Raw genomic sequence first — 56122 nt, forward strand, 5'->3', positions numbered from 1 at the left:
TCCGGCCCGCACCAGCGGGCGACGACGGCCGTGAGTTTGGAGACGCTGTATCCGGCGCCGACCACCGTGCCCGCCCCCATGGTCAGCAGCCCGACGCGGAGCCGGCCGTGGACCTCGCGCGCCCAGCGCAGCGACCACAGCGCGGTGGTCACCACGGCGGTCAGATGGGCGAGCAGATACAGCACGATCATCTCGGCGATGAACGGGGTCACCGCGTAGTACGTGTCGAAATCGGTGCGGCGCTCGGTGGGCGTGTCGCCGAGCGCGAACAACGCGGCGATGACGACGAGCACGACGGAGTAGCCGCTCATCAGGCGGCGGGCGATCCGGCGGACGTCCGGTCCGCCCTTCCAGAAGACGATCAGGACCAGCGACATGGCGCTGTAGGCGGTGATGGCGGCGTACGTGAGCGGTGCGGCCAGATTCGGGACTCCGCTGATGTGGTTGATCGCCCCCACCGTGGGCGGCGCGCCGAGGAGGAAGCACAGGCCGGCGAGAGCCATGACCGCACAGATGACGCGCAGGATGGGATCGCGCCAGTGGCGTACGAGCTCGGGCGCCCGCACGGTCAGGCCGAGCCACAGCGCGCCGCAGCTCACGTAGTTGATCAGGCCGCTCATCTTCGTGTCCCGCGATAGTTGAGGGCAGCCCCGATACGGCTGGCGAGATCGTCGGCGCTGTCGGCCCCGGACGCGAAGACGGAGTGGTCCGATGCCTCCAGCAGAGCCCTGAGACGTCGTCCGACCAGCATGCCGAACCGATCGGCCTCCTGCTCGGCCCGCAGACTGAAATCGGTGCGGGCGGCGACCGGTTGGGCGCTGTGGGAAGCGTCCAGGTGGTGAGGCGGCGCCGCGTCTCCCTGACTCATGTGCCATACCTCGTGGCCGAAGATCACGATCTGGTGCCATACGGCGGCGCGCTCTTCGATGATGACGTCGTCATGGGTGTCGCGGTCGAGCCAGAGCCCGGTCGCGGTGTGCGGGGGGAAGGCCGCCTTGTGGACCACGACGTCGCGTCCCCGCCACTGATTCACCGATGTCACCAGCGCGGCGAACACTTCCTCGGGGTCCGCGGGAAGCCTCACCCGGATGGGGTCGATGAGCGCGTCCGCAAGCTTGCGCATCTCCCTTTTCCTACGCACCGTTCTCTCCGTGGTCCCTTCCGATTCCGCGCGGTACGAGGTTGTGGCCGCAGTGCCCGAGGACGGTGCCGGGCCGATCGTGTTCGCCGTGGCCCGAGCTGTACGTCACCTCGGCCGGCCCCGTGGGCCCCACCCGCCGGATGCTGTGGGACGGGCGGCCTCCGGCTCATCCGCGGTCAGGAACTCGGCGGACCGAGCGAAGAAACGGCGAAGCCGGTCCACTGGCTTCATGTCCGCCGGGACTGTCGTGCGGTGCGCAAGACCCTTGACGTCGAGAGCCTCGGAGAGACGCCGTCGACGGCCCGCCGCGTGGCTGATGCGCTCCAACGTTCCGGCCAGTTGGCCACAAGCATCCGCTGCCACCGGGCGTTCTCCAAGGCGCGTGTAGAGATGAGGAGTTGACGTTCACGTGAGCCTATCCGGCCGCGCCCGGGTTGTTAAGTTTTCCTTGCATCTCTCGGTCGGGGACTGCCGCGCGTCAGGACTCTCGGCGGGACGAGCCCGGCCTCGACGGCGGCGTGCGGTGCCGGGCGTCGTAGTCGGGGGAGGTGGGCAGGCCCCGTCCGGCCGGGCCGCGCAGCGGCGGCCGCTCCGAATCGTGTCAAGGTGGAAGGGGACCAGGAGCGACGTCGAGGAGGACCCGCCCGCGGATGTCCGGCCACCCGGACGGCTCGCGGGCCGCCACGCGAAACCGCCCCCACCTCGCCCCTCGCCCCTCGCCGAAGTCGCCGCGTGAGCAATCCGAAGGAGAGCCGGTCATGACCGCATTCCCCACCGCGCGAGCCGTCCGGACAACCCCGGAGGGCCTTCTCTGGGAGCCCAGCGAACGCTGGGTGCGCGGCCGAAAAGGCGAGGTCACCGTCGTGGACAGCAGGCACCCCGTCCTCGTGTGGGAGCCCGCGGTACCGGTGCCGCTGTACGCCTTCCCGCGAGGGGAGGTGCGCGAGGACCTGCTCCGCCCCGCGAAGAACCCGCCGACGGGCACGCACACCGGATCGCGGATCTTCTACGACCTCGAGCTCGACGGCGAGCTGCTGGAGAACGCGGCCTGGACGTTCCCCGCCTCCGACCTGGCCGGCCACATCGCCTTCGAGTGGTTCCGGCGCGTCGGCCGAGGACTGGAGCACTGGTACGAGGAGGAGGAAGAGATCTTCATCCACCCGCGGGACCCGCACAAACGGGTGGACGCCATGCCGAGCAGCCGCCACGTCAGGGTCGAGATCGACGGCACCGTCGTCGCCGACACGCACCGCCCGGTCCTGCTCTTCGAAACGGGCCTGCCGACCCGGTTCTACATCCCACGCGAGGACGTCCGCCTGGAGCTGTTCGGCCCCACCGACCACCACACCGGTTGCCCCTACAAGGGCACGGCCGAGTACTGGTCGTGGCGAGGCGGAGCCGGCGTGCCACCGAACATCGTGTGGAGCTACCGGGAGCCGCTGCCCGCCGTGGGCCCGATCAAGGATCTCCTGGCCTTCTACAACGAGGGAGTCGACATCACCGTGGACGGCGAGGGCCTGGAGCGCCCCGTCACCCCGTTCACCAAAGCGCTCTCGGAGCAGACGCCGAAGTGAACAGGCGCAGGCTGAAAGGCCTGGGACGAAAGCCTGTTGTGCGAGGCACGGGGGAGTGACTCAGGGCGTGACCGGGCCGGACGGCGGGTCATGACCATGGTCCTACGCGACGGCGGGGCCGTGACTGAGATGGCTCACCGGGTTATCCGGTGGCTTCTGCCTCGGCCGGCCCTGTAGGTTCCGGCCGTGAGTGATGTCGACGTGACGGAGATCAGACTCGCGGACGCCGAGGACGCGGCGGTGATCGCACGTATCCACATGACCTCCCGGGCGGCGACCATGCCGTACCTGCCCCCGCAGAAGCGCAGTCACGACCAGGTCGCCCGGTGGGTCGAGGACGCCGTGCTCACAACCTGCCGGACGTGGGTGGCGGCGCGGGGTGGAGAGATCCTCGGCTATGCCGCCCTTGAGGGTGACATGCTCGAGCACCTCTACCTGCGGCCGGACGCCCGCCGCCAAGGAATCGGCGCGCTGCTGCTCGACCAGGTCAAACGGCACAGCCCTGAGGGGGTGTCCCTGCACGTCTTCCAGCAGAACACCGATGCCCGCACGTTCTACAGGCGCCACGGTTTCATGGTCGTCGACACCAGCGATGGCGACCGGAACATGGAGAGCCTGCCCGACATGACCCTGCGCTGGCGGCCGGACGGTACACAGTGAACGGCGTCCCGACGCCCCGGCGACTTCGCTGATCCGCTGACGCCGCATCGGCGCCGGCGCGTGCTCCCGACGGATACCCGCACTCCACACCGACCACCGCCGGTCGTGCACGTTTCCCATCAGGTTGTTGTCGTGGGTCCGAGGAGGGCCGTATGCCGAGCAGACCGCAGGTGAACGAGGCACTTGGCCTTCTGCGTAGGGAACTTGAAGCCGCGTCATCGTCGCCGACCGAATTGACCGCGCGGGATGCCTGGTTGGGCTTCGTGCGGTTCGCGCGTCAGCGTTTCGATACGACAGTCCTGCCCGACTCGGACGGGTTGCTCCTTCAATACGGCACGTATGTCTTCGACGGACCGTCTGCGTTCGTGCTGGATTTCACGCGTCAGTTCGCCATCAACGATGACGACGGTGAGCACGACCAGTTCGTCCAGGTCCACTGCGAACTCAGCTTCCCGCCGGATCCAGCCTTCGACCTCCTGGGCAGCTTCAACTCCTGGTTCTTCCACGATACCGACGGGGATCTCGATCCGTGGGCCGAGGCTCTGGCCGACCGGCTGGAGCCGTTCCACGGTCGTAAGCCACTCGATCTACGACTCTACGAAGAACCGGTGTAGGCCGAGGTGAAGAAGTCGCCATCTCGGCCACGCCGTCGGTGCGGGAGAGCATCGGCCAGTGCCCCGTGTCGAGTTCGAGGAGACTCACCCGAGGTTCGGCGAGGACCTTCAAGCGGGGATCCCCCAAACCCTCGACCATCGCGATGCTCGAACCGTTCCCGGTGCACAGGACGCCGGTCGCCGGCAACGAGGACACCGCACCCGAAGGCGGAGCGGCTGGGTCAGCGTGCGCACCGGCTGCGGGACGGCGGTCTCCGCTCCGTGCTCGCCGGTACGGTAGGAACTCCCCTGAGGGAGGTTCAAGCCCGTGTCCCCCGACAGCATGTGGAGCATCGGAGAGCTCGCCGAACGCGCGGGCGTCACCGTCAAGACCGTCCGCTTCTATTCGGACCGGGGTCTGTTGCCCGAAGGCGTCCGCAGCGGCGGCGGCCACCGCCGGTACGGCCCCGAGGCACTCGACCGGCTCCACCTCATCCGCTCCCTGCGCACCCTCGACCTGCCGGTTCCCGAAGTAGGACGAGTCCTCGACCAGGAGGACACACTGGAGGACGTCGTCGCGGGCCAGCTGCGGCAGATCGGCTCGCGGCTCACCGCTCTGCGCTGGCAGGAGGCGGCCCTGCAACTGCTCCAGGACTGCGCCCCCGAGGAACGTGCCGCGCGGCTGAGGCTGATCGGCGCCGTGTCCGTGCCGCCCAGCACGGCACCGCTGGCGCGCTTCTGGCGGCGTTGGCTCCCGCCGCGGCTCCCGGCGCGACTCGTCTCCGCCATTGTCGAACACTCCGTTCCACAGCTGCCCGAAGGCCCGACACCGGCCCAGGTACTGGCCTTCACCCGACTGCACGCCTTCGTATCCGCCCCCTGTCCCGGCACGGATAACGGCCGGCCCGCGGCACACCGGCCCGACGGGGGCCGCCCGGCCGTGCTCTACGACGGTCTCGTCGAGGCGTACGCGCTGGCATCGCCGCAGCTGGTGGCCGAGCGGCCACCGCACCAGGGCGAGGCCCTCGACTGCTTCGTCTCCGCCTACGCCCGCTCACGTGACACGCGGGACACGCCCGCCTTCCGCCGCCAACTCAGCGGGCTGCTGGCCTCGGACCCCCGTATCGACCTCTACTGGAAACTCGCCGCCGAGCTCTCCGCCTCGCGGGAACCGACCCCCGGCGCCACCCACGACTGGCTCTGCACCGCGCTGGACAATCAGATCGCCCGCTCGGCGGACTGAACCGGGCGGGTTTCGGGCGGCCACAGGACGGACGGCGCCACGTCGCACAGCTGAAGGGCAGCCCCACGGGCCTGGCGTCCTCCAGACGTCCCAGCCTCAGGGAGCCTCGCTGTTCAGAACGCCCACCGCGTATGGGTGTAGGCCCCGTCGTCGCGGCCGAAGCCGTACGCCGTTGTCGGGGCCACCGCGAACACCGTCGCGTCCCCTTTTCGGAACGCGTCTCCGATCCCGTGGAAGGTGCCCTCCGGTGAGGTGATGTGCGGCCCGTATTTCTCCTCGTACGCCGTGATCACCTTCTCCAGCGTCGCCGGATCGGCAACGGGCTCCGCCGTGCCCTCGATCACGAGGTCGAGCCCTTCGGTGAGCGAGTTCCCGCCGGTGGTCAGCGCGCAGTGGCCGTCGTGAGCGAGGTTCTTCGCCTTCTGCTCTCCGGGGCCGGTGGAGAAGTACAGCACCCCGTCGTGCCAGGCCGCGATCAGGGGAGTGACGTGCAGCCGACCGTCGGGACGCACCGTCGACAGCCAGAAGATCTCGGCGGCCTCCAGCTGCCGCTGGGCCTCGGCCCACTCGGTGGCGGTGACCTCCGCGGCACCCGGACGCGGATTGAGAGCGGAGCTGTAGCGGGCATCGAGCTCGGTGGTGGGTTGCTTTGCGGGTTCCTGCGTCGGCATGGCGGATCTCCCTTCCTCTCCCTGATAACGACCGGTCGCCCGCCCCGAAGTCATCGCCGCGCCTGATGTTTTTCTGTCTGCTGACGCGCCTCGCCCTGCGCTGATGGTCCGGGCCCGCTCCGGAATGTGCGTCCGGGATCCGGGATGCGTCCACGGCGAGGGGGTTCGTGCCTTCGGCCCCGCATAGCGGCTTCGGGGAGAGGGCCAGGGCCGGATCAGGAAGCGACCATGGCGTTCAGCCCGTAGTCCAGCTCTGAGCCGTCGACCAGCACCGCCTCGACCGTGCGCGTACGAGGGTCGATGTCGGCCACGATTCCCTCCCCCGCGTAGCGCGGATAGCCCGTTTCGCCTGTCTCGCCGGTCGCTTCTACGACGGCAGATCGCACAGCCGAGTCCTGCGCGGAGGCCGCGCCCTTGTTCTCGAGGAATTCGGGGACCAGCAGGACAGTGAAACGCTGAGACTCGGTAGTCATGCTCCGGTATTTAAGTGCCTCTCCCGACGCCCGTCGCGCAGGCGCACGGTAGGTCTTTGCGTGCCGGGTCGAAGCAGCGCGGGCCAGTGGGCATCGGAGGAGCGCCGGCGCGGGGAGCCCCGCACCGGGGCGGTGTCAGCGGCCCGCAGGATCGAACGGGGGCGCCCGTCCCGCCCGTACTGCCGACACGCGGGTCGGCCGAGCGGGCGACGGCAGGGGGATGCGGCGTGTCAGGGGGGAAGGCATCGATCATGCCGCCGAGCTGGGCGCCGCCCGAACCCGCGACGGCGTCTCCGCCTTCGGACGGGCGCTCGTCGTACCAGCGGTGCTGCTCCACGCCCGAGCGGCGGCGACCGTTTCCGCAGACGGTTCGGCACGCGCCGACCGTCGAGAACAGATGGGCGAACCGTGAAGCGCAGGACAACGGAATCACGAGCGTGCGAAACGTCGACCGGTGATGGCCGCAGAGGAGGCTGGGCCCGGCGGATCGCGGCTACCGCAGGGGTCTTCGTGCTCTGTGCCCTGCCCACCGGACCGGCCGGTGCGACACAGGTGGACGGTCCCTCACCGGCCAGACCGCCGCTGTTCGTGTCCGACTACGGCAACGACCGCGTGGTGAGACTGCCGGCGAACGGGGACGGCCAGACGACGGTTCCGCTCAGCGGCGTAGTACGTCCGACCGGCCTGGCGTGGGACGCCGCCCGCGAGCTCTACGTCTCCGACACGGGCAACAACAGGGTGGTGAAGCTTGAGGCGAGGGGCGGGGAGCAGGTCACCGTCCCCACTGTCGGCCTGTCCCGCCCGTTGGGCCTCGCCGTCGACGCCCACGGCAGTCTCTACATCGCCGACAGCTTCAACGACCGCATCGTGAAGGTCCCCTCCGACGGCAGCGGCCAGACGACCGTCCCCACCACGGGACTCCTCCATCCCTGGGGCCTGGCACTCAGCGCCGGCGGGGACCTGTACATTTCCGACTTCGTCAACAACCGGGTGGTGAGGGTTCCCGCGGACGGCAGCGGTCAGACCACGGTCCCCACCGTCGGTCTGTCCCAGCCGACCGGGCTGGCGCTGAACGCCGCCGGGGACCTCTACATCTCGGACAGCGGCAACAACCGCGTGGTGAAGGTGTCCGCGGGCGGCGGTACGCAGAGCACGGTGCCCACCACCGGTCTGAGCGATCCGCTGGGCCTCGCGCTGGACGGTCGCGGCTGCCTCTATGTGGCCGATGGACTCAACAACCGGGTGGTACGAGTCCGAGAGGCCGACGGCGGCCAGGACACGCTCCCCGCTTCGGGCCTCAACACCCCGACTGGTCTCGCCTTCCCACCGATCGACGAACGGCCCCAGGGACACTGACCACCACCACGGCGAAGAGCGGACTGCTGACGCTGACGCTGTCGGGTTACGTCGGACTGCGTCGGGTCGGCGGGCCCTCAAGGTGCCGGATCCTCGGCGGAGCCGTGCGGCTCGGAGGGCAGCAGAGGGTGCAGGACCATGACCGGGACCGGGGCTTCGGAGCGGCCGAGGATCATGCTCCGCTCGGTACGGAGGCGTCCACGGGCTGGAGAGGCGTGGCGTCGGCGTTGGGCTCGGGGACGGAACCGCCGCGCAGTTCCGGCGTCTTCGCGCCGACCAGGGCGACCGCGAACAGGCAGAGGATCCCGCCGCTGACGAGCGCGGTCGCCCCCGAGGTCCAGCCGGCGACCACGCCGCCGCGCAGGTTGCCGAGGTTGGGGCCGGCGTGGCCGACGATCTGCTCGGCCGCCGTCACCCGGCCCAGCAGGGCGTCCGGCGTGTGGGTCTGCACGATCGTGCTGCGCGAGATCACCGAGACGGCGTCGGCGGCCCCGGCGAGGACGAGGAGTCCGAGTCCGGCCCACGGATCGCGGATCAGGCCGAAGGCCGCGAGCGCCGCTCCCCAGATCCCCGCACCGCAGAGCATCACCGGCCCGGGACGCCCGAGCCGCGTGACCATGCCGGACAGCCCGGACGAGACGATGCCGCCGACGGCCATGGCGGACAGGAACAGTCCGAGGGTGCGCGGACTGCCGCCGAATCGTTCGGCGTTGACCAGCGGAAAGAGACTGGTCGGCATCGAGAGCACGGTGGCGGCCAGGTCGGTGATCAGGGCGCCGCGTACCGCCCGGTGCCCGGCCAGGAAGCGGAGGCCGTCCAGTACCCCGTGCAGCCCGGCCCGGGACGGTTCACCTGAGGGCGGCAGAGCGGGCAGTCCGAACGCGCCGTAGAAAGACAGCCCGAAGGACAGGGCGTCGGCGAGGTAACAGGGGCCGATGCCGACCCAGCCGAGCAGGACGCCGCCGAGCGCCGGACCGGCGAGCATCATCGCCTGACCGCTGACCTGCTGGAGCGCCAGCCCGGCCGCCACCTGGTCCTTCGGCAGCAGCCTCGGCACGAACACGCCCGCCGCGGGACCGCCGACCGCCGAGCAGCAGGACTGAGCGGCGACCAGGCCGAGCACGCCCACCACCGGAACGTGCCCGGTGAAGCCCTGCACCGCGAGCAGCAGGGAGACCGCCGCCTGGCCGACGGTGGCGAAGAGGTAGATGCGCCGACGGTCGCCCCGGTCGGCCCATGAGCCGGCGAACAGCCCGAACACGACCATGGGCAGTGCCGAGGCCAGCCCCACCGCGCCGGTCCAGACCGTGCTGTGTGTCATGTCCCAGACCTGGTACATGACGGTGACCATGGTCATGAAGCTGCCCAGCAAGGACACGGTCCGGCCGATCAGCAGACGCCTGAAGACCGGGGACGTACGCACCGGCCGGACGTCGACCAGGGTTCGCGCAAGACTCATGAGGTACGGCGGGACGCGCGGGGGTGGTTCACATCGCGCAGGGTAACCGGCGCGCTCTGGCCAGGGCGAATCGTTTTGACCTCAGCCGTGACTGTCCGTCCCAAGCCTGCCGGCGCAGCCCTGAGAGCGTAATGATCTTGCCTCGGTCGACCAGGGGCGAACACGACGAGCCTGCCGCTCCGCGGTGCGCTGCGGCGGGGATCGGCGCACCGGGGTGTCTTTCCAGGCACCGCCGTTGTCAGTGCCCTCCTGCACAGCGCCGGCCATGATCAACGAACTTGACGTCATCGACTGGTCGTCGATGGACCATGCGTACGGTCCGGCGGACGACGTTCCGGTACGGCTGAGGGCGATGGGCTCGCCGGACGGCGAGGCCCGCGAGGACACGCTCAGCCACTTCAGGGCGTTGAGCACGACCTGGAACTGCACCGCATCAGCCGCGCGATCCTCACCCGCCTCGGCTGAACCCCGTAGAAGCCCGTTCCGGCAGACGGACGTACGGCGTCACTTCATCTCCCGGCGGGCCTGCCTCACCTCGCGGTCGACGGCCCAGGCGTCGGCGACCGGCCCCAGGTGGCCGAGCTTGTCCGGGTTGATCACCGAACGGATGGCCTGGATCCGCCCGTCGAGCACGTCGAGGGCCAGAGTGTGCAGGATCTTGCCGTCCGGGGCGCGGAAGATCGCGCCGGGCTGGCCGTTGACCTCGCGTGGCTCGAACGTCACGTCGATCCGGGCCATCACGGGGAAGACGGACGCAAGGAGCCGGGCCACGTTCTCCGCGCCGACGACAGCCCTGGCCAGACGCGGGGCCTTCCCGCCGCCGTCCCCGACCATCTGCACGTCGGCGGCCAGCAGATTCCGCAACGCGCCCACATCACCGTCTCTCAACGCGTCGAAGAAGCGCGCCGCCAACTCCTGCCGCTCCTGACGGTCCGCTTCGAACCGGGGCCGCCCGGCCTCCATGTGCCGCCGTGCCCGTACCAGCAACTGCCGGCACGCCGCCTCGGAACGTCCCGCTGCCGTGGCGATCTCGTCGAACCCGAAGGCGAAGACCTCCCGCAGCACGAACACCGACCGCTCCAACGGGCTGAGCCTCTCCAGCAACAGCAGCGCCGCCATCGACACGGAGTCGGCCAGTTCCGCCGAGCGCTCCGGGTCCTGATACGGATCACTCAGCAGCGGCTCGGGCAGCCACGGCCCCACGTACTCCTCCCGCCGTACGCGCGCGGAGCGCAGTACGTCGATCGAGACCCGGGTGACCGTGGCGGACAGAAAGGCCTTGGCCGACGTGGGCGGGGTCGTCGAGCGGTCGAAGCGGAGCCAGGTCTCCTGCACCGCGTCCTCGGCCTCACTCACGCTGCCCAGAATCCGGTAGGCGATCGAGAAGAGCAGCGGTCGCAGCTCCTCGAACTCCTCAACCTTGTTCACGGTAATCCCTCTCCCGCGCCAGGGGCCCGCAGCCGGAACCCGAACCCGAACCAGTTGCTGTCACCGTTCAGTGGAACTGTCCGGGCTCGTAGTCGCCGGCCGGCTGCTGGGTGATGATGTTCAGCCGGTTCACCGAGTTCATGAAGGAAACCAGGATGACGAGGGCGGTGAGCTGTTCCTCGTCGTAGTGCTTGACGGCGTGCGCCCACACCTCGTCGCTGACGCCCTTGGCCGCGTCCGCGACCCGGGTCCCCTCTTCCGCCAGCTCCAGCGCGGCCCGCTCGGCCTCGGTGAAGACCGTCGCCTCCCGCCACGCCGCGACGAGGTTCAGCCGTACCGAAGTCTCGCCGGCCGCGGCGGCCTCCTTGGTGTGCATGTCGATACAGACGGCACATCCGTTGATCTGGCTCACGCGCAGCGCCACCAGCTCCTGCGTCGCGGCGGGCAGCGGCGAGTCCTTGAGCGCCTTGCCGGCCGACATGAAGTACTTGAGGGCCTTGCCTGCGGTCGGGCTGGCGAAGTAGTTCAGTCGCTGATCCATGGCGAGCTCCTCGTTGTCATCAGTGCGTACACCCCTTGAGACGAGGTAGCCCGGCTTCCTGTGACATGAACGAGCGCGACCCGCGTCTCGTCTGGGTGCTGCGAAGCCGGGACAACTCGGCCGGCTTCACGTACGGCAGCACATGTCCGAATGCCTGGACTTGAGGCCAGGGAGCACGTCAACCTGCCTGGATGTCACCATTGCTGCTTTCCCCGCTGCGTTTCTCCCCGGAAGAGATCATCGGCGTCGTGGGCCTCTACGCGAGCAACCCCGAGTACTGCCGTGCCGCGGGCGAGTACTACCCTGAGCGTATTCCGGCCGACAGGGTCGAGGCCGATCTGCGGGAGGAAGCGGAGACCGAGGGCTGTGAGGTCCTGCTCGCCCGCGACGGGCAAGACCGGATCGTCGGCTTGTTGTGCCTGCTCGACCGTCACCCCACAGACGGACACCCGTGGATCGGGCTGCTGCTGGTGCACGGGAGTCTTCACCGGCACGGGGTCGGCCGAAGGCTGGCCGGGCTGGTGGAGGAACGCTTCCGCCGCGACGGCAGGGAGGGACTCCGGCTGGCTGTCCTGGAGAACAACCCTGCGGCCCTTGCGTTCTGGAACTCCCTGGGCTGGCAGGAGATCGACCGCCGTACCGACGTCCAGTACCAGCGTCCCTGCATCGTCATGCACAAGCGTCTGGACTGAAGCTGGGCCGCCCTCGCCGAACTCAGGCGCTGAAGGCCGCTGTTGGGGGCGTCGCGAGCCGCGTGAGTGAGTACGGATACTGACGACTGAGGGTGGGAGGGCTCCCAGCGACCCGCGATCCGGAAGCCGTTGTTCTCGCGGTAGTGAGGGGCGCCTTAGGGCGTGCAGAGAATTAACTTGCGGGTTTTGAGACTTGACCTCGCAGGTCAGCGTGCCACTCGCCTACATGTTGTTCTTCTGCACGCCCTTACTGATCGTTTCAGAATGGGTTGAGCTGCGGGTCTTGCATTCGGCGATCTTGGTCGGCAGGGTGTCCAGGGTGCGTGCTGATCTTGTTCCTGACGACCTGTGGGAGCGGGTGGCCCCGCTGCTGCCGCCTGCTCCCGAACGGCGCCATCGCCACCCCGGGCGGCTGCGCGTTCCCGACCGGGTGGCACTCGCTGGTGTGATGTACGTGTTGAGGACTGGTGTCGCATGGCGTGATGTCCCCGCGGAGACGGTGGGCTGCTCCGGGGTGACGGCCTGGCGCCGGCTGCGGGACTGGACCGAGGCCGGCGTGTGGCCGCGCCTGCATGCTGCCCTGCTGGCCGAGCTTCGCCGCGCCGGCCTGCTGGACCTGGACGACTGCTCCGTGGACGGGTCGCACGTCCGGGCCCTCAAAGGGGGGATCACGTCGGCCCCTCACCCGTCGACCGCGCCCGCCCCGGCTCGAAGCACCACCTGATCGTCGACCGCCACGGAACCCCGCTCGCCGTCACACTGACCGGAGGCAACCGGCACGACGTCACCCAGCTCCAGCCACTGCTGGACGCCGTCCCACCGATCCGGGGACTTCGGGGACGTCCCCGCCGCAAACCCCGGCGGCTGTACGCCGACCGGGGCTACGACTTCGACAAGTACCGCCGCCTGCTGTGGAAGCGCGGCATCAAACCCCTGATCGCCCGACGCGGCGTCGCCCACGGCTCCGGACTGGGCAAGGTGCGCTGGGTGGTCGAGCGCGCCTTCGCCTGGTTGCACCAGTTCAAACGGCTCCGCACCCGCTACGAACGACGCGCCGATCTCCACCAGGGCCTGCTCGAACTGGCCTGCAGCCTCATATGCCTTCGCCGCCTACGAACCTCATCCTGAAGCGATCAGTTGGCTACGTTGAACCACCCCGGCCGCACCTCGGTCAGAAGCGGTTGCAGTGACTGCACTGCGGACCGCATGTCCTGATCCGTGACGTCAAGAGGCTCCGGCAAGCTCAGCCCGTACCAGCGCAGCCGCCAGAGGTCGAAGACTTCGCTCCCGTCAGCTGCGAAGTCCACATCGACCTGAGTGCCGTTGTCGCTCACGAAGAGGCACCCTGCCCCATGGACCTTGTAGGAGTACGTGCCGATGCGATCACTCCGGCTGATCCGACGCGAACGGGCCAGGCGGACGATGTCCGCCAGTCGCTCAAGCGAGGGGATCGCCACCCGCATGGCCGCATCAATCGCGCTCAGAGCGCGGACGTAACCGAGCACGAGGTCTCGCGCAGCCCCAACCCGTTCCATACGGCGTCATCCCCCTGAGCCCGTGACTGAAGGAATTGTTCCATGGGCCCGCCAGCGTCTCCGCGGAACGGCATTCTGAAACGATCAGTTAGCCGGCGCCGGCCCCCGTAGCGAGACCCTACGAGGGAGCTCGGAGTGGTTCCGGTCCCCGACGTGGTTCCGGTTCCCTCCTGGGTCGTTGTCCGCGGCGAGCGCCAAGGACGAGCAGCGCGAGGCCGCCCGCATCGAACCGGTACTCAAGCGGTTGTGGCAGCAGAAGACGTGGGACCCGAAGACGGTCCGCGCCGCGATGCTCAAGCTCGGTTACCAGGAGGAGCGTTTCGACGCGAAGTGGAACCTGATCGGCGGGACAATGCGGGTCAAGCCGATGGACTCCCGTTTCGAGAACGGCCGCGAGGTTACTCCCGAGGGCGCACGGGTGGGCCTGCGCGTCCATGATGACGCCTGCGTCACCGCGTTCGTGAAGAAGACCGACTATCAGGTGTCGGCCAACGGCCCCTACCCGGAGGCGGGTTGCTTCGAGTCGCAGGCCGGTCGCTGAGAGCCGACGGTCGAGCGCGCTCTCGCTCTCGTCGCGGTGTCAGCGGAGCGGGAAGGACGCCCGCTGCTGCCACTGCGATCCGTCGAAGACCATGAGATCGACCGAAGATACGCGGGTAGCGACGGGAAGCCGGTCGCGAAGGTCGGCCTCGATGTCCTCCAGGACGGCGTCCTCTTGCCTCTGAACGATGGTCAGATGCGGGATGATCTCGTCGAACTGCCCGCCGAACGGCGGGGTTTCAGGCCACCGTTCCACGATGGCCTCGGTGAGCCGGCGAAAAGACGCGTCCGGTTCAGGTGCGAGATACAGAATCCCGGGGAATCGACCGAAGCGCTCGAACCGGGCCTCGAAGGGGTGATGACGTCCGATCACACCATCGATGGCGGCCAGGGTGTCGCTGTCGATGCGGCTCTCGTCGAGAAAGGGGAAGAGCACGGTGACATGCGCCGGGACACCCGCACGGACGGACGGGTCCAGCCGGTCCCGCCACGCCCGTACAACAGGTTCCAGTTCAGGGACCCTCACCACGAGTCCTGACTGCCCTGCCTGAGTTTCGCTGGAGTCGTCACCTGCCATCGCACATGTCTATCAGCTCTATCGGGGCTCTATCAGCTCTGTCAGCGGGTGCAGAAGGCCGCGACCGATTGTCGGGGACGGGTGTTGAGGATTCGGTCCGATCGCCTGGATCAATTGCCCTCTCATGGGGCAGGTGCGCACTTCGCCTGTCACGGCCGCAGGCCCGCCTGCCTGAGCGTCACCTCGGACAGGTCGGCGATGACCTGCTGGTCTCCGCGTCGCCAGGCATCGGCGAGACCACCAGGCGGGGCGGGGACCGCGGCGAGATCGCGCTGCCGTCCGGTCAGGGCACGCAGGGCGAGCAGATCCGCGCCTCCGGGGGCGTCGAGGAGACGTCGGGTGGTGGCACTGCGCCGGATCCAGTGGAGGCGAGGCGGAAGCCACAACACGAGTACGAAGGCCACTGAGAGGACGATCAAGGCGACCGCGGCCAGCGTGGCCACGCGGCCAACCAAGTCCTCCAGTGACTGTCCGGCGTCGGAGAGACCGGTGGCGGCGTCGGCGGCGGACAGGAGCGGCTTCTTCAGGGAGCCTCCTACGAACGGCACCTTCGAAGCCGCGTCGCCGGCGTCACCGAGGCCACCGGCGAGGCTGTCGCCCGCGCTCTGGGCCTTCCGCCCCGGCTCCGCCAGCAGCAGGATCGCGTGGCGGACGGCCAGGGCGAACCAGACCGCGACCGCGATCAGGGCCACGGCGATCAGGTCGGCAAGCACCTGACGGCTCCGACGCGCTGGGGTCTGTGCGTAAAGGCGCATGGGCGTGCTCCTGTTCCGGGAAAGCCATAGAACCGGGCCGGCTCCAGCCACGTGAGGTGCGGCCGGTCGCTTGCGTACGTGGGACTCGAGGCGGGTTTCGACGCACGGGTGTCCACGGCCCGTGAGGTCGGTCGGAGTGGTCGAGAGGGGCTGTCCAGAATGCCGATGGGTTGTCACGGGTGTCACGGGGGTGGGTCGGAACGGCTCTCCGGGCCATGGTGACATTCCGTCAGAGCTACTTCCCGTCTTTCGTGAAGTTGTGCATGGCCATGTATGGCTTAGGCCGCGGGGAAGGCGTTCCAGGCAGAGGCAGAGGCAGAGGCAGAGGCAGAGGCAGAGGCAGAGGCAGAGGCAGAGGCAGAGGCAGAGGCAGTCGGCATTCCGGCCCTGGACGGGCTGATCGGGTCAGTGACTCCGCTCGGGTCAGTGACGCCCCGCTCGGGCCAGGGCATGGTCGGCCTCTGCGGCGAGGGTGGCGACGAGCTCGGCCGCGGGCGGCAGGTCGGTGACGAGGTCGACGCCCTCGCCCGCCCAGACCGGCAACGCGGGTACATCACCGCGTGCCACATCAGCCTCATAGGCCCGGCGGGTTGCCGCGGGGTCCGCTGCGAGTTCCGCTTCCCGGCCCCTCCACCGAGCGAGGTAGGGGTGGCCCAGCGTGCGAGCTGTGTACGTCGACGGCCATCGCGAGCTTCGGGCGATGTCGAGGATGCGGTTGCGCTCCGTGTCCTGCCCGCGTCCCTCGACGAGCGCCTTGGCGGTCGAGGGGGCGATGAGGGCCTCGGCCGTGGCCTGGAAGCGGGTGCCGATGAGCGCCCCGGCGGCGCCCAGAGCCAGGACGGCCGCCAGGCCCCGGCCGTCCGCGATCCCACCGGCCGCCAGCACCGGCACTCCTTCGGCCAGGTCCACCACGACCGGTACGAAGGGAAGCGTGGATCGCCCGTGCCGGGCGCCGTGCCCCCCGCTCTCCGTACCTTGGGCCACGATGACGTCGGCGCCCAGGCCCACCGCCTGCCTGGCTTCCGCCAGATCGGTGACCTGGATGATCACCGCCGCACCCGCCGCACGGATCCGTTCGACGAACGGGCTCGGATCTCCGAAGGAGAGCATCACCGCTCCGGGGCCGTGCTCCAGTGTCTGCTCGACCACGTCCATGCCGGCCGCCCAGGTCTGGAACCCGACTCCCCACGGCTTTCCGCCACCCGCGACGATCGGCAGCTCGCGCGCCAGCCAGTCCGGGGCGCCGCCTCCGGCGCCCAGGAAGCCGAGCCCGCCACCGGCCGAGACGGCCGCCGCCAGCTCACCGCCGGCCGAACCGCCCATCGGAGCCAAGGCGATCGGATGCCGGACACCGAACAACCTCGTGAACGCCGTCGACAACGTCATGACAGCAATCGTCGCCCAAGCGGACGGCGCTGCCCATCCCTCCGCCCCGGAACGCAGGGCGTCGGACCCGGGGCTTGAGATCCCGGCGCTCGCTCCGCCTTTCGCGGGCCCCCGGAGTGCGCCGAGGTCGCTCTCCCGCCGGGCATCCGGACAGCTCTGAGCCAGCCTGGTGGGTCGCTGTCCGCCGACATGGTGCAGGGTGGACGTCATGCTTGCCGATCACCAGGAGTACGAGGTAGTCGTCACGGCCGTTGCTCCGGCGGGGGCGGCCGTCCAAGCGGACGCTCACGATGGTTTCATCGACCAGGCCAAGCACCCCTCATGGCGGTCGGACGCGCCTCGGCCCGTGGTCGGCGACCGCATGCCTGCGGTGGTGCTGGACTCCTCCAGAACCCCAGCACGCTTCAGCGCCCTGCCGGACGACATACGGATCGCTCGGAGCCTGCGTCACACCGAACCGCTCTCGCGACTCTGTCCGCCACCCGCCGATGGCCGGACCGTGAAGTGGGCGGCAGCGGAAGACGAGTTGGGCGTGGAGCTGCCGGCCGACTACAAGCGGCTCGTCGAGACGTACGGGGGAGGGGTCTTCGCGGGCATGCTCTGGCTGCTGGAACCGGGCTGCCCGGATCCGTCGTACGACCTGCTCGCCCAGACCTCGGAACGCGCGGAGATCCTCGCCGAACTCTGGGATTCAGGCGAGGACATGCCGTCGGAACTCCACCGGAGTTCCGGGCAGGGTGCCCGGTCCTTTGGGCCGGGGTGAATGCCCGCTCCCGCGTAGCGGGGCAGAGGCAGCCGTTACGCCCCCTGGGCGGAACGGCGTTCACCATCCGCGACGGCGCGGCGTACGAGCGATACAAGCCATGAGTTCAAGGAGCGGTCGTCGGCCTCGGCGGCGGTCTTGGCCTGCTCATGCAGATCGTCGGGGAGTCTCAGGTTCACATGCTTCATGGGACCATAATGAAGCTAGAATGGTCCCATGTCACGTTTCCGGATGTACCCGACGTCGCAGCAGGAGCAGCAGATGTTGCTGCACTGCGCGCATGCCCGGTACGTGTGGAACCTGGCGGTCGAGCAGCATGCGCACTGGTATCCGGGCCGCAGGTCAGCGCCGGGTTTCGCTGAGCAGTGCCGGCAGCTCACTGTGGCCCGGCGTGCCAATGAGTGGCTCGGCAGTGGGAACGCGGACGTGCAGCAACAGGCGCTGAAGGACTTCGCGCAGGCCAGGAACGCCCGCTTCACGTCCGGGTTCGGTGAGCCGACCTGGCGCAGGAAGTACCGGCACGAGGGCTTTCGGGTCATCGGCACCGACCGCGTCCCGGAGTTGACCGAGGACGGCTCGCCGAAGCTGAACGCGAGGACCGGCAGGCAGGTCATGGGCCGCTCGGTGGTGGTGCACCGGCTGAACCGGCGGTGGGCGCGGGTCAAGGTGCCCGGCTGTGGCTGGGTCCGCTTCCGCCTCACCCGGACCGTACTGCCCGCCGCGAAGACGTTCCGCGTCACCTTGTGCAACGGCCGCTGGCACATCGCGTTCGCGGTCATCCCCGCACCGGTCGCCGCGCCCGGTACGGGCGAGGTCATCGGTGTCGACCGGGGCGTGAACATCACGGCGGCACTGTCGGACGGGCGGAAGCTGAACTGTCCGCAGCTCACCGTGAAGGAACGCGCGCAGGTCCGTAAACACCAGCGGCGTGCCGCACGCGCTCCCAAGGGAAGCGAGCAAAAGACCGTCGCGTATGCCAAGGTGGCCAGGCTCAGAGCGCGTGAAGCCGACCGGCGCAAGGACTGGTGCGAGAAGACCAGCACGATGCTGGCCCGTACCTATGGCCTGGTGCGGTTCGAGAAGCTGAACATCAAGAACATGACCCGCTCGGCCAGCGGAACCACCGAGCGGCCCGGCAGGCAGGTCAGGCAGAAAGCCGGCCTGAACCGGGCGATCCTGGCGCAGGGCTGGGGCCTGCTGCGCCAGCGCACCGAGCATAAGGCCCCGGGCCGGGTCGAGGACGTCCCCGCCCCCTACACCTCCCTGCGTTGCAGTGTCTGCGGTTGGATCGACAAGAACTCGCGCAAGAGCCAAGCCGAGTTCGTCTGTTCCTTCTGCGGCTTCACCTGCAACGCGGACACCAACGCAGCCATCAACGTCGCGGCAGGACAGGGCGGGATTCCCCGCCCCCGGCGATCAGCCGGTGCCGGAGGGACGACACCGCCCAAACAGCGGTCGAGCGTCCGTGAACCTCAACCCGGCCGGGTTGGAATCCCCCTCTTTTAAGAGGGGGAGGATGTCAAGAGGGCAACACCAGGCTGGTGCCCTGGGGGTACGCGGAAGGTGCGGGGCACTACCTCTACTGGCTGGTCCGTCCCGGCGTCGAGGCCGAGGAATGGACCGTCATCCTCAATGAGGGACGCGGCCCCCTGTGGGAGACCTGTCCGATGTCATGCAGCCAGTTCCTCCTCGAGGTGGTGGCGGGCACGACGACGTCGTTCTACTTCACCGGCCTGGATGACTTCGTCGCGCCGGACGACAGGAATCGCTTCGTACCCAACGCTCAACTCCTCAGCCAGTGACAGGCCAACTCGGGTGGCTGGAAAGGCTGTTCGTGGCGTTGGGCGCTGAACGGCCCGCGCCGTCGGGTTGTTCGGGGGTGGTCAGAGGCTCGTGAGCAAGCCGTCGAGCGGGGCGGGCACACGGTCGCGGGCGAGGGCGTCGACAAGGACGCGGCCGTAGTGGATTTTGCGGCCCTTCTTCGTGCCGAGGAAGCGCCGCAACTGCTGCTGTGGGGCGCGCCCGTGCTGTGCCGGCTGACGCAGGAAGGTCCGCAGGGCTCGCAGGTCGCCTTCCTCCCGTACGAGTTCCTCCACCCGTGTCACACCCAGCGCGCGGATGAGCTCGTCCTCCAGATCCGCTACGCAGACGAAGAACCCCTCCTCTGACGCACCGGCCCGCTCCAAGCCGCGGGCGTAGTAGCCCTGTTCCGCCTCGTCACACAGTCCCGTGAGACGGAGGCCCAGGCCCGGCGGCCCGAGGAGACGGGCGAAGCGCGCGACGCTCATCGCACCTCCCATCGCCAGGACACAGACTCCTTCGGCCTCCAGGTTCCGGCCCCGGCTCTCGGCCAGTGCGCTGACCGCCGCGACATCGCTCGGCCCTTCGAGCAGAACGGCAGTCCGGACGGACAGCCGCGCGGCCAACTCGCGCGCGGGGTCGCCGGGCCCACCGGCCGCCCACGCGGTAACCGCCTCCCGGAACATCCCCATGTCAGTCACCCGCAGAGTCTGAGCCCTCCGCGACCGGCAAGGTAGCCAATTTCCGCCGGAGCGCCGATCGGTGGTGAAGAGTCGGATCCGACCCCGACTGAACGAGTAGGCCGCCGGAGAGCGCGGATCCCGCCGGACAGAACCGGGCGGTCAGGTGCTCGAAAACCAGTGGAACCGCGCCGCTGTGCGCCATTACCGTGCTGCCGACCCAAGTCGTCTGGTCAAGGACGTGCCGTTGTACACCCTGTGAGACCTCCCGAGCGCTGAATCGTCGCGCGTCGCGCATGTGCGCCGCGCTCCTTTTTGCTGCGGACTTCTCACTGAAACCGGTGTACTTCTGTGCTCGAAAACTGGGTGGTCATGCCCACCTGCCTGCCGATCGTTCTCCGCCGCTGCCACGCGTGCGCGTCCGAGCGCTTCCGGGCAAGCGGCAAATTCCGCGTCAACGCGAACCACAAGCTCATCGACGCGTGGCTCCTCGCGCTCTGTACCGCTTGCGGGGAAACCGCAAAACTCACGGTCCTGGAGCGGATGAACGTGCGCTCCGTACGACCTGAGCTGCTGGACCGGCTGCATGACAACGACCCTGGTCTGACAGCTGAGTTGCTCCAGGATCCGGTCGTGCGGCGCCGTAACCGCGTCGCCCTCGACTGGGGCGACGCCTGGCGCCTCGACACCGGCGGATCGGATCACCTGGACCGCGAGGCGATCGACATCTCGGTCCGCTTCGCGGCGCGGATCCCTGTCCGGCCGGTGCGACTGATCGCTGAAGGCTGCGGTCTTTCGCGGGCCGAGGTCGAGAGACTGATCACGGCGGGCAAGCTCGTCTCGGCAGTCCGGCTGACCGGCAAGCTCTCCGACGGCTTCGCGTTCACGCTCAAGCGCTGAGCCCTGCTCGGGACCATGGGCCTGTCCGGCACGATCAGCCGGGCAGGCCCTGGCCGGGCGGGTTTCCACCGTCGACGCCAGGCGGCGGTCGCGGGCGATCAGATGCTCACCGGCCGCTCCGACGAGGACCACGTCGCAGCCGACCAGCTCGCGTGCCGCCTGCTTGACCTGCTCCGGGTCGGCCCCCCGTGCCACGGCGAGCCGTTCGGCGACCGCCTCGGTGAGCGGGCGGGCGAACAGTGCGGCGAGTGGGCCCGATGCCTGTGACTGACCGGTGAGCGGAGTCGCCCGCACTCCCTTGCCGGAGCCGAGGCGCCCGTCGGAGGAGACCGTCGCTCCGGTGATCAGCAGCCCGCCACGGGCGAGTTGGGCATGGTTGGGGCTTCCGGAGCCGAGCGCGACTTTGGCTGTGGCCGCGCCCTGGGAGCGGGCCCGGGTCGCCGGGCGTCCTCCTGCGGCACGCCACCGCCATCCCCACCGGTACCGCCATCGTCACTGCCACCGCCACTATCCTGCGTGAGGTGATCAACTCATATGCGAGCCTTGATGATGCGAAGGTCGCGACAGCCGCGGCAGGTGCCGGTGCGGACGTCGTGCGCGCCATGTACGGCCGACAGCTCACGCGCATCGACAAGGGTGGCGGGGACTTCGCCACCGCCGCCGATGTGGCGGCCGAGCAGAAGATCCTCAGCGTCCTTCGTGCCGCCCGGCCCGATGACGCCGTACTGGGTGAAGAAAGTGGGCCGCAGGGCGCCGCGGACGCCGCACGCCAATGGTTGGTGGATCCTCTGTGCGGCACGCTGAACTACGCGGTCGGCACCATGCTGGTCGCGGTCAACGTGGCGCTTCGCGGCGGTGCCGCGGCGGTGGCCGATCCGTTCAGCGGCGAGGTCTTCTTCACCGACGGGGAGAAGGCCTGGGTGCGGCAGGACGGTGCCGATGCCCCACTGGTGCCCACATCCGCCACCCGACTCGTCGACGTCAATCTGGACCCGCCGTTCATCAGCGCGCCCGACTTCAGGGCTGTGGACCTGCTGGCCCACCCCGCTTTCGTGGCACGTTTTCGGCCCCGGGTCGTGTCCACGACATTGGCGTTGGCCTGGGTCGCCTCAGGTAAGCGCGCCGCGTACGTGACGGACGGCGGCGACCTGTCCGGGAGCGTGCACTTCGCCGCCGGCATCGCCTTGTGCAAGGCCGCGGGCTGCGTGGTCACCGGGATCGACGGTGCCCCGACCGGGGAGGCAGGCCGCGGACTCGTCGTGGCCGCCGACGACGAAACCCACCGGCTGCTGCTGTCAATGATCCGAAGCTGAAACGGGAACTACGTCTGAGGGGTCATGTGCCGCGTCGGCTCGGCCTCCAAGCGGCACCCTCCGTGAGCCGTCCTCTCCTGCCGAGAGGCGTTGGTGAGGTCGACCCGCATAGGTTCCGTCCCAGCATGGGGATTCAGATGCCGCGGGTGCCCGCGAGGATGCCGGCCTGCTCCATCATGCGTGTCGGTTCACGGCCGTTGGCCCAGGCGTCATTGAAGGAGGGCACCGATTCCACGTGAGGGCCGAACCGTCTGCGGATCGCTTCCAGGAGCACCTCCAAGGCCTGCGCCTCCATGCGGCGGTCGCCGCCGGACTCCATGCGGATCGCGCCCTGCGAACACAGGCTCCCGTCCTCATCGATCAGCGCTCCCGCACACCAGCCCTCTTCCTGTAGCCGCAGGGAGGCGCGGTGCAGTAGCGCCGCAACCGGTGTGGCGTACGGGCAGGGGGCTGGGAGCGGTGCGCTGGGAGCCAGTGGGGCTGCGATGTGGGACCAGTCGACGGGGGCGGTCTCGATGTGCGCGGTGTTGACCTCGTAGGCGACGGCCGCCAGCGCGAGCCGGGCGTCCATGTCCTTCTTGACGGCGGCCATGCGGGCCTCCAGGTCGTCGGCGGGACGCCGTTCTGGCCTCGCGCCGAGGGGTGGGACGCCGTCAGGGGACTCGGCGGGGGCTTGTCGGGCGGCGGTGTGCGTGGAGGGCTGCATGATGGATGGATTCCTCGCGCACGGGTGCGCTCAGCGCCGCCGAATGGGCGGTACTGGTACGACATGGTGCGGGACTGGACCGGCTCCTTGACCACCTGCGGCCGCTCGCTCACCGGGACAGGGGCACGGAAGGAGTGCCACGTCGGATGCGGACAGCAAGCGGTCCGCATCCAGTACGCCGGACAAGCTGTGGAGCACGCCGGATCTCGGGCGTGTGGCGGTCACGGGTAAGGACCTTGACGGATACGAGGTGAACCTGGAGGGGGCGTTGCCCTTGGTCTCCCACAGGTCAGTGGATCCGGCCTTATGCGGGCCCATACCCCTCAGGCAATGGCACTCAACAGTGCCTACCCCGCCACAGCTCGCATCGGCCGGATGATTTTCGCGAAGGATCACAGCCCCGGAGCGGACATGAGCCTCGAGGACGTGATCAGGGCGCCGGCCGGTGACTACGACCCGATGGCCCACGGCGAGAGCCCGGCGAGCGATGTCGGTGCCGAGACCGCGCCCGGCATCGGTGATGAGAACGACCTTGCTCATGAAGGGGAGAGCTCCGTGCGGACGACTGGGCGAGGAGGTAGGGGCGGGGTCAGACGGCGTTGCGGTCGTCGGCGATCTCCTTGAGCTGGTTGACGGCGGTCATCGCGCTCGGCCATCCGGCGTAGAAGGCGAGGTGGGTGATCGCCTCGGACAGCTCCTCGACGCTCAGGCCGTTGTCCAGGGCCACGCCCAGGTGATAGCCGAGCTGCTCAGTGCGGTACAGCGCGGCCAGCACACTCACGGTCACCAGGCTGCGATCGCGCGGGGAGAGCTCGGGGCGCTCCCAGACGTCTCCGAACAGGACGTTGTCGGTGATCTCGACGAGCTTCGGCGCGATCTGGGCCAGCGCCTGAGGGGCGGACTGCTTTGCCATGGCATAGCTCCTTGACACGAAAAAGGATGAATCGGCATGAACCACTCTGTTGGATTGCGGGCTGCCCGGCAGCAGCCGGCTCTGGCGTCCTGAGACGGGTCGGCTACTCCCGCTGCTGCCGCTGCCGACGGAGCGGCAGCTCAACGAGGTGGAGAAGGGGCTGCCGCTACAGGTACTCACAGGACCCCACGCACGTGCGCCGGCCGACCCGGCCTGGATTGGTGAGTACCGAAAGCGATATCCGCGAATCCCCGGCCTCCCGCCGCGCCAAGATCACCCCGCAGAAAGCAGGACCACTACCCGCTCGCGGCGGCAATCGGCGCGCGCCGGGCCTGCGCCGCGAGGAAGCCGCCCCGGATTGTGCAGGTGCGTTCCCGTGGTGTGCGTGAACTCTGGACAGGCGGACCTGGCCGTGCTGTCATGTCCGCGGCACTATTTCCAACGTTGTAGAAGACCGCAGCGTTTCCCACCTTCCGCATAGACGCTGTGGATCCGCATCTGGATGATCTGACGTTGTCCAATGAAGAGAGACAACGTTGTCGCGCTGCAAGTCGACCCCTCTTGGAAGGCAGGTCACCTGCATGTCAATGAGCAGGCGGAAAGTCCTCGGCATAGGTTCCGGCGCCTTGGGAGCCGCGGCTCTCGGAATCACGTTCGCGGGAGTCGCGGCCGCGGCGCCGCACCCGCGAGCTGAAACGCAGCTGCCCGACAGATTCCAGAAGTTGCCGCCAGGGAGCGTGGTCGCCCGAGGCTGGCTCGCCGGCCAACTCCGGTTGCAGCTCAACGGATTGTGCGGCACGTACGAGAACCTCTCGCACTTCCTCGACTTCTCCACCACCGGCTGGGTCCATCCCGAGCACAACGCCTGGGAGGAGGTGCCGTACTGGCTGCGCGGTTACATACCGCTGGCGATCGCCACCGGGGACCCGCACGCGCTGTCACGGTCGCGCGAGTGGGTGGACGGGGTCCTCGCAACCCAGCAGAGCGACGGCTTCTTCGGGCCGAGTGCCTTACGCACCGCACTCAACGGCGGTCCGGACTTCTGGCCCTTCCTGCCGCTCCTGCAGGCGCTGCGAACACACGAGGAGTACACCCAAGATCAGCGGGTGGTGCCGTTCCTGGTCCGTTTCCTGCGCTATATGAACGCCCAGGGGCCGGGCGCCTTCAACACCAGCTGGGTGTCGTACCGTTGGGGCGACGGTCTCGACGTCGTCGTGTGGCTCTACCGGCGAACCGGCGAGGCGTTCCTGCTCGATCTGGCCGCCAAGATGCACACCTACGGCGTCGACTGGACTGGCGCCACCCCGAGCCGGCACAACGTGAACATCGCCCAGGGCTTCCGGGAGCCCGCTCAATATGCCCAGTTGACCGGCTCCGCCGATCTCACCCAGGCCACCTATCGTGCGTACGACACCGTGATGGACACCTACGGGCGGTTCCCCGGGGGCGGGTTGGCCGGCGACGAGAACTATCGGCCCGGTTTCACGGACCCCCGACAGGGCTTCGAGACCTGCGGCATTGTCGAATTCATGGCCAGCCACGAGTTGTTGACGAGGATCACCGGGGACCCGGTGTGGGCGGACCGCTGCGAGGACCTGGCCTTCAACATGCTCCCGGCCTCCCTCGATCCGGACGGCAAATCGGTTCACTACATCACCAGCGCCAACAGCGTCGACCTCGACAACCACCCCAAGACACAAGGGCAGTTCCAGAACGGCTTCGCCATGCAGGGATTCCAGGCCGGAGTCGACCAGTACCGGTGCTGCCCCCACAACTACGGTATGGGCTGGCCGTACTTCACCGAGGAACTCTGGCTCGCCAGTGCCGACGGCGGTCTGGTCGCCGCACTTTACGCTCCGAGCCGGGTCCGAGCCACGGTCGCAGGCGGAACGACGGTCACCGTCACCGAAGAGACGGGCTATCCCTTCGAGGACACGGTCACCCTCACCATCTCCACGCCCCAGCCGGTGCGCTTCCCACTGCAGTTGCGGGTTCCCGGCTGGTGCAAGGGTCCCCAGGTGCAAGTCAACGGCACTTCAGTAGTGGCCTCGGACGGGCCGTCCTGGGCGCGGGTGGAGCGGACCTGGCTCGACGGCGACGTCGTTCGTCTTCAGTTGCCGCAGCAGGCCCGACTGCGTCCCTGGCCCGGCCAGCACGGTGCGGTCAGCGTCGAACGAGGCCCGCTCACCTACTCGTTGAAGATCGGCGAACGCTACGACCGCTACGCGGGAGACGACGCGTTCCCCGCATACGAGGTCCACGCGACCACCGCATGGAACTACGGTCTCCTCCCTGAGACCCCGCTCACTCCCGCGCGGACCAGTGCTGTCGTGCCGGACCAGCCTTTCACTCCCGGCACCACGCCCCTGTACATCTCGGCGCAAGCCCGGAAGATCCAGGAGTGGGTCGCGGACGACGAACATGTCGTCGCACCCCTCCAGGACAGCCCCGCACGCAGCGCTGCTCCGGCGGAGACGGTCACCCTCATCCCCATGGGCGCCGCGCGGCTTCGTATCGCGTCCTTCCCCACGGCGGCACCCGATGGGCGGCCCTGGACGCCCGAACCCGCCTTCCGCAGACTCGCCAACAAGAACAGCGGCAAGGTCCTCGCCGTCGACGGGATGTCCACCGAGAACAGCGCACGCGTCGTGCAGTTCGACAACACGGGGACGGGCGACCACGCCTGGCAGCTCGTCGACAAGGGTGACGGCTGGTATCTGATCCGCAACGGCAATAGTGGCAAGGTGCTCGGTGTCGACCACATGTCGCTGGACAACAGCGCGATTGTTGTGCAATTCGAGGACAACGGAACAGACGATCACTTGTGGACGCTGGTCGGCAACGGCGACGGCTGGTACCGGATACGCAACAAGAACAGCGGAAAGGTCCTCGGCGTGGACCGTATGTCCACCGAAAACAGCGCGCAGGTGGTCCAGTTCGACGACAACGGCACGGCCGACCATCTGTGGCGGTTCCTGTGATCAGATGAGCTGAGCTGACCCGAGCCGGGCGCGGCGACAGATCGGCGGCCGGTCGCCTCCGACCGGCCGCCGATCCGGTCCACCGCTCCTTCGCGCCTCGCCGTCATGCGAGGCGTTATGAGATGGCGTCTGTCGCTCGCGGTCGCTGGTAGTCCCACTGGTCGCGCGAGGCGCCCCAATACGCACGTACTCCTGGGGCGCGCGCCCTCAGTCGGTGCTGCTCGAGTCAACCAAGGAGGGCGACCAGCCCGTTCACCCAGATCGCGAGCACCGCCACCAGGCATCCGGCCCCTGTCAGCACACCGGCGAAGGCGCTGCCCTTGCTCTCCTTCTCCCGGCTGGATGGCACCGTGTCCCAGCCGACGGGATGTCCCATGTCCTCCGAGCAGGCTGCCCGTACCGCTGCCAGTTGTTGTCTGGCAAAGGCCGATTGGGCAAGAGACTCAGGCCCGCGCCAGGCAAGTGCCCGCATGCGCTGCGGAGCGGTGCCGTATCTGGCCTCGAAGGCCGAGGTCTCAGACGCGTCCCGGTCCTGTTCGAGGTACATCCAGTGGCCAGCTTCAGCAGGTTCACCGTACAGCCGGTACGTCTCGGCCAGGCGGCGGCGAAGCATCAGGTCGTTCGGAAAGGACGACACCAGCCCGCGCAGACGCTGGCGCGCGACGGGGACGCGGCCGGCGGCCAGGTCTGCGTCGACTCGGGCAAGGGTGTCTGTCAGCGGCATAGGTACATGATCGGGTATCGCGGGGACCGCCGTGAACTCTGACTGGGATGTCGGGTGTCTGCCACGATCGTTGCCATGGCGATAGACATAACCACGGCCGAGGCGGCCGACTTCCATGAGGTCCTGGCGGATCACCCCCGTTACTGGGGCGGACGCGACCTGCGCTCGTTGCACCTTCTGGCGTTGGTGCAGGAGTTCAGTTCTACGTGCTTGGTTGCCCGCGCCGAGGACGGAATCCGTGGGTACGTCTTCGGGTTTGTCACGCCGGACGGCACCGGCTACGTGCATCTGATCGCGACGCGGGACGACGCCCGCGGAACCGGCCTCGGGCGCAGGCTCTATGCGGCGTTCGCCGAAGCGGCGATGCGTGACGGCGCACGGCAGTTGAAGGCGATCACGTCCGTCCAGAACACCGGCTCCATCGCTTTCCACCGCAGCCTGGGCTTCGACGCGAAGGTCGTCGACGACTACAACGGCCCCGGCCGGAGTATGGCCGTGTTCCGCCGAGACCTGCCGCTCAGTCTTTCGTCGCCCAGACCGACCAGCCGTCACTGATAGCCGACCCCCAAGTCGGGCGCCAGAGGCGCGTGTTGGCCTCTTCTCGTGGTCAGTCTTTGAGTGCGATGGCTGTCCAGACCTGCTGAGCGAGGTCGGCGGCGGCGAGGCTTCCGTCGACGACGAGGTCGCAGACGTCTCGCAGGGGTTCGACGTGCTGGTCGTGGGCAGCACGTCGGTGGTTCAGGTAGTTCCGCAGCAGGACGTCGAGGGGGAAGCCGTCCCTCAGGCACTTTCGCCGGATCTTGCGGGCCAGGCGGAGGTCGGCCGGGAGGTCGACGAAGACGTCGATGCGCGAGCACGCGGCGTGCGGGGCGACGTGCCGGGCGAACAGGCCGTCCACGACGGTGACCCGCGAGGTGGCCAGCGCGGTTTCGGTGTCGTGGGCAAGGCGCGCGAGGTCCAACGACCGGGGGTCGCCGACATCCAGTCGATCGACCCCGGCCTCATCACGTACCCACACTCCGTGCTCAGGGGTCTGGAAGTAGTAGTCGTCGCCGTGGAGCACTCGCACGGGCGCCCCGGGCGCGGTGGCCGCCAGCGCGGCCGCCAGTGTCGTCTTGCCCGCCCCGGCTCCTCCGGTCAGTGTCACCAGCATGTGGTGCCCGTCCTCCCCACACTCAAGGTGATGACTCGCGAAGTCGTCGGCAAGCGACTCCGTTTCGCGGGTTCCGGCTCAACTTCTGGGAGACGCCACGGTACGTGTTGACCGAGGCCTGCCTGCCCGAGGTGCGTACGTGTTGGCCAGGTCTTTGGCGGGTCATGGAGCGGTACGGGTACGCGATCACCGCACGCGCGCGCACCGACGAACATCGACGAGCACCGCGGGAACCCGCAAAGTAGAATGACCAAGGGACTCCGGGATGTTTCCCCGGAGCAGGGTTGAGCAGTTCCGCTGGGCGTTGTCACGATTGAGGTGTTCGTATGCTCGCCCACGATTACCCTTATATACGCGACCTTGTGACGATCGATGCGCGGTTGCGGGACTTCTGCAACCGACCTGGCGACGGCCCCGTTTTCCTGCTGGGGCGGAGGGTCGAACATGCTTCCGGGGTCAATCTGCGGATCACCGAAAGGCCGTTGATCATCGTCGCCGATACCTATGACGGCACGAATGGGATGATCGACGCGCGGGGCGCCGACGGCGTTGGTGGCGGCGCCTCCGGAGCGAATGGCGTGTATCCGTGGCCGGACTCCGTCACCGACGGTTCGGGTGAGGATCATCCGGTCGGGCCGGGTGGCAGCGGGCAGGGTGGGGGACCAGGGGTCCACGGCAAGCCCGGCGGATCGGTCACCGTGATGTGCCGCCGGTCGATCAACGCGCACGTGAGCGTCGCGGGCGGCAGTGGAACCGGCGGCGGTCCGGGCGGCAATGGCACGCAAGGGGTGAACGGGCACGTCACGCCGGATCGACAGGTCTTCGTCGAAGACGATGCGGGGAGTGAGCCGCCGGTCGGACACTATGAACTGGTGCCCGGCCAGACCGTTTCCGGAACTCCGGGCGGCGATGGCGGCTGGGGTGGCCGAGGTGGCGTCGGCGGCAATGGCGGCACGATCACCTTCACGAGCATCGTCGACGACACCGCGCCGATCCTCGAGGCCGGTGGCGGCTGGGGCGGTCCGGGCGGCCAGGGTGGAGCGGCGGGCCCCGACGGCTATCTCAGCGAGGGAACAGCGGTCGAGGGATCGTTCGGAACGGACGGCGCCTCGGGCGTCGATGGGCAGGTTGTCTTCAGCAACGTCGCCGAGTCCGACTATCCGGCCGGGCTGCGGCCACTGCTCGACAGCACCGGGCCGTCCTACGCGAACTACTGGGCTCCGTTCCGGATTGTCACCGGCGAGTACTTCTACCACAGGTACAACCCGAGCGTCCCGGGGCGCGTCGACTGTGGCCGTGCTGCTGCCGTCGAGTTCGAGCGGGCGCTCGAACTCCAGCCTGACAACGTGGATGCCCTGCGCCTCCAGCAGCAACTCGTGGGCTTCCCAACGGGCGATGACGCTGTGTGGGCGGGCGGGGGAACCAACGCCCTCGGGCTTCCGCCCGACCTCGATGTGCTGCCCAGCTTCGATGAGTACATCAACGCGTTCACGGGATTCGAGGATCCGGTACTGACCTTTCTGAGCATGGGCATCAATACGATCCTCGTCCAGAAGACGATCAGTGATCTGGCCGAAATCGTGGATTTGGAGCGTCGGGAGTCGGTTGCGGCGCGTGACAACAGCAGCGATGACCTCGACATCGCCAAGTCGGAGCAGAAGCTGGCGGGCGACGAGGTCGAATACGCGCAACAGCAACTGGACCAGGCGACGAGCGATATACAGACGGCCTTGGTCGAGATGCGACAGCAGGGGAACTCGCCGAGTGTCACCTTCGGCGACATCATCGGCACGGTCGCCGAGGTCGGCGGCATTGTCCTGAGCGTGGCGTCGGCGGTGGCTACGGGCGGCGCCAGCCTTGTGGCGCTGGTGCCCGCCATGGTGGCGCTGGCGGACTCGGTGACCGAGAATGCGGCGCCGATCGCCAAGGCTGTGTTCTCCGGTGACAAGGCCGACACCATGGCAGTGGAAGACGCCTACGAGAACGTCGGCCAGGATGCGTCGACGGTCATCGGGGGCGCCAAGTCGATCGTCAACTTCGTGAACGTGGTGCAGAAGCTCGGCCAGGCGACGACCTCCGACAATTCTGCGCCCATGGCTCTGGTCAAGCGCGGCACGGAGCTCACGCACCAACTGCTGATCGCCCGGAACCGCGCGACGCTCGCCCAGCAGCGTGTCGACGCGGGGCAGGCCCGGCTGTCCCGCGCGGACGACGTGGTGCGGCAAGCGGAAACGCTGCAGAACGAACTGGCCATGGGCGCCGCGTCCATCAAGAGCGCGGGACTGCTGGCGATCGCCACCGCCCAGTCGAAGGCCGAGGCCTTGCTGGGCCTCGCCTTTCGCGCGCAGCGATCGGTCGAGATCTACACACTCCAGAGCGAGCAGCAACACCTCGTCCTCGATGCCGGCTTGATCAGCCCTGATGTCGCGCTCGCCTATTACGAGGAGGACATGGACGAAGGCGAACTCGCGACGCGGCTCATCTCGTCGTGGGGAGGCATGCTCGAACCGCTCCATATCCAGTCGGACTACATCTCCTATTTCGACCAACCGCACGATCAGGACACGCTCAGGCGATCGTTCACGGCCGCCGATCCGCAACTGGGCGACATCAGGACACGGCATCAGTTCACGTTTCGGATCGACGCGTCCGAAGTGCCGGACGGTCACTTCGACGCGAAGACCAAGAGCGTGCGGCTGGCGCTCGTCGGAGCGTCGCACCCGGCCGGCGAGATCTCGTGCGAGGTGCGGCATGGTGGGACATATGAGCAGCGACGCTCCGACAACAGCATCGCGGTCCAACTGCTGAAGCCGCGCGTCAGTACCCGGCCGGCCAAGACGACCCCGCTCGCGCCCGACGAGGGGCTCGGTGAGGACCCGCCCCTGACAGCCCCGCGATCCCTGGCGTTCTGGGGCCGAGGCGTGGGCGGGGACTGGCAGGTGACGATCCCGCAGGGGCAGTTCGACTCGGGCCTGGACCTGAGCGGACTGACAGAGGTCCAAGTCTGGATCGGCTATCAGTTCGTCCGTTGACGGCGGATGCGGCTGCATGGTGAGCAGCCCGACGGAGTATGTGCCGGTTGCCGTGGCAATTCGACGGCCGCGCAATGGCCGTCAGTGACTCGGACTTCCTCCTCATGACCGGTGGTTGGTCTCCCTTTTCATGAGGTGGCTGTCCGGCAGGTGGTCATCTCCGCGAAGACTGCCGCTGACCAGTGAGGCGGCGTTCAGCGGCCGCTCCCAGGCGGCTTCAACTGGCTCCAAACGGCTGCCAGGGCTGACCGGCTTCGCTGACGGACTCACCACTGACCTGGAAGCCGTGATCGCCGGACTCACCGTGCACTGGAGCTCCGGCGGCGCCGAGGGCTGAGACGCCTGGCCGCCAGGAATTCCCAGTTGATCTGGTCCGGGGTGCGTGGCGCCGGGTGTTGTCTCAGCCAATCTGGTTCGTCTCTGCCGCTTCGCACTGGCAGGTCTCGTTAGGATCCCCTGATCATGGACGTGATGACGGGGAACGAGATGATCGCCATCCCGCCGGGGCAGGTGACGCTGTCGGACCGGCGGACGCAGCGCAGTTGGTCGGTCGAGCTTGCGGCGTACGAGCTCGCGGCGTTCCCGGTCACCCAGGCGTTGTACGCCCAGATCACAGGCCAACGGCCGAGTACCGCTCATGGGGACCGGTTGCCCGTCGAGTCCGTCTCCTGGTGCGAGGCGGCGCGGTTCTGCAACGCCCTGTCCCAGTGCGACGGGTTCACGCCCGCCTACCACTTTCGTGCAGACGGCGAAGGTACCGAGTGGGACGCGTCCGCCGACGGGTACCGACTGCCGACCGAAGCCGAGTGGGAGCACGCCTGCCGCGCCGGTACGGCAGGACCGCGCTACGGGAATCTCGACGAGATCGCCTGGTACCGCGGTAACTCGCACGAGCGCATCCACGACGTGGGCGGCAAACGCCCCAACGCGTGGGGGATTCACGACATGCTGGGCAACGTCTGGGACTGGTGCTGGGACGTCTACGACGCCGAGGTCTACGGTACCTACCGGGTACTCCGCGGCGGTGGTTGGTTCGATGAGCACTGGAGTTGCCGGGCTTCCGCGCGGCGCCGCAGCCACCCGACCTTCCAGGTCGACGACGTCGGATTCCGCATCGCGCGTTCTCTCGTGTGACGACCGGTTCGTGTCGTCGACAACGATCGATGACACGCCGCTTGCCGACTCGCGAGACAGCGGAGGCGGGTCCCAAAGGTCGCACCCTCTCGTACGTCCGCCGCTGCTCGGGAACCTTGATGGGCTGACCGTCTTCGTCTCCGGCAGTGGAGTGCGCCACTCACGGTGATGATGCGAGCGCCAGGAACTCCGACGCATCGGTCTACGGGTGGGTGCTCGGCGGCGTCGAGAACATCCCGAGAAGGACTTGCAGCCAGTAGTACGATTTCGTAATATACGAAATCGTGAAGTCGGAATCCGTGTCACCCGAACGGTCGGCGCTGCTGACCCTGCAGCGCGCGACCCATGCCACCTTGCAGCTGATCGCCACCGAACTCGTCGACCTCGATCTGACCGCCTCCGAGATCAACGCACTCGCCAATCTCGCCGACGGCACGGGCCGCACCGTGTCCCAACTGGGCGCAGCCGTCGGTGCGCGCCCCACAACGCTGACGAGCGTGCTCGATCGCCTGGAGCGACGCGGGCACATCACCCGGGGCACGCGTGCCGGGGACCGCCGCTCCGTGCTCATCGAACTCACCGAATCCGGGCACGCGGCGGCAGCGCTGATCAAGCGGACGCTGAACGATCTCGAGAGGCGCGCACTGGACGGCCTGCCCACCGAGGCGGTCGCCGGTTTCTACGCCGTCCTGGACGCGCTGACAGGGGAGGGGAGATGATGGCGGCGAATCACGACGGCGCGCACGGGAAGCCCCCACCCTTCACGGAACTGATGGGAGAGGTGATGGCCGACACCGAACGTTTTGGGCACCGCCAGCACATTCACCTCACATGGCTGGCCGTCCGGCGCTACGGAACGGCCGAGGCCGTGAACCTGGTCAGCGACGGCATCCAGCGCACCGCCCGCTACGCAGGCGTTCCGCAGAAGTACAACGCCACCGTCAGCCGGGCCTGGGTCGAGCTGGTGGGCCACCACGCGGACGAGGCGGACGCCGCCCACTTCGACTCCTTCGCGAACCGGCATCCGGAGCTGCTCGACAAGAAGCTGCTGACTCGTTTCTACCGGCCCGCAACCCTGGCAGGCGCGCAGGCCAGGACCGGTTGGGTCGAGCCCGACCTCGCACCCTTCCCTTGGCGACAAGGTGCGAAGGGGCGATGAGGCCGCGGCCCGTTCCCCGTCGTGTTCCCCGTAGTCTGGACATCGGCTTCGGCGCACGCCGACACGATGGCTGAGCAGGCGGCATTGCGAACGACCGACGGCGCACGCTGTCAGCAGGAAGCGGAAGCGGTCCGTGAGCCGACCCGACGACCGCGATCACCAAGCGGTCGTCCGTGTTCGCACCGCCACGATCCCATGTCCGCTCGTCCGCTCGTCCGACGCCGGCCCCGCACGAGTCGGTTCCGGGGTCGCGGCCGCCGCGGGCGCGACGTCATCAGGACCGGCGGGCCTGAGATCCCTCGGCAGGGAACTCCGGCCCGTCTTCGCTCACTTGGAGCGGTTCTCGCGGCTGGACGGAGGACTGTTTCATCAGTTGCAGAGCGTGGGCGGGAACGGGGAGCAGCACGCGCCGATGTCCATGCCGCCCCCTGCTACGAGCGCCCGGTGGAGGTCGCAGGACAGGCTCCGGCAGGGGCTGCCATCAGGGTCCGGGTCTGTCGGCCGTGGATCAGGAGGCCCGCGTGACCCGCCCGAAGAGCCGGCCGGCGAGGTCGACGCCTGTGACAGTGCCGTTGGCATCGCGGGAGAAGTAGCCGCGCTGCCCCTTGAGGCCGCCTTCGGTGATGATGTAGTCGTCGCCGTCGCCGGGCAGGAAGCCGATGCTCGCGGCCGGGTAGTCCGGAGGCATGTCCTCGTCCGAGGCCTCGCGGATCTCCGGTTTGATCCCGACCTCCAGAGTGAGACGGGTGCCGTCGGTGGCGATGTCGAGGTTCAAGGCGTCGATCTCATAGTGGCCGACGACTGGTTGGGCCTGTGCTTCGTCGTACGGCAGTGGCTCCACCGTCTTTTCGGCGAAGCCGAGGTAGTGCTCGAGCGCCCACCGCACGACGGACTGGTTGAAGGCGTATCCGTCCGGACCGAGGTTGGACAGGGAGGCCACCGCGAAATCGCGCTCGGGCACGATGAGCAGCTCGGCGAACTGGCCGTTGCCCGATCCGCCATGGCCGATCGCGCGGAGGCCGTCGAAGTCGTGCAGGAACCAGCAGATGCCGAAGCCGTCGCCGAGCGTACTGCCGCGCATTTCGACCGTCTGCTCCCGCATCCGGTGCAGGTCCGCGGTGGGCAGCACGCCGTCGCCGTCGCCGAGTTGAAACCGTGCCCAGCGCAGCAGATCACTCATCGAGGACGCGAGGCCGCCGCCGGGGTTGTCGCCGCGCGCGCCCTCTTTGAACGCGTTCCAGGGGCGGGCGGCTCGCAGCGCGCCGTCCTCGTCGCGGTTGTAGCCCACGGCGAACTTACGGACCATCACCTCCGCCAGTCCGTACACCGTGTCCTCCAGACCCACCGGCTCCAGGACGAGTGAGGCCACGGCCTGCTCGAAGGGAAGGCCCGTGACCTTCTCGACGATCCGGCCGGCCAGGTTGTAGCCGGCCTGGCTGTACGAGGCGCGGGCCCCGGGCGGGGCGATCAGCGGAAGTCCGGGCAGTTTTTCCACGACCCCGGCCAGGGAGCGGTCGCCCTCGCCGTCGTCGATCAGGTTCCAGTCCAGGCCCGCGGTGTGGTTCAACAGGTTCAGGACGGTGATCTGCGCCGCGGCCTGCTCGTCGGCCAGCTTCAGTTCGGGCACGTAGCGCCGCACCGGGGCGTCCAGGGCCACCTTTCCCTGGGCCACCAGGCACATCAGCGCGGTCGCCGTGAAGGTCTTGGACACCGACGCCAGAGGGAAGAGGGTCTTCTCGTCGACCGGCAGCGGGCTGGCGAGACTGGTCACACCGTGCGATGCGTAGATCTCCTGGCCGTCCAGCAGCACCCCGACGGCGACACCGGGAACACCGAGCTCCGTGGCCTGCGACGTGACGAACTCCGAAAGCTTGTCCTGTGACATGGCTCCCCCATTTCGACGTTTTCGGCACTTGAACTAAGTGCGAGTGTGAGCGTAGGACTCACTTGAACAAAGTGCAAGACTCGTCATGAACTAAGTTCAAGTAGCATGGTGGCCATGCCGCGAGACACGCTGACCGCAGACCGGATCATTCGTGCGGCCATCGAGCTGCTCGACGACGAGGGGCTGGACGGCCTCAATATGCGGAGCCTGGCGCAACGCCTCGGCTCGGCCGCCACGGCCGTCTACTGGCACATCAAGAACAAGGACGACCTGGTCCGGCTCGCCAGCGACGACGTCTGGCGCGAGGTTGACGCACCCGATCTCGACGCCACCGACTGGCGCACGGCCGCCGCCGCCCATGCCGTCGGCGTACACGCGATGCTCACCCGACACCCCTGGCTCGTCCAGGCGTTCGGCAGCCACCTCCTGTACGGACCCGCCCAGGCCCGGCACAACGACCACAGCCTGGCCATCTACGAGAAGGCGGGCTTCGCCGCCGCCGACGCGGACCGGGCGGCCGGCGCCGCGCTCGCCTTCGTGCTCGGCAGCACGCTCGGTCCCGCCGCGCAGGTCTCGCTGAACCGCCGGCTGAGCCTGAACGGCGCGGACGCCGAGCAGCGGATGGCCGACGCCATGACACGCGCCACCGAGACCGCGATGCAATTCCCGCACCTGCGGAAACGCCTCGACACCACGGCCGCCGCGGAGTACGCCGGAGCGCCCGACAATTCCTTCGAGTTCGGTCTCCAGTCCCTCCTCGACGGCTTCGAGGCCCGCCTCGCCAGCGGTCGCGCGGAACCGGTCCGGTGACACGCTCGCCCGCGGGACGGCCAGGACCGACACCCGGTCTCCGCGCACCGAGTTGAGCGTGTGGGACACCGGTCCCTTCGACAACGACACCGCCGCGGACTTCGCCAACGCCCTTGACGACTCCGAACCCGAGGAATGCGAGGCGATGATCCGCGATGTCCTCATCCATACCGTGAACGCCACCGGATGGCTCACGAAAGGGGAAGCCGCCGTGGCCGCCGCCGCACTCATCGCGGCGCAATGCCCAGGCGGCGAACCCGTCGACTCACCCTGCGGCCCTGAAACCCCCATGCCGGTCTTCCCCGTCGCTCTTCGGACACTCGCAGACGAAGCCCTCGCCCGCGTCGTCAGCGACGAGTCCGGGCCGGCCGCGAACTGGGTCGACCCAGGCGACTGGAGGCGATGGCGTGCGGCGCTCGACCGTCTTCGCTCGGTACTTGCCCCGGAGCCGCCTTCCATCCAGTTGTTCGACATGGAGCCATGACGGATCGTCGCCAGTCAGCGGACTTGAGGCTTCCGGGCGGGTTTTTCCCAGGTCAGCGAGTACCGGCGGAGCACATGTCGGCGGTAGTGCATACCGGGCAGCAGTCCGCTGGCGGCAGCCCGCACCTGCCCGTAGCTCATCCGCGGGACGGCGACCGGCATGCCCTCCGGCCCCCGCGCGCGACGCAGCACCTTCGTGATCCGCACGACCGGGGCAGCTGCGATCGTCGCTGCCCACTCCATCGCGTTCGCATCGCGGGCCAGGCCGACGACCACCAGCGTGCCGCCGGGCCGCAGTAGCTCACGCATGCGGATGAGGGCCGCCTCGAAGTCCATGTGATGGATCGTGGTCACCGAGCAGATGAAGTCGTAGCCCGCGGCCGGGAGGTCGGCGGTGAGGAAGTCGCCCTCGAACAAGTCGAGATCCGGGTAGTCGACAGCGAACCTGCGTGCGCGGGCGATCATTTCTGGCGACTTGTCGATCCCTGTGACGCGCTGCGCCCGCTCGGTGAGCTTGCGCGCCAGCAGCCCGTCCCCGCAGCCGACGTCCAACGCGTCGCCGCAACTCTCGGGTACGGCGCCCAGGATGCCCGGGTGCCGGGCGACGTTGGTGTTCCAATACGGCTTCCGGTCGGCCTGGCGCATCGGACCATCGTAAGGGCGTGGCCAGACCCCATAGGTGTGCGCCGGCCGACATGGAACCCCGAAAGTCCCTCCTCCGATGGGGAGTTGTCACCGGCTGTGGGCCTGGTGCAGGTGGTGCGGGACGGCCAGCGGAACCCCGTCGAACGGGCCATCACTCGGGTCGCAATCGGCTCAAGGACTCGCGGGCCGTTGCGCCGCGGTGGGCCAAGCGCGGCACCAGGAGCCAAGTGCTTGACCCTCACGTCGCGTCATGCCGCGTTGTCGGTGGCGTGGAGGAACACCTGACCGTGGGGCGCGTGGCCGAGCTGGCCGGCGTGAGCGTTCGCACGCTGCATCACTACGACGAGATCGGCCTCGTACAGCCCTCCGCGCGGACCGCGGCCGGCTACCGGACCTACTCGGCCGGTGACGTGGAGCGACTGCGGGAGGTGCTCGCCTACCGGCGGCTGGGCTTCGGATTGCGCGAGATCGCGGATCTGGTTGACGACCCGGCCACCGACGCGGTCGCGCACCTGCACCGGCTGCGCGGCCTGCCGCTGGAACAGTGCGACCGCGCTGCTGCCATGGTGACCGCCGTTGTGTGGTCCTCGGCAAGTTCGGCCTTCGGCGAGGGCCTGCTCTGCACAAGGGCCTGGAGGCGCCGGAACGCATGGCGGCGGACGCCCGGCGGATCACAGCACCCGCTCTGTTTCACGTCCAGTGGTACGACGAGATCTTCCCCAGGGAGGGCCAGTTGGCTCTCTTCGACGCACTGGGGTCACGGGACAAGCAGCTGGTCGGCTACGCCGGTCCCCACGGCGGGACGGAGCCCGGTGCCGCAGCCCTCTGGCGCGACTTCGTTTCCCGCCGCATGGCAGCTCTGGCAGGGTAGATCGGTCGGTGAGTCCAACGGCGGTCGGTGAGTCCGCGGCGGCCGATGCGGGTGCGGGCGACGCGCGTGAGGGCCGGGAGACGCTCGGCTTGGCGCCCCACCGGCAGCGGAACCTGTCCGGCGCGGCACCCCGCGTCGTACGGGACCGGCGGACCGGCTCCAGAGACCCGGGGCGCGATGGTCAGGATGAGGTCAGGGTGATGGGGGTGTCGGAGAGCCGGCTTCCCAGGCGAAGCCGTCCGGGTCGGTGAAGGCCGCGGTGGAGCTGGTGACGGCGAGCCGGTGTGATCCGCTGCCATCGTTCGGGACGCCGAGGTCCTTGGCCAGACCGGGGCGCTTGTAGAGCGCGAGTTTGACCTGATCCGGCTCGGCTGCGGTGAACTCCGCGTATTTGCCGCCGAAGCTCTTCGCGACGGTCAGGCCCTGCTCGACGTAGAACCGCTTGCTTGCCTTCACGTCGTCGACACCGAGCAGGAGCACCGTCTCGTCGATGTTCCCCGTGGCCGGGCCGGTGTCCTTCTTCGCCGAGGTCGCGATCTTCCAGATCGTTCCGTCCGGGGCCTGGACGACGCCGCCGTAACCCCACAGGGACTTCGAGGCGGGCTTCAGTGCTGTCGCGCCGGCTGTGAGGGCGGTGTCGATGAAGCTGATGACGTCGGCGGGCTGGGACACCGTGAGCGCCAGGGTGAATCCGCGGAAGCCGGTCGTCGGCGTCTCGGACGCGCGCAGGCGCACCCGGGAGCCGAGTTTGAAGGCGGCGGCGTAAAAGTGCTCGGCCGCGGCTGGGTCGTCCACCTCAAGGGTGACGGATGCGATGGAAGTCATACCGATCACGCTAGGCGCGGTCCGGTGGATTTGGCTTCTTCATTCCTGATCGATCCGTTCACCCGGTGAGTCATCCGTCCCGCGGCGCCGCACGGCCTGCCTGCCGATCGGTGGGCACGGAAGCCGGGCGGCCGGCCGGTGGTCCTGTCTTGCCCGGTTCTCTCAGCGTCCGGTGACCGCCTGGCTCGCGATGAGCTGTTGGTAGGGGCCGCAGCGTGCGAGGAGTGCGGGGTGGTTGCCGGTGTCGGTGATGGTGCCTTGGTTGAGCATGATCACGTGCTGGGCGTGCTGCACGGTGGAGAGGCGGTGCGCGACGACGATGACGGCGCGTGTTGTAGCGAGGTTCTCGATGATGGTGCGGAAGCGTTGTTCGTTGAGGCCGTCGAGTTGGCTGGTGGGTTCGTCGAGGAGGACGATCTCGGCGTCCGAGAGCAGGGCACGTGCGAGTGCCATGCGTTGCCTCTGGCCGCCGGAGAGGTCGGTTTCGCGGCCCAGGTGGGTGTCGAGGCCCTGGGGGAGACGGGCGATGTCCTCGGCGAGTCCGACGGCGTCCAGGGCGGTGGCGAGTTCGGAGTCGGTGGCGGGGGTGGTGCGGCCGAGCTGGAGGTTCTCGCGGGCGGTGGCCTCCAGGAGGGTGAAGGTCTGGTCGACGTACGTGATGCGGGCGCGGAGGGCGTGCAGGGGCCAGTGCCGGGTGTCGTGGCCCAGGACGGTGATGGTGCCGGAGGAGGGCCGGATGAACCGGTCGATGAGGGCGAGAGTGGTGGTTTTGCCGGCTCCTGAGGGGCCCACCACGGCGGTGAGTCCGGTACGGGCGGTGGTGAAGGAAATGCCCTGCAGGGTGGGGTGGCCGGCACCGGCGTGGGTGTAGGAGACGGAGTCGAAGGCGACGGCGGGTGCGTCGGGCAGCGGGGAGGGTGCGGCCCTGTCGTTGTCGGCCGGGTCGTTCTCCGGCGGGAGGAGCAGCAGGTCGTTGCAGCGGTCGCGGGCGGCGAGTCCGGACTGGAGCCGGCCGAGGCCGGTGGCCAGGGTGTTGACGGATGGGATGGCCTGCAGGAGGTAGAGGAGGAACGCGGCGAAGGCGGCGGCTTTGATGTCGCCGGCGGCGAGGCGGGCGCCTCCGGTGAGGATCACGGCGATCATGGCGAGCTGGTTGCCGAGGGTGAGCACGGCGGGGATCAGGGTGCCAAGGCGGGCACCTTCCAGGGAGATGGAGCGCAGCCGCTCCGCGTCCGCGGCCAGGGCGCGGGTGGCCAGTGGCTCGGCCCGGTTGGCCTTGATCGTGGTGAGGGCCTCCAGGTTCGCGGTGAAGCGCTGGGAGATGTGTCCGACGGCGTCCTGCTGGCCGGTCACATTGGCCCGCATGCGGCGCAGGACCAGCATCACCATGAGCGTCAGGCCGGTCAGGGAGACAAGGGTGACCAGGGTGAGGACCCAGTCGATCCACACCATCACGGCCAGTGTCGCCGCGATGGTCACGGTGGCGAGGGGCAACTGGGTTGCCACGTCGACGACTTGGCGCAACAGCAGGGCGTCGGAGGTGATCCGGGCGGCGAGTTCCCCGGTGCCCTGGGTCCGTACGACGGGCAGGGGCAGTCGAAGTGCGTGTTCCATCAAGTTGATGCGCAGCCGGTAGGCCATGCGCTCGCCGATGCGTGCGAGCAGGAAGCCGGAGCAGGCCTGGGTGAGGGCGCCGGCTGTGGCGGCCGCGCACATCAGTGTGATGTGGCCCGCCAGTGGGTGGTGGCCGGAGAAGTCGGTGATGACGTCCTGGAGGAAGAGGGGGAGGGCGAGGGTGGCGACCGTGGCGGCGAGTGCGAGAAGCAGGGCGGCGGTGAGTGGGCCGGGTTCGGCGGTCAGTTCACGGCGCAGCCGCAGTGGGCCCGTTGTCCGGGGAGCGGGGGGAGCAGGCTCGTCGGCCACGGGGAACCTCTCTGATGGGCGAGGGGGCGTCGCGTGTGGGCGCGCGTCTGGCGGAGGGAGGGGCTGTTGACGTTGAGACCGAGAGGGCGCCGGGTGGGAGAAGTCGTGGGTGCCGGCCGACCCTTGGCGGTAGTGCGCTGTGGCGGTGGGATGTATTGGAGCAGTGGAGCAGTGGAGCAGTGGAGCAGTGGAGCAGTGGAGCAGTGGAGCAGTGGAGCAGCGGTGCGGTGGGCGCGCTGGGGCCTGTGGGCGACCGGCCGGGCTGCTGGTGGCGGCCCGGCCGGCTGTGCTGTGTGCCCCTACGGGGTGGTGCTGGTTAGACGCAGAGGATCGTGCTCACGGTGCTGGTGCCGCAGTTGAGGACGCTCAGGGAGCTGGTGCTGGCGAGGGTGTCGTCGATGGGGGTGGCCTCGGTCTCGGGCAGGTCCATCGTCTGGAGGTCGAGGATCATCATGTCTGTTCTCCTTTGTGTCACTGACGGGTGGATCACCCGGCCGGCGGCCGGGAGTCTGGGGTGCGCAACTCGGCTGAGCGGGTTGCGGCTTGTGGTGACGTGGTCTGTGGCGACGTGGTCTGTGGTGGCCGGCCGTGTCCGGGCGGCGCTCGGCGAGGGCGGGCGGTGGCCGGTGGTGTTCTCAGCGGTGGTCAGCCGTGTTTCTCAGCGGTAGTCAGCCGTGCTCAGTGGGGTCGTCGGCCGTACTCAGTGGTGGTCGGCCGTGGCCGGTGGTGCGGTCAGCGGTGTCCGGCCGTGCCTGGCGGCGTTGTGCTCAGCGGCGGTTGGGCGGTGTCCGGCCGTGGCCGACGCCGACGGGGTGGGGTCCGGTGCGGTGGGGGCCGGTGGCGTCGGGCCGGGTCCGCTGGTCCAGGGGAGGAAGGGAGTGCCGGCCAGGGCGGTGCCCAGAGCCAGGAGTACGCCCGCGGAGCCGGTCGCCAGGTCCGCGGAGAGTCGTAGGAGCTGGTCTCCGGGGAAGGCGAGGTGGCCCTGGTAGGAGATCTGATGGAGGGCCAGGAGCCTGCGGTGGCGGTCCAGCGCTGTCTGGCAGCGTTCGGCCGCGTTCGGGCCGTCCGTATCCGGGCCATCGGCATCCGGGGCGTACAGGGTGCGCGGGGCGTCCGGGATGTGCGGGTCGCGCGAGGTGTGCGGGTCGCGCGAGGTGTGCGGGCGTGGGTGGGGTCGGGTGAGGGCGAGGTAGCCGAGGAGTCCCGCGCGACCGTTGAACAGGCCGGGCTGGATGATGAATTCGGGCTCGGCCGCGCGGCCGATCGGCGCCCGGTAGCGGGCTGTGGGGCTGGCCGGGTGGTGGGCGAGCAGGGCGTTCAGGGCCAGTCCGATGCCGACGCTGCCGGTTTCGATGTAGGGGAGTACCCGGTACTCGTCGAGGACCTGGACGGTGCCGTCCGCCGCGGTCACACATCGTTCGAGGTCCAGTTCGAGCAGCGTCTGGGCCCGGTCGAGGAGGGTGTGGTCGCCGGTGTGTTCGTAGAGGCGGACCAGGGCGAGGGCCGCGCCGGATGCTCCACTCATCAGGCCGGCTTTGCGTCGCCGGCCTGATGGGCCGGCCTTCTCCAGCTCGTCGGCCGCCGCCTGCGCGTGGGTGAGGGAGGTGTCCAGCAGCCGGGAATCGCCGGTGGCGGTGGCGAAGTGCAGCAGGGTCAGGGCGATGCCGGCTCGGCCGGACATGAGATCCGGGCCGAGTGGGCTGTCCGGGGTGGCGCGGCTGAGCCGGTGCAGCAGGTCGACTGCGGCGTCCCGTTCGCCGAGCAGGTCGAGGGTGTAGGCCACGCCGTGTCCACCGGTGTAGAGGCCGGGTTGGGCCGGGCGGGTGAGGGCTGCGTCGGTGAGCCATCGGACGTGTTCTGGGTCGGTGGCGGCACCGGTGGTGTGCAGGGCGTAGAGGACGCCGGCCGCTCCGTGGGACAGGCCCAGGCTGCCCTGGGTGAACTGGGCGATGTCGCCGGGGAAGAGCCGGTCGCCGCGGCGGGGGGTGGCCATCGCCTGGATGCCGGCCGCGAGCGAGTCGCGGATGGCGGTCCAGTCGGCGTGCGGGCCGCTCAGCAGGGCCTGGGTCTGGGCCCTGCGCTGGCCCAGTTCGGGCCGTGGGGTGCGGCCGTCCGAGGCCGAGGGGGCGAGCAGGCGGCGGATCTCGGCGGTGTATCCGGGGGGCACGGGGAAGCGGCGTTCGATGACGTCGGCGAGTTCGGCGCCCTTGCCCGCGTCCAGGGTGGGTAACTGTGCCAGCGGCAGGAACAGCCACAGCCGGATCGCGGCCAGCCCGTACCGGTCGATCTCGGGCCCGGTGTATCCCTTCGGCGCGGTGAAGCCCGCGGCGCCCAGCGCGGGACGCACGAAGTCGTCTACGGGGCTGGCGAGTTCGAAGTCGATGAAACAGATGTCGCCGTCCGGCCGGATGATCAGGTTGCGGGGGTGGAGGTCTCCGAAGACGACCCCGCAGGCGTGCATGGCCGCGAGGACGTGCTCGATCCGGTCCACGAGGGCGATCGCCTCGCGGGTGTACTCGGCGACCGTGATGTCGTCGGCGTCCGGATGGATCAGCGGGTACTTCGCGGTCAGCCACTCGCTCAGTGACTGTCCCTCGACGAACTCCTGGACCAGGAAACGGTGTTCCCACACGGTCAGCAGTTCGTGCAGGGCGGGAACGCCGGGCAGTCCGGCCAGCCGGGCCATCATGTCGTGTTCCTGCTGAAGCCTCGTGACGGCGTCGACCCCGCGCTGGTCAAGACCCGCGTGGGGGCGGGCCTCCTTCAGCACCACCTGCGGACTGTCGGCGTCCTTGCGTGCCAGATAGACGCCGCCCGCGTTGGAGAAGTGCAGGACCCGTTCCACGGTGTAGGGCAGCGCGGGCTCCTGCGGCGCGGTGCGCTCGGTGATGGCCGATTCGACGAAGGCGGGCACGGGCGCCCAGTCGGGGACCGAGAAGCCGGGGCCGCGGACATCGGGGACCAGCCGGCCGTCCGCGTCTTCGAGGGCCAGCACCCGCTCGCCCGCGTCGTCGCGGCAGTGGCGCTCGGCGAACCCCCCGTAGCGCAGATACAGCGGGCCGTCCCCCCAGCGCAGGTCGCTGAGGATGTACGGTCCGCGGCGGCCTGCCAGCAGCCGGCCGAGACCGTCCAGGCACCGCCGCAACTCGGCGTCGCCTACGGGGTAGAGCGTGCAGAACTTCCCGCTCGAACCGCGCGGCGAGTACTTGGAATTCTGCATCTGCAGGATCGGCAGTCCGCGCAGGAACTTGAACGTGAGGTGTTCGCGCAGACAGTAGTCGTAGACCTGCTCCAGCACCTCCTCGGCGTCCTCGGTACACGAGGACACATGGATCTTCCAGCCCTGCGGGGGCAGTTGCACGTCCTGGGGACGTACCACCGCCCAGATCTCCAGGTCGCCGCGCTCCCATCCGGCGGGGAGCGGCCGGCTGACGGCCGCGAACTCCTCTTGTGCGCCCCACCGTCGCGGCGAGTCGTAGAAGATCGGGTCTGCGTAGGCGTAGGCCTCGTACCGGTTGTCCATCGGACTTCTCCTCAGGGCAGGGACGTGTGCAGGCGGGGACAGCAAAGGGGAGCGGGGAGCTGTCCCGGCCCGGGAAGCGGGAGCGGGTTGCGCTTCTTCGGTGGTGGCCGGATTCCCTGGCAGGGCTGCGACAACTCGAAGTATTGGGAAAGCGATACTTCGTCCACAACGGAGCGAAAGAAGGCTTTTCCTAAGATATTCGCCCCGGCGCGGCGGCAGGACCATGAAATTGCATGAGCGCCAAGGCGTACACCGGATCACCGGACCGGCGGGCCGCGCCGCGCGGTTGCTGGCGCGGCCGAAGCGGATGCTGTCCCGCCGACGCTGTGACCAGGGAGTTCCGCGGGGTGGGGCTGCCTCGGGAGTGCCCGACCACGTGGGCCCTGGGGCGCGGCGAAGACGGCATATGCCGGGCGCCGGGCGCGGCGGAGTATGACCCGGGCGTGGCGCACCGCCCCGGACGATCTATTTGTCGTACTGGAGCGGGAAGCGAACAGCCGGCGCCGTCGGCCGCCGGGACTCCCTCAGCGAGCTCGGTGGCGGGCTGCCGGGCGATGCGTTCCCGCTCAGGATCTACGGGCAGGATCGGCCGGCGGTTGCAGAATTTACTGGCGCCATCTCACGAAGGGGCCCCAATAGCCGTCCCCGTGAGTGAGGTTGCTGGACGCGGTGCCCGCACGGGGTCAGGTGGCATCGCCGGGCCCGGAGATGGCGAGCAGGGCGGCGCGTACGGCACCGCACAGTGCGTCGTCTTCCGGGACGGAGCGCCAGGTCCCGTGTCGGACGGGCCGCACGTCGGTGTCGAGGAACGCCTTGAGCGCGGGCTGTGCGGGTGCGGCGTCCGGGCCGATCGCGGCGAGCAGTTTCACCGTTTCGACGACCGCAGGGGAGGCACCGCCCCGTGCGGCGAACGGTGTGACCGCCCGGACGAGGGCCGGGACGACCTCGTCGGCGCGTCCGGTGATCCGCCACAGCGCCTCGCCGACGCGCAACGGCAGCCAGCCCTCCGTGTGCAGGGGGAGGAGCTCGCGCAGTCGCCCGGTGTACGGGGCGGCCGGCGGCCCCAGTTCCGCCAGCAGCGTGGCGGCGTTGTCCTGGCCGTACGGCTCGCCGAGTTCGGGGAGGAGGAGCTTCAGCGCGGGTTCCCGGTCGCCGGTCAGCCGCCCGTAGGCGAGTGCCAGGCTGCGCGCTGCGAACGGCTGGTCTGCGGGCGGGTCGTCGAGCAGGGCGCGCAGCCGTTCGCGGGGCACCGCGTCGGCCGCGTCCGGTCCGATCGCGGCGAGGGCGTCCAGTGCCCACACCGCGGCGTCGGAGTCCAGGAGGGCGAGCAGGTCCGGGATGGCGGGCGCGGCCGCGTCACCCCACGACGTCAACACCTGGCAGAGCGCGCGGCGTTCGTCGAGGCCGGAGGCGGTGGTGAGCCGGGCCCGCAGCGGGGGCAGCAGCACGTCGGCGTGGGCACCGAGCCCTCCGGCGACCTCGGTCAGGCTCAGCTCGTACGTCCACCAGCCGTCGGCGTGGACCGAGTGGTAGGCGAATCCGAGCCGCGTTGTGGTCAGGGTTCGTGCCAAGGGCGGGACGCACCGGACGTCACCAAGTCGCGACAGTGCCCAGATCGCGTGGGACCGGGCGGGCAGGTACGGCTCGTTCTCGTCCGTGACCATGGCCGCCAGCGCGTCTGCCCAGGGGCGGGCGGCGTGCCCGCACATGCCGAGGATCCGGGCGGCGAAGAGCCGGTTGCCGGGCTCGGGGTCGGACAGCGAGCGGGCCACGGCCGGCAGCAGGTCGGCGACGGCGGAGCGACGGCGGCTGAGCGCCTGGGCGGCCACCCGCAGCGCGCCCGCGCGCACGGCGGGGTCCGACTGCCCGAGCAGTCCGCGCGTCGCGTCGGTCAGGGCCGCCCGGTCCTCTCCCAGCAGGCCGACGGCCCAGACGATCGTCGGCGCGGTCGTGCCGCCCTCCGGCTGTCGCCACGTGTGCGGTTCGCTGCCGGACAGTACGTCGGACACGGTCCGCGTGTACGCGCTGTCGTCCTGCCCCGGCAGCGCGCGGCGCAGGGCCTGCACGGCGACGAGGCGTACGGAGGGCTCGGCGCCGTCCATGAGGTGCCGCAGCCAGCCAAGGGTGGTGCTCCGCCGCTCACCGGCGTGGGCGGTCAGTGAGCCGGCCGAGTCGATGAGCTGGAGCCGTGCCTGTGGTTCGGGCTCCGCCTCCCACCGCGCCCGCAGCGCGGTGATCACCTCGTCGGCCCGGTGGTGCGCCTCGGCGAGGGCGTCCGCGACGGCGACGCGGTTCGCGGTCACCGGGTCGTCGAGCAGCGGCAGCAGGTCCGTGACCGCCCGGTCCCACGCGGCGGGCCAGTCGGAGGCGACGAAGCGGGGTTTCGCGGTGTTTCCCGCATGGGCCAGAGACCCGACGAGGTAGAGGAGCTCCTGGCGGACGTCCGCCCCGATGACCGGGTCCATGGCGGCCGCCATGATGTGGGGGAGAGCGGCCGGAGCGCTGGAGTAGACCCCGCCGCCCTGATGGTGGACGTGGGTGAGCAGATCGTCGGCAGCGGCGGCGGCCCTCTCGGGCCGGTGGAGATCCCGCAGCATGGCGGGCACGTCCTCGGCCGTTCCGTAGGCATGCCTGAGCGCCGGCCAGTCCACCGCTTCGAGCCGTACGGGAGACTCGCTCACCGGCAGCTCGCCTCGACCTGTTCCGAGACCGCGAAGACGTCGTCGCAGGCCGGGCATGTGGCGCGGCCGAAGAGACAGGTGAGCCCGCGTGCGACTCCTTCGCGTCCCGCCTGTGCCGTGGCGCGGTGCGGACGCGCGGGCAAGGGGGCGAGGGCTGCCCGATCGACAGGCAGCAGCGCCGCCTTGACCGGGTCGGCGGTCACGCGGTCGCCGTCCGAGGCGAAGGTGCCGTGGTCCTGGTGGCACAGGTCGTTCCACGACTCGCTCCGGATCTGCCCGTCCTCCTCACCGCCCAGGCGCGCGAAGGCGGCGGCCGACGCGCCTGCCGGTCCGAAGCCCGATCCTGGTTCGTATCCGCTCTCCCGCGGACCCGGTTTCCTGCTGTTCATGCCCGGGGTGTCCGATCGCTCGCGAGGAGGCCGAGGACGGCCTCGTCCGCGTATGCGCCGTACACCCAGGCGGAGTGCCGCAGCGTGCCCTCTCGCGTGAAGCCCGCCCTGGTTGCCGCTGCGATCATCGGGGTGTTGTCCGTGAGGGTCTCGATCTGCAGGCGCTGCAGTCCACGTACGGCGAATCCGTATTCGCACAGGGCCCGCAGGACATCGACGGCGAGCCCGCGGCCGCGGAACGAGGGTCGCAGGGAGATCCCGATGTGAGCCGTCCTGCTGTGCGTGTCGATGCCCCACAGCAGCGCCTCGCCGACCAGCTCCCGCGACTCCAGCTCCACCACGGAGAAGCAGGCTGCCTCGTCCGACGGATCGGCCACTGCGTAGGGCGACTGCCCCGAGCCTGGCGGGATGGGCCGCCACGGGCGGGAGTCGGCGCGTGACCGTGTGGCCACATCGTCGTACAGCTCGGACTGGAGAACCGGGACGTCGCTCTCGTGCCGGGCGCGCAGCCCGATCTTCTCGCCATGAATCACGGAGCATTGCTATACGAGGGGAAGCAGCCGATCAACCGTGTTTCCCCGGCGGCTGCACGCCGGTGGCGGTCATGCGACACGACGTACGCCGCCATCGTTCAACGTCTGAACGACGGCACGGTCGTGCCGGCCACAGCTCAAGTGGCCGGCACGACCGTGCCGTGAACCGGTTGGTGCCGTGAACCGGTTGGGTGATCTGTACCGAGATCATGCCCGGTACAAGGAATCCGTCGGCGAAAGGGGCCGTGTCGCCAGGCCCGAAGCGTCTACCGGCGTGCGGTGACCCTGTAGCTGCGGTGCTGCTGCACCTTCAGGTAGACGTAGCCTGATGCGGAGTAGCCGGCGGTGGCTCCCGCCGCAGCGGTGAAAGAGCCGTTGCGCCACACCACCTTCCCATTGACGGCGACGGTGTGGTCGCGGCCGGAGACCGGGACCGCGACGGTGCCACTGGTGCCCTTCGGAGCAGTGACGGTCATGCTGAACCCATGAGCGCCGGTCCCAGCGGTCCAGCGGACGTCGATGGCGCCGTGCGGGGTGGGGACACGCCCTCGCGCCCAGGTGAGGTCTCCGGGATGGGGTTGGACCGTCCAGTCGGCGTATCCCGCTGTGGCTGGGCGAACTCCCAGCAGGTAGCTCGACAGTGCGGATGTCGGGGCAGTGGACCAACCGTGGGACAGACTCGTCCCCGACCCCAGACCAGGGGTGCCGTCGATGCCGGAGATGTTCTCCCACATGGTCCCGGTTCGGTCCGGGCCCGGAGCGATCATGTGCCCCCAGACGTTGTGCAGCAGCTCTTGTGCGTTCGCGGTGTCGCCGGCCTCCAGGCGCGCCTGGAGTTCGAACCCGCTGACGAAGGGGCTGACCACGTCTCTGTTTCCGGCGTCCTGAGAGAAGGGGAGCGGACCGTACGGGGTGCTCCACAGGGCCGACTTGAGGTTGGCCAGGATCTCCGCGTGCTTCGACGCGGGTGCGACCCCGTACAGGACGGCCAGGGCGTTGGCGTCCTGCGCGACTCCTGACCGGGTGTCACCGATCTTGTAGAGGCCGCTCTTCGAGTCGTAGAGACGCTCATTGATCCGGGTCTTCAACGTCTCGGCATCCGCGGTGTAGGCGGCGGCTCGTGCGGTCTCTCCCGCGGCGGTGGCCAGTGCCGCACCGTCGAGCAGTGTCTTGTAGTAGAGCATGTTGTAGGCGGAGACCTCGCCGCCCTTGTCGCTGTCGTAGAAATCCCAGTCCGCCCCGTCGACTCCGGCCCTGGCCGCGAACAAGCCGTTCGCATCGAGCCGAGTCGCGTTCCAGGCGAGTTCACGCTCGACGACGGGCCATTCCCTGGCGACGAATTCCTTGTCGCCGGTATGGAGGTAGTAACTCGCCAGGCCGGCGACGAAGTACATGGAGTACGTGGCCGAGTACGTGGTCGTGTCGCCCGGGACGAGCGGTCCGATGTGCGGCACGGTCGCCGGGTGAAGGGCGCCTGGAACGAACCCGCTGGAAAGCTGCCGACTGCCCAGCAGGTTCAGGGACTGCCTGATGTACTCCGGGTTGTTGACGGAGTAGTAGTCGGTCAGGCCCTCGACCAGGATGTCACCGCTCCAGATCGCACGGTCGCGCCTGGCTCCGTCGAGGACCGACGCCAACGCGTTGGACCCGGGCGGAGTGAAGTCGGCGAGCCGGGCGGGCGTGGTCAGAGGGTTGCTGTAGAGCGTTGCGCCTGTGCTGTCGACGACACTGAGGTCCGCGACGGCCGCCTTCTCGTCGCCGAACTCACGGAATCCCACGGTTCCCGTCGGGAAGGCGACGGCGCCGGAGGGCAGAGACGCCGTGTCGACGTGGTCGATCTCCTTGCCGTCCAGCGAGATCCTGATGCCGGATCCGGACGAGGCCGTGGCTACGGTGTGCCACGTGCCCTCGTCCAGGGAGGAAGGCAGGGATACGGCTCCGAGGCTGGTGTAGGCCCCGTCATGGATGCTGAACTTCTGCAGAGTATTGGGGGCGCCGCCGGTGTCGGTGCTGTCGTCAAGGATGAACAGGTAGCCGTTCTGCGAGTTCTGCGCGCGAACCATCCACCCGGCTTGGTTGTGAAGAATCTTCGTGCGGAAAGTGGCGGTGTAGTCGCTCCACGAGGTTCCGCTGTTCAGGATTCCGGCGCCGTCATTGATCTTCGAACCGCCGGCCTCCAGCGAGTCGCCCTTGATGGACCAGCTGCCGGGAAGGGAATTGGCCGGAACCAGATCGGTCTGCAAGGTGTAGGCACCGGCGTACCAGATCTTGTTCAATTCGTCGGAACTCGAAAGGAAGTTGCCGCCGTATCCGTCTGCCTGGGTGCGGTCGGCGATGTAGTTGATTCCGGCCTTGCTCAGCGTGAGGCTGCCCGGCGCGGACAAGGTGATCTGTTCGTACCGCTCACCTCCCTGCGCGTAGGGGTTGGTGATCGTGCCAGGGCCGGAGATCGGGTAGGCGTCGGACCGGGAGCTGTCGCCGTCGGCCCAGGGCGGAGACCCGTCACCGGACGGGCTCATGTACGGGAGTCCCTCGCTGTACGCGGCTTTGAGAGTCGGGGAGCCGTTCTTCGCGGAGACGGTGAAGTAGGGCAGGCCGCCCACCTCTTGGCCGTAGTCAAGAACGATGACGGGAGGCTCTCCACCGTCGGCGTAGGTCAGGGTTGCTCCGCCCGATCCACCGCACAGCAGGTTTCGGGCACCGGTGACCGTGCCCGATGTGCTGACCACCGAGACAGGACAGACGTCGGAGCGCTTCGGAGTCTGCACGTACGTCCGCCAGTCACTTGGGACCCGGGGCGACGTGGAAGTGACTGCCCGCTGTGCAGAGACGAGAGCCGAAGCCGCGACAGCGCCGGACGGCGCCGTCGGCTGGGCGAGCATCGCAAAGACAAGGGTCAGGCCCAGCGCGATGCCCGCGCCGACCGAACTGCGTCTGCCCGAGTGGCGAGTTCGACGGTGAAAGATCATGTGCGCTCCGAGGTAGCGGCCGGGTCCGTTGATCGCTTGACGCGATACAACGGCGCTTTATTGGGGAAGCCACAGGTGGTCCGAATCGACGGATGAGAGGGATTGAAACGATTCAATTCGCGCGTGCGAGAGGAAGCTATGCGCGAACTGTGCACGCGTCAACCCTCAACGCAACCCCAGTTGCACAGGTCGGGCGGTCAGCGGAAAGTTCCGCTTCCGTTCGGCGTCCGTCGGATGCCCGTGGCGCATTCCGCGATGCCCCCACATCGGGGCAACCGGTGCATGACCCTGCATTCGTCTTCGTCCCGACCCCGCCGAGCTCGTAGAACGGCGCCCGTCACCCGACATCCGCCCGCGAAGACCGTCACTGCCCCGCCACCAGGAGGTGTGTCCGGCCGAAAGGAACCCGGCACCAGGTGAGGGGCAGGGAGCGGGGCCGGGGGTAACCCCTTGCTCATGACCGGTGACCGGGATCAGCCGGCCCCGCGTTCGTGATTAGTGGCCGGGCTTGGGGACACACGAGTGTGGTGCTGAAGAAATGTCTGGTCGTCCTGCTCGTCCTGCTGGCCGTGGGTGGTCTGGTCGCCGCCGTCCTCGTCTCCCCCTGGTACTGGTGTGCGGCCGTCCCCCTGCTGCCGGCGGCGGGGGTGGCCGTACACGACCTCGTTCAGCGCAGACATTCGGTGCTGCGGAACTATCCGCTGCTGGGACATCTTCGCTTCGCGCTGGAGGCCCTTCGGCCGGAACTCCAGCAGTACTTCATCGAGCGCAACTTCGACGGCCGTCCCTTCGACCGCGACACCCGCAGCATCGTCTATGAGCGGGCCAAGGGAACCGCCGCCGAGGAGCCGTTCGGCACGGAACTCGACCTCTACCGGGCGGGCAGTGAATACCTCACGCCGTCCATGGCTCCGAGAGCGGTTCCCAACGACCCACCCCGGGTCCGGATCGGCGGCCCCGACTGCAAGCAGCCCTACGACATGGCCCTGCTCAACGTCTCGGCGATGAGCTTCGGCTCCCTGTCGGCCAACGCGGTGCTGGCTCTCAACACGGGAGCCCAGCTCGGCGGCTTCGCCCACGACACCGGCGAGGGCGGACTGTCCGAGTACCACCTGCGGCCGGGCGCCGATCTCGTCTGGGAGATCGGTACCGGCTATTTCGGCTGCCGGACGGACGACGGGGGCTTCGACGAGCGGCAGTTCGCTGAGAAAGCGGCACATGAGCAGGTCAAATGCGTGTCGTTGAAGATCAGCCAAGGAGCCAAGCCGGGCATCGGCGGGGTGCTGCCGGGTGCCAAGGTGAACGCGGAGATCGCCCAGGTCCGCGGTGTTCCGCAAGGGGAGACGGTCGTCTCGCCGCCCTTCCACCGTGTGTACACCACGCCCCGCGAACTGGTGCGCTTCCTGGGCCGGATGCGCGAACTGACCGGCGGCAAACCCGTCGGGTTCAAGCTGTGCGTCGGCTCGCGCCGTGAATTCCTCGCCGTGTGCAAGGCCATGCTGGCCGAAGGCATCGCGCCGGACTTCATCATCGTCGACGGCGCCGAGGGCGGAACGGGCGCGGCGCCGCTCGAATTCGCCGACAACGTCGGACTGCCGCTCGGCGAAGGACTCATGACCGTGCACAACGCCCTCGTCGGCGTCGGGCTGCGCGATCAGATCCGCATCGGTGCCAGCGGCAAGGTCGCCACCGGCAGTGACCTCGTGAAGCGTCTGCTCCAGGGCGCCGACTACACCAACGCCGCCCGCGCCATGATGTTCGCGATCGGATGCATCCAGGCCCAGCGCTGCCACACCAACACCTGCCCGGTCGGGGTCGCCACCCAGGACGAACGCCGCGGCCGCGCCATCGACGTCGGGGACAAGTCCCGGCGCGTTCACCGCTATCAGCAGGCGACGGTGAAGAGCGCCCTCCAGATCATGGCGGCGATGGGCGTCGACGATCCGCGTGGCCTGCACCCCCACATGCTGCTTCAACGGGTGGACGCGCACACCGTCCGTTCCTACGCCGAACTCCATGAATGGCTCACGCCCGGACAACTGCTCGCATCGGTCCCGGACACCTGGGCATCCGACTGGCAGGCAGCCGACCCGGACCACTTCACCCACTGAACCGGGCCCCCGCACCAAAGGGGGCCCCACCGGACCGAAGGACACTCCCGTGGCACGCACAGTCGCCCATGTGATCGTTGACGCACTCAAGGAACTGGGCGTCAAGCACGTCTTCGGAGTCGTCGGAGACGCCTTGAACCCGCTGACCGACGCCATCCGCACCACGGATGAGCTGAGTTGGGTGGGGTGTCGGCACGAAGAGGCCGCCGCCTTCGCCGCAGGGGCCCAGTCGCAGCTCTCGGGCACCATCGGGGTGTGCATGGGAACCGTGGGACCGGGATCCGTGCACCTCCTCAACGGCCTCTACGACGCGGCCAAGAGCCGGACACCGGTCCTCGCCATCTGCGGTCAGGTCCCCCTCGCCGAGATCGGCAGCGAGTACTTCCAGGAAGTGGACAACGACCTGCTCTTCCGCGACGTGGCTGTCTACCGCGCCACCGTCACCTCTCCGGACCAGATGCCGCGCATGCTCGAATCGGCCGTACGCGCGGCCGTGAGCCAGGGCGGAGTGGCCGTCCTGACGGTCCCCGGCGACCTGGGGGACCAGGAAGTGAGCGAGAACCGGCCGGCACGTTTCGCTCTCGACCGTGCCGTGACCCGGCCCGACGACCCCGCGCTCGTCGAGGCGGCCGAACTCCTGAACAACGCCTCCCGCGTGACCCTGCTCGTGGGCCGCGGGGCGCGTGACGCCCGCGCCGAAGTGCTCCGCACCGCCGAGTCGCTCGCCGCACCCATGGTGCTCACCCTCAAGGCGAAGGAAGGCTTCGAGGAGGACAACGCCTTCCAGGTCGGACAAACCGGTCTCATCGGCAATCCCGCCGCCTCCCACGCACTCGACAGCGGCGACGCGCTCCTCATGCTCGGCACCGACTTCCCCTATCGCGACTGGTACCCGAAGGACTGCAAGGTCGTACAGATCGATGTCCGTGAGGAGCACCTGGGCCGCCGGGTCCCGGTGACCGTAGGCCTTGCCGGCGACGTCGGAGCCACGCTGCGCGCTCTGCTTCCGCTGCTGAAGGAGGCGCCCGACCGTGCCCATCTGGACGACGCCCGGGAGCGGTTCGCCCACTGGCAGGAAGGACAGCAGCGCCTGGCTCGCCCCGACCACGAACGCCGGTGGACCGGGAAACTGCGTGCCGCCCTCGACAATCGCGACCACGAGATTCGCCCCGAAGCACTGGCTGCCGCGGTCGACACGTTCGCGGACCAGGACGCCGTCTTCACCTCCGACACCGGCATGGCCACCGTCTGGCTCTCCCGCTTCGTCGCCATGACCGGCACCCGGCGCCTGATCGGCTCCTACAACCTCGGTTCCATGGCGAACGCCATGCCGCAGGCCCTCGGGGCACAACTCTGGGCGCCCGACCGCCAGATCGTCGCTTTCTGCGGCGACGGCGGGCTGAGCATGCTGCTGGGAGACCTCATGACCATCAAGACGTACAAGCTGCCGGTGAAACTCGTCGTCTTCGACAACCGCCGCCTCGGCATGGTCAAGCTGGAACAGGAACAAGCGGGCCTGCCCGAGTTCGGCACGGAACTCGACAACCCCGACTTCGCCGCGGTCGCCACCGCTCTCGGACTCACCGGAATCCGGGTCACCGACCCCGCCGAACTCCACGACAGCGTGCGCCGGGCGTTCGACACACCGGGACCCGTCGTCCTCGACGTGCTGACCAACCCGGAGGAGGTGGCCGTGCCGGGCAAGCCGACCGTGGCACAGGGCTGGGGCTTCGCCATCGCCAAGGTCAAGGAGGTCCTTACGAGCCGTGAGAACTGACTCACTCGGACGCCGGCCGTTCGCCCCGAACGGGACGCGCGGCGCACTCGGCCTTCGCCTCCAGGCAGACACGTTCTCATTGCGACCTTTCTGGTGACAGAACACCGTGCCGAGGAACTCGCCCTGCTGGCACGGACATTCACCGTGCCGAGGAAGTCGTACCCCTGACCCGGAATTTCCGAGAACGCCCTGGGTCCCTTGGACAACTGCTGTCTCGACGCTGAAGGCATAGGTACTACTCGCGAGGCTCCTCGACGCCGGCATGAGTATGCTCGCGGAGTTATCCGTCAGGCAGCGGCGGCATGTTTGTGGGTGGGGGTCCATTCAATGATGACGTCGCAGCCTCGAGCCGCCGGCGTGGCTTTGTCCGAGCTTGACCGTACGGCGGCCTGGGGGACGGCGGAGCCGTCGGTACTGCTGGTCGAGGACGACCCGGGCGACGCGCTGCTCGTGGAGGAGATGGTCGCCGACAGCGCGCTCGGGATGCGCCTGCGCTGGGTGCGCTCGATGGCCGAGGCATGCGACGTCCTCGCGTCCGAGATCCCGGACTGCGTGCTGCTGGATCTGCACCTCCCGGACGCGCAGGGCCTGGAGGCGGTGTCGCGGGTGCGTGAACGTGCCGAACACGTCGCCATCGTGGTGCTCACCGGACTCGCCGAGGAGGGGACCGGTCTGGCGGCCGTGGCCGCGGGTGCACAGGACTACCTGGTCAAGGGCCGGGTCGAGCCGGAACTCTTCGGCCGGGCGGTCCGTTACGCGATCCAGCGCAAGCAGGCCGAGCAGGACGCGGTGGCGTTGCAGGCGAGTCAGATGCA

General features: G+C 68.9%; 54 protein-coding genes and 2 pseudogenes (2 of these 56 running past the window's edge). 29 read left to right on the forward strand and 27 right to left on the reverse strand.

From position 1 onward, the window contains the following. On the reverse strand, positions 1–620 hold the 5' portion of the coding sequence (locus ACZ6KY_RS04405; protein ID WP_469308797.1) for an MAB_1171c family putative transporter. It extends 559 nt beyond the left edge of the window; only the first 620 of its 1179 coding nucleotides appear in the window; its start codon is at positions 618–620; the stop codon falls past the left edge of the window. Beyond that, positions 617–1123 carry a toxin gene (locus tag ACZ6KY_RS04410; protein WP_469308798.1) on the reverse strand — a complete coding sequence of 169 codons (507 nt, stop codon included), beginning with the start codon at positions 1121–1123 and terminating at the stop codon, positions 617–619. Before ACZ6KY_RS04410 ends, ACZ6KY_RS04405 begins: the two co-directional genes overlap by 4 nt. A 776-nt stretch (positions 1124–1899) precedes the next feature. On the opposite strand from ACZ6KY_RS04410, the gene ACZ6KY_RS04415 reads away from it, so the two are divergent. The 4 genes from ACZ6KY_RS04415 (at position 1900) to ACZ6KY_RS04430 (ending at position 5211) form a co-directional block, all read left to right on the forward strand. Continuing rightward, positions 1900–2715 carry a DUF427 domain-containing protein gene (locus ACZ6KY_RS04415; protein ID WP_469308799.1) on the forward strand — a complete coding sequence of 272 codons (816 nt, stop codon included), beginning with the start codon at positions 1900–1902 and terminating at the stop codon, positions 2713–2715. A gap of 186 nt (positions 2716–2901) precedes the next feature. Then, positions 2902–3375, forward strand: coding sequence for a GNAT family N-acetyltransferase (locus tag ACZ6KY_RS04420; protein ID WP_469308800.1), 474 nt, complete (start codon positions 2902–2904; stop codon positions 3373–3375). A 152-nt stretch (positions 3376–3527) separates the two neighbouring features. Then, on the forward strand, positions 3528–3989 hold the full coding sequence (locus ACZ6KY_RS04425; protein WP_469308801.1) for a hypothetical protein: 462 nt from the start codon (positions 3528–3530) through the stop codon (positions 3987–3989). A gap of 307 nt (positions 3990–4296) precedes the next feature. Further along, the gene (locus tag ACZ6KY_RS04430; protein ID WP_469308802.1) at positions 4297–5211 is read left to right on the forward strand and encodes a helix-turn-helix domain-containing protein; all 915 of its coding nucleotides are present in this window, start codon (positions 4297–4299) and stop codon (positions 5209–5211) included. A 113-nt stretch (positions 5212–5324) separates the two neighbouring features. Here ACZ6KY_RS04430 and ACZ6KY_RS04435 read toward each other — a convergent pair whose 3' ends face one another. Then, positions 5325–5882 carry a pyridoxamine 5'-phosphate oxidase family protein gene (locus ACZ6KY_RS04435; protein WP_469308803.1) on the reverse strand — a complete coding sequence of 186 codons (558 nt, stop codon included), beginning with the start codon at positions 5880–5882 and terminating at the stop codon, positions 5325–5327. Positions 5883–6097: 215 nt separating this feature from the next. Then, positions 6098–6355, reverse strand: coding sequence for a hypothetical protein (locus tag ACZ6KY_RS04440; RefSeq protein ID WP_469308804.1), 258 nt, complete (start codon positions 6353–6355; stop codon positions 6098–6100). 510 nt (positions 6356–6865) lie between these two features. Here ACZ6KY_RS04440 and ACZ6KY_RS04445 point away from each other — a divergent pair. After that, the gene (locus ACZ6KY_RS04445; protein WP_469308805.1) at positions 6866–7711 is read left to right on the forward strand and encodes a virginiamycin B lyase family protein; all 846 of its coding nucleotides are present in this window, start codon (positions 6866–6868) and stop codon (positions 7709–7711) included. 172 nt (positions 7712–7883) lie between these two features. Here the strand turns inward: ACZ6KY_RS04445 and ACZ6KY_RS04450 are convergent, their stop codons facing one another. The 3 genes from ACZ6KY_RS04450 to ACZ6KY_RS04460 all read right to left on the reverse strand — a co-directional run bounded on the left by ACZ6KY_RS04450 (position 7884) and on the right by ACZ6KY_RS04460 (position 11139). After that, entirely contained in the window at positions 7884–9170 is a 1287-nt protein-coding gene (locus tag ACZ6KY_RS04450) for an MFS transporter (RefSeq protein WP_469308806.1), read from the reverse strand. Positions 9171–9674: 504 nt separating this feature from the next. After that, positions 9675–10598, reverse strand: a complete 924-nt coding sequence (locus ACZ6KY_RS04455; protein ID WP_469308807.1) for an RNA polymerase sigma-70 factor — start codon at positions 10596–10598, stop codon at positions 9675–9677. Between the two features lie 67 nt (positions 10599–10665). Continuing rightward, positions 10666–11139, reverse strand: a complete 474-nt coding sequence (locus tag ACZ6KY_RS04460) for a carboxymuconolactone decarboxylase family protein (protein ID WP_469308808.1) — start codon at positions 11137–11139, stop codon at positions 10666–10668. Positions 11140–11330: 191 nt separating this feature from the next. On the opposite strand from ACZ6KY_RS04460, the gene ACZ6KY_RS04465 reads away from it, so the two are divergent. Together ACZ6KY_RS04465 and ACZ6KY_RS04470 are read left to right on the forward strand one after the other, a co-directional pair. Beyond that, positions 11331–11831, forward strand: coding sequence for a GNAT family N-acetyltransferase (locus tag ACZ6KY_RS04465; protein ID WP_469308809.1), 501 nt, complete (start codon positions 11331–11333; stop codon positions 11829–11831). Positions 11832–12150: 319 nt separating this feature from the next. Then, positions 12151–12959 (forward strand): IS5 family transposase gene (locus ACZ6KY_RS04470; RefSeq protein ID WP_469308810.1). Its coding sequence is split into 2 segments (ribosomal slippage): positions 12151–12490 and positions 12490–12959, totalling 810 coding nucleotides; the frame shifts between segments, so codons are not numbered across the junction. A gap of 5 nt (positions 12960–12964) precedes the next feature. On the opposite strand, the gene ACZ6KY_RS04475 is transcribed toward ACZ6KY_RS04470, so the two are convergent. Then, entirely contained in the window at positions 12965–13366 is a 402-nt protein-coding gene (locus ACZ6KY_RS04475) for a DUF6896 domain-containing protein (protein ID WP_469308811.1), read from the reverse strand. Between the two features lie 178 nt (positions 13367–13544). On the opposite strand from ACZ6KY_RS04475, the gene ACZ6KY_RS04480 reads away from it, so the two are divergent. After that, complete coding sequence (locus ACZ6KY_RS04480; RefSeq protein WP_469308812.1) at positions 13545–13907, forward strand: hypothetical protein; 363 nt, start codon at positions 13545–13547, stop codon at positions 13905–13907. Between the two features lie 39 nt (positions 13908–13946). On the opposite strand, the gene ACZ6KY_RS04485 is transcribed toward ACZ6KY_RS04480, so the two are convergent. The 3 genes from ACZ6KY_RS04485 to ACZ6KY_RS04495 form a co-directional block, all read right to left on the reverse strand. Further along, the gene (locus tag ACZ6KY_RS04485; RefSeq protein ID WP_469308813.1) at positions 13947–14483 is read right to left on the reverse strand and encodes a 2'-5' RNA ligase family protein; all 537 of its coding nucleotides are present in this window, start codon (positions 14481–14483) and stop codon (positions 13947–13949) included. 149 nt (positions 14484–14632) lie between these two features. Further along, a complete protein-coding gene (locus ACZ6KY_RS04490; RefSeq protein ID WP_469308814.1) occupies positions 14633–15238 on the reverse strand; it encodes a hypothetical protein in 606 nt (201 codons plus the stop codon). A gap of 423 nt (positions 15239–15661) precedes the next feature. Further along, on the reverse strand, positions 15662–16624 hold the full coding sequence (locus ACZ6KY_RS04495; protein WP_469308815.1) for an NAD(P)H-dependent flavin oxidoreductase: 963 nt from the start codon (positions 16622–16624) through the stop codon (positions 15662–15664). Positions 16625–16832: 208 nt separating this feature from the next. Here ACZ6KY_RS04495 and ACZ6KY_RS04500 point away from each other — a divergent pair, with 208 nt between their 5' ends. Next, positions 16833–17387: an SMI1/KNR4 family protein gene (locus tag ACZ6KY_RS04500; protein ID WP_469308816.1), complete on the forward strand. Its 555-nt coding sequence runs from the start codon at positions 16833–16835 to the stop codon at positions 17385–17387. A gap of 35 nt (positions 17388–17422) precedes the next feature. Here ACZ6KY_RS04500 and ACZ6KY_RS04505 read toward each other — a convergent pair whose 3' ends face one another. Continuing rightward, positions 17423–17575 (reverse strand): YlcI/YnfO family protein, encoded by a 153-nt coding sequence (locus ACZ6KY_RS04505; RefSeq protein WP_467762319.1) that lies wholly within the window; start codon positions 17573–17575, stop codon positions 17423–17425. 28 nt (positions 17576–17603) lie between these two features. On the opposite strand from ACZ6KY_RS04505, the gene ACZ6KY_RS04510 reads away from it, so the two are divergent. Continuing rightward, positions 17604–18893, forward strand: coding sequence for an RNA-guided endonuclease InsQ/TnpB family protein (locus tag ACZ6KY_RS04510; RefSeq protein WP_469308817.1), 1290 nt, complete (start codon positions 17604–17606; stop codon positions 18891–18893). Positions 18894–18928: 35 nt separating this feature from the next. Further along, positions 18929–19189 (forward strand): hypothetical protein, encoded by a 261-nt coding sequence (locus tag ACZ6KY_RS04515; RefSeq protein ID WP_469308818.1) that lies wholly within the window; start codon positions 18929–18931, stop codon positions 19187–19189. An 81-nt stretch (positions 19190–19270) separates the two neighbouring features. On the opposite strand, the gene ACZ6KY_RS04520 is transcribed toward ACZ6KY_RS04515, so the two are convergent. After that, the gene (locus tag ACZ6KY_RS04520) at positions 19271–19888 is read right to left on the reverse strand and encodes a TOPRIM nucleotidyl transferase/hydrolase domain-containing protein (RefSeq protein WP_469308819.1); all 618 of its coding nucleotides are present in this window, start codon (positions 19886–19888) and stop codon (positions 19271–19273) included. Positions 19889–20218: 330 nt separating this feature from the next. On the opposite strand from ACZ6KY_RS04520, the gene ACZ6KY_RS04525 reads away from it, so the two are divergent. From ACZ6KY_RS04525 to ACZ6KY_RS04535, 3 genes are all read left to right on the forward strand, one after another. Next, positions 20219–20767, forward strand: coding sequence for a DUF1062 domain-containing protein (locus ACZ6KY_RS04525; protein WP_469308820.1), 549 nt, complete (start codon positions 20219–20221; stop codon positions 20765–20767). Between the two features lie 15 nt (positions 20768–20782). After that, the gene (locus ACZ6KY_RS04530; protein ID WP_469308821.1) at positions 20783–21034 is read left to right on the forward strand and encodes a hypothetical protein; all 252 of its coding nucleotides are present in this window, start codon (positions 20783–20785) and stop codon (positions 21032–21034) included. A gap of 254 nt (positions 21035–21288) precedes the next feature. Next, complete coding sequence (locus tag ACZ6KY_RS04535; protein ID WP_469308822.1) at positions 21289–22080, forward strand: inositol monophosphatase family protein; 792 nt, start codon at positions 21289–21291, stop codon at positions 22078–22080. Between the two features lie 133 nt (positions 22081–22213). On the opposite strand, the gene ACZ6KY_RS04540 is transcribed toward ACZ6KY_RS04535, so the two are convergent. Then, entirely contained in the window at positions 22214–22786 is a 573-nt protein-coding gene (locus ACZ6KY_RS04540; protein WP_469308823.1) for a DUF6197 family protein, read from the reverse strand. 589 nt (positions 22787–23375) lie between these two features. Then, entirely contained in the window at positions 23376–23699 is a 324-nt protein-coding gene (locus tag ACZ6KY_RS04545) for a carboxymuconolactone decarboxylase family protein (RefSeq protein WP_469308824.1), read from the reverse strand. A 221-nt stretch (positions 23700–23920) separates the two neighbouring features. On the opposite strand from ACZ6KY_RS04545, the pseudogene ACZ6KY_RS04550 reads away from it, so the two are divergent. Both ACZ6KY_RS04550 and ACZ6KY_RS04555 read left to right on the forward strand, forming a co-directional pair. Beyond that, positions 23921–24052 (forward strand): annotated as a pseudogene (locus tag ACZ6KY_RS04550) (transcriptional regulator); the annotation flags it as partial. Between the two features lie 228 nt (positions 24053–24280). Further along, a complete protein-coding gene (locus ACZ6KY_RS04555; RefSeq protein ID WP_469308825.1) occupies positions 24281–26680 on the forward strand; it encodes a beta-L-arabinofuranosidase domain-containing protein in 2400 nt (799 codons plus the stop codon). Between the two features lie 226 nt (positions 26681–26906). Here ACZ6KY_RS04555 and ACZ6KY_RS04560 read toward each other — a convergent pair whose 3' ends face one another. Further along, positions 26907–27404: a DUF6584 family protein gene (locus ACZ6KY_RS04560; protein WP_469308826.1), complete on the reverse strand. Its 498-nt coding sequence runs from the start codon at positions 27402–27404 to the stop codon at positions 26907–26909. A gap of 75 nt (positions 27405–27479) precedes the next feature. On the opposite strand from ACZ6KY_RS04560, the gene ACZ6KY_RS04565 reads away from it, so the two are divergent. After that, positions 27480–27959, forward strand: a complete 480-nt coding sequence (locus ACZ6KY_RS04565; protein WP_469308977.1) for a GNAT family N-acetyltransferase — start codon at positions 27480–27482, stop codon at positions 27957–27959. A gap of 52 nt (positions 27960–28011) precedes the next feature. Here the strand turns inward: ACZ6KY_RS04565 and ACZ6KY_RS04570 are convergent, their stop codons facing one another. Next, positions 28012–28557, reverse strand: a complete 546-nt coding sequence (locus ACZ6KY_RS04570) for a uridine kinase family protein (protein ID WP_469308827.1) — start codon at positions 28555–28557, stop codon at positions 28012–28014. 326 nt (positions 28558–28883) lie between these two features. Between ACZ6KY_RS04570 and ACZ6KY_RS04575 the strand changes: the two genes are divergently transcribed. The 5 genes from ACZ6KY_RS04575 to ACZ6KY_RS04595 all read left to right on the forward strand — a co-directional run bounded on the left by ACZ6KY_RS04575 (position 28884) and on the right by ACZ6KY_RS04595 (position 33882). Next, positions 28884–31589 carry a hypothetical protein gene (locus ACZ6KY_RS04575; protein ID WP_469308828.1) on the forward strand — a complete coding sequence of 902 codons (2706 nt, stop codon included), beginning with the start codon at positions 28884–28886 and terminating at the stop codon, positions 31587–31589. A 130-nt stretch (positions 31590–31719) separates the two neighbouring features. Beyond that, positions 31720–31926 (forward strand): hypothetical protein, encoded by a 207-nt coding sequence (locus ACZ6KY_RS04580; RefSeq protein ID WP_469308829.1) that lies wholly within the window; start codon positions 31720–31722, stop codon positions 31924–31926. Positions 31927–32051: 125 nt separating this feature from the next. Continuing rightward, positions 32052–32723, forward strand: a complete 672-nt coding sequence (locus ACZ6KY_RS04585) for a formylglycine-generating enzyme family protein (protein ID WP_469308830.1) — start codon at positions 32052–32054, stop codon at positions 32721–32723. 284 nt (positions 32724–33007) lie between these two features. Further along, on the forward strand, positions 33008–33442 hold the full coding sequence (locus ACZ6KY_RS04590; protein ID WP_469308831.1) for a MarR family winged helix-turn-helix transcriptional regulator: 435 nt from the start codon (positions 33008–33010) through the stop codon (positions 33440–33442). A gap of 65 nt (positions 33443–33507) precedes the next feature. After that, a complete protein-coding gene (locus ACZ6KY_RS04595; RefSeq protein ID WP_469308832.1) occupies positions 33508–33882 on the forward strand; it encodes a hypothetical protein in 375 nt (124 codons plus the stop codon). A 508-nt stretch (positions 33883–34390) separates the two neighbouring features. Here ACZ6KY_RS04595 and ACZ6KY_RS04600 read toward each other — a convergent pair. Further along, on the reverse strand, positions 34391–35767 hold the full coding sequence (locus ACZ6KY_RS04600) for a serine hydrolase domain-containing protein (RefSeq protein WP_469308833.1): 1377 nt from the start codon (positions 35765–35767) through the stop codon (positions 34391–34393). A gap of 114 nt (positions 35768–35881) precedes the next feature. Here ACZ6KY_RS04600 and ACZ6KY_RS04605 point away from each other — a divergent pair, with 114 nt between their 5' ends. Together ACZ6KY_RS04605 and ACZ6KY_RS04610 are read left to right on the forward strand one after the other, a co-directional pair. Continuing rightward, entirely contained in the window at positions 35882–36577 is a 696-nt protein-coding gene (locus ACZ6KY_RS04605) for a TetR/AcrR family transcriptional regulator (protein WP_469308834.1), read from the forward strand. Positions 36578–36629: 52 nt separating this feature from the next. Then, entirely contained in the window at positions 36630–37061 is a 432-nt protein-coding gene (locus ACZ6KY_RS04610; protein WP_469308835.1) for a DUF4259 domain-containing protein, read from the forward strand. Between the two features lie 14 nt (positions 37062–37075). Here the strand turns inward: ACZ6KY_RS04610 and ACZ6KY_RS04615 are convergent, their stop codons facing one another. Then, positions 37076–37705, reverse strand: a complete 630-nt coding sequence (locus ACZ6KY_RS04615; protein WP_469308836.1) for a class I SAM-dependent methyltransferase — start codon at positions 37703–37705, stop codon at positions 37076–37078. A 296-nt stretch (positions 37706–38001) separates the two neighbouring features. Here ACZ6KY_RS04615 and ACZ6KY_RS04620 point away from each other — a divergent pair. Then, a pseudogene (locus ACZ6KY_RS04620) lies at positions 38002–38283 on the forward strand (MerR family transcriptional regulator); the annotation flags it as partial. 2 nt (positions 38284–38285) lie between these two features. Continuing rightward, entirely contained in the window at positions 38286–38576 is a 291-nt protein-coding gene (locus ACZ6KY_RS04625; protein WP_469308983.1) for a hypothetical protein, read from the forward strand. Positions 38577–38768: 192 nt separating this feature from the next. Here the strand turns inward: ACZ6KY_RS04625 and ACZ6KY_RS04630 are convergent, their stop codons facing one another. The 8 genes from ACZ6KY_RS04630 to ACZ6KY_RS04665 all read right to left on the reverse strand — a co-directional run bounded on the left by ACZ6KY_RS04630 (position 38769) and on the right by ACZ6KY_RS04665 (position 51179). Further along, positions 38769–39401 (reverse strand): glyoxalase, encoded by a 633-nt coding sequence (locus ACZ6KY_RS04630; RefSeq protein WP_469308837.1) that lies wholly within the window; start codon positions 39399–39401, stop codon positions 38769–38771. Positions 39402–39563: 162 nt separating this feature from the next. Continuing rightward, entirely contained in the window at positions 39564–41324 is a 1761-nt protein-coding gene (locus tag ACZ6KY_RS04635) for an ABC transporter ATP-binding protein (protein ID WP_469308838.1), read from the reverse strand. Positions 41325–41640: 316 nt separating this feature from the next. Continuing rightward, positions 41641–41778: a SapB/AmfS family lanthipeptide gene (locus ACZ6KY_RS04640; protein ID WP_107065889.1), complete on the reverse strand. Its 138-nt coding sequence runs from the start codon at positions 41776–41778 to the stop codon at positions 41641–41643. 246 nt (positions 41779–42024) lie between these two features. Then, positions 42025–44847 carry a class III lanthionine synthetase LanKC gene (gene lanKC, locus ACZ6KY_RS04645; protein ID WP_469308839.1) on the reverse strand — a complete coding sequence of 941 codons (2823 nt, stop codon included), beginning with the start codon at positions 44845–44847 and terminating at the stop codon, positions 42025–42027. 683 nt (positions 44848–45530) lie between these two features. After that, positions 45531–47528 carry a hypothetical protein gene (locus ACZ6KY_RS04650; RefSeq protein WP_469308840.1) on the reverse strand — a complete coding sequence of 666 codons (1998 nt, stop codon included), beginning with the start codon at positions 47526–47528 and terminating at the stop codon, positions 45531–45533. Then, the gene (locus tag ACZ6KY_RS04655) at positions 47525–47917 is read right to left on the reverse strand and encodes a hypothetical protein (RefSeq protein WP_469308841.1); all 393 of its coding nucleotides are present in this window, start codon (positions 47915–47917) and stop codon (positions 47525–47527) included. The genes ACZ6KY_RS04650 and ACZ6KY_RS04655 overlap by 4 nt, the downstream gene beginning before the upstream one ends. Beyond that, entirely contained in the window at positions 47914–48450 is a 537-nt protein-coding gene (locus tag ACZ6KY_RS04660) for a GNAT family N-acetyltransferase (RefSeq protein WP_469308842.1), read from the reverse strand. Before ACZ6KY_RS04660 ends, ACZ6KY_RS04655 begins: the two co-directional genes overlap by 4 nt. Positions 48451–48716: 266 nt before the next feature. After that, positions 48717–51179 carry an alpha-L-rhamnosidase-related protein gene (locus ACZ6KY_RS04665; RefSeq protein WP_469308843.1) on the reverse strand — a complete coding sequence of 821 codons (2463 nt, stop codon included), beginning with the start codon at positions 51177–51179 and terminating at the stop codon, positions 48717–48719. A 767-nt stretch (positions 51180–51946) separates the two neighbouring features. On the opposite strand from ACZ6KY_RS04665, the gene ACZ6KY_RS04670 reads away from it, so the two are divergent. The 3 genes from ACZ6KY_RS04670 to ACZ6KY_RS04680 all read left to right on the forward strand — a co-directional run. Then, entirely contained in the window at positions 51947–53530 is a 1584-nt protein-coding gene (locus ACZ6KY_RS04670) for an FMN-binding glutamate synthase family protein (protein ID WP_469308978.1), read from the forward strand. A 49-nt stretch (positions 53531–53579) separates the two neighbouring features. After that, entirely contained in the window at positions 53580–55307 is a 1728-nt protein-coding gene (locus ACZ6KY_RS04675) for a thiamine pyrophosphate-dependent enzyme (RefSeq protein WP_469308844.1), read from the forward strand. 330 nt (positions 55308–55637) lie between these two features. Beyond that, positions 55638–56122: the beginning of a PP2C family protein-serine/threonine phosphatase gene (locus tag ACZ6KY_RS04680; RefSeq protein WP_469308845.1), read on the forward strand. Its footprint extends 733 nt past the window's final position; the window shows 485 of its 1218 coding nt (coding positions 1–485); its start codon is at positions 55638–55640; its stop codon lies beyond the right edge, outside the window.

Source organism: Streptomyces sp. NPDC042002, assembly GCF_055588305.1.

Bases quoted from the DNA above. Each gene is read 5' to 3' on its own strand.
- ACZ6KY_RS04410 (WP_469308798.1), bottom strand. From the start codon at position 1,123: ATGCGCAAGCTTGCGGACGCGCTCATCGACCCCATCCGGGTGAGGCTT.
- ACZ6KY_RS04415 (WP_469308799.1), top strand. From the start codon at position 1,900: ATGACCGCATTCCCCACCGCGCGAGCCGTCCGGACAACCCCGGAGGGC.
- ACZ6KY_RS04425 (WP_469308801.1), top strand. From the start codon at position 3,528: ATGCCGAGCAGACCGCAGGTGAACGAGGCACTTGGCCTTCTGCGTAGG.
- ACZ6KY_RS04435 (WP_469308803.1), bottom strand. From the start codon at position 5,882: ATGCCGACGCAGGAACCCGCAAAGCAACCCACCACCGAGCTCGATGCC.
- ACZ6KY_RS04440 (WP_469308804.1), bottom strand. From the start codon at position 6,355: ATGACTACCGAGTCTCAGCGTTTCACTGTCCTGCTGGTCCCCGAATTC.
- ACZ6KY_RS04450 (WP_469308806.1), bottom strand. From the start codon at position 9,170: ATGAGTCTTGCGCGAACCCTGGTCGACGTCCGGCCGGTGCGTACGTCC.
- ACZ6KY_RS04460 (WP_469308808.1), bottom strand. From the start codon at position 11,139: ATGGATCAGCGACTGAACTACTTCGCCAGCCCGACCGCAGGCAAGGCC.
- ACZ6KY_RS04465 (WP_469308809.1), top strand. From the start codon at position 11,331: ATGTCACCATTGCTGCTTTCCCCGCTGCGTTTCTCCCCGGAAGAGATC.
- ACZ6KY_RS04475 (WP_469308811.1), bottom strand. From the start codon at position 13,366: ATGGAACGGGTTGGGGCTGCGCGAGACCTCGTGCTCGGTTACGTCCGC.
- ACZ6KY_RS04485 (WP_469308813.1), bottom strand. From the start codon at position 14,483: ATGGCAGGTGACGACTCCAGCGAAACTCAGGCAGGGCAGTCAGGACTC.
- ACZ6KY_RS04490 (WP_469308814.1), bottom strand. From the start codon at position 15,238: ATGCGCCTTTACGCACAGACCCCAGCGCGTCGGAGCCGTCAGGTGCTT.
- ACZ6KY_RS04495 (WP_469308815.1), bottom strand. From the start codon at position 16,624: ATGACGTTGTCGACGGCGTTCACGAGGTTGTTCGGTGTCCGGCATCCG.
- ACZ6KY_RS04500 (WP_469308816.1), top strand. From the start codon at position 16,833: ATGCTTGCCGATCACCAGGAGTACGAGGTAGTCGTCACGGCCGTTGCT.
- ACZ6KY_RS04505 (WP_467762319.1), bottom strand. From the start codon at position 17,575: ATGAAGCATGTGAACCTGAGACTCCCCGACGATCTGCATGAGCAGGCC.
- ACZ6KY_RS04510 (WP_469308817.1), top strand. From the start codon at position 17,604: ATGTCACGTTTCCGGATGTACCCGACGTCGCAGCAGGAGCAGCAGATG.
- ACZ6KY_RS04530 (WP_469308821.1), top strand. From the start codon at position 20,783: ATGGGCCTGTCCGGCACGATCAGCCGGGCAGGCCCTGGCCGGGCGGGT.
- ACZ6KY_RS04540 (WP_469308823.1), bottom strand. From the start codon at position 22,786: ATGCAGCCCTCCACGCACACCGCCGCCCGACAAGCCCCCGCCGAGTCC.
- ACZ6KY_RS04545 (WP_469308824.1), bottom strand. From the start codon at position 23,699: ATGGCAAAGCAGTCCGCCCCTCAGGCGCTGGCCCAGATCGCGCCGAAG.
- ACZ6KY_RS04555 (WP_469308825.1), top strand. From the start codon at position 24,281: ATGTCAATGAGCAGGCGGAAAGTCCTCGGCATAGGTTCCGGCGCCTTG.
- ACZ6KY_RS04560 (WP_469308826.1), bottom strand. From the start codon at position 27,404: ATGCCGCTGACAGACACCCTTGCCCGAGTCGACGCAGACCTGGCCGCC.
- ACZ6KY_RS04565 (WP_469308977.1), top strand. From the start codon at position 27,480: ATGGCGATAGACATAACCACGGCCGAGGCGGCCGACTTCCATGAGGTC.
- ACZ6KY_RS04570 (WP_469308827.1), bottom strand. From the start codon at position 28,557: ATGCTGGTGACACTGACCGGAGGAGCCGGGGCGGGCAAGACGACACTG.
- ACZ6KY_RS04575 (WP_469308828.1), top strand. From the start codon at position 28,884: ATGCTCGCCCACGATTACCCTTATATACGCGACCTTGTGACGATCGAT.
- ACZ6KY_RS04580 (WP_469308829.1), top strand. From the start codon at position 31,720: ATGAGGTGGCTGTCCGGCAGGTGGTCATCTCCGCGAAGACTGCCGCTG.
- ACZ6KY_RS04585 (WP_469308830.1), top strand. From the start codon at position 32,052: ATGGACGTGATGACGGGGAACGAGATGATCGCCATCCCGCCGGGGCAG.
- ACZ6KY_RS04595 (WP_469308832.1), top strand. From the start codon at position 33,508: ATGGCCGACACCGAACGTTTTGGGCACCGCCAGCACATTCACCTCACA.
- ACZ6KY_RS04600 (WP_469308833.1), bottom strand. From the start codon at position 35,767: ATGTCACAGGACAAGCTTTCGGAGTTCGTCACGTCGCAGGCCACGGAG.
- ACZ6KY_RS04605 (WP_469308834.1), top strand. From the start codon at position 35,882: ATGCCGCGAGACACGCTGACCGCAGACCGGATCATTCGTGCGGCCATC.
- ACZ6KY_RS04615 (WP_469308836.1), bottom strand. From the start codon at position 37,705: ATGCGCCAGGCCGACCGGAAGCCGTATTGGAACACCAACGTCGCCCGG.
- ACZ6KY_RS04630 (WP_469308837.1), bottom strand. From the start codon at position 39,401: ATGACTTCCATCGCATCCGTCACCCTTGAGGTGGACGACCCAGCCGCG.
- ACZ6KY_RS04640 (WP_107065889.1), bottom strand. From the start codon at position 41,778: ATGATGATCCTCGACCTCCAGACGATGGACCTGCCCGAGACCGAGGCC.
- lanKC (WP_469308839.1), bottom strand. From the start codon at position 44,847: ATGGACAACCGGTACGAGGCCTACGCCTACGCAGACCCGATCTTCTAC.
- ACZ6KY_RS04655 (WP_469308841.1), bottom strand. From the start codon at position 47,917: ATGAACAGCAGGAAACCGGGTCCGCGGGAGAGCGGATACGAACCAGGA.